Origin of the sequence: Bradyrhizobium niftali (genome assembly GCF_004571025.1) — a bacterium.
Classification (GTDB): Bacteria; Pseudomonadota; Alphaproteobacteria; order Rhizobiales; family Xanthobacteraceae; genus Bradyrhizobium; species Bradyrhizobium niftali.
In genome coordinates, this window is sequence record NZ_SPQT01000004.1 from 278,644 (window position 1) to 320,862 (window position 42,219).

General features: G+C 63.6%; 40 protein-coding genes (1 of these 40 only partly in view). 22 read left to right on the forward strand and 18 right to left on the reverse strand.

Features of this window, described 5'->3' with window-relative positions; all coding sequences use genetic code 11:
- The 4 genes from E4K65_RS12110 to E4K65_RS12125 all read right to left on the reverse strand — a co-directional run.
- Positions 1–132, reverse strand: the 5' end (the start) of a protein-coding gene (locus E4K65_RS12110; protein ID WP_135174343.1) for a respiratory chain complex I subunit 1 family protein. 825 nt of this gene lie to the left of the window's left edge; only the first 132 of its 957 coding nucleotides appear in the window; the start codon lies at positions 130–132; the stop codon falls past the left edge of the window.
- Positions 123–2,138: a hydrogenase 4 subunit B gene (gene hyfB / locus E4K65_RS12115; RefSeq protein ID WP_135174344.1), complete on the reverse strand. Its 2,016-nt coding sequence runs from the start codon at positions 2,136–2,138 to the stop codon at positions 123–125. Before hyfB ends, E4K65_RS12110 begins: the two co-directional genes overlap by 10 nt.
- On the reverse strand, positions 2,138–2,458 hold the full coding sequence (locus E4K65_RS12120; protein ID WP_167770741.1) for a helix-turn-helix domain-containing protein: 321 nt from the start codon (positions 2,456–2,458) through the stop codon (positions 2,138–2,140). The genes hyfB and E4K65_RS12120 overlap by 1 nt, the downstream gene beginning before the upstream one ends.
- A 718-nt stretch (positions 2,459–3,176) precedes the next feature.
- A complete protein-coding gene (locus E4K65_RS12125; protein WP_025576577.1) occupies positions 3,177–3,680 on the reverse strand; it encodes a MarR family winged helix-turn-helix transcriptional regulator in 504 nt (167 codons plus the stop codon).
- A 161-nt stretch (positions 3,681–3,841) separates the two neighbouring features.
- Between E4K65_RS12125 and E4K65_RS12130 the strand changes: the two genes are divergently transcribed.
- The 6 genes from E4K65_RS12130 (at position 3,842) to E4K65_RS12155 (ending at position 10,431) form a co-directional block, all read left to right on the forward strand.
- Entirely contained in the window at positions 3,842–4,969 is a 1,128-nt protein-coding gene (locus tag E4K65_RS12130) for an amidohydrolase family protein (protein WP_235885587.1), read from the forward strand.
- Positions 4,966–6,069, forward strand: coding sequence for an amidohydrolase family protein (locus E4K65_RS12135; RefSeq protein ID WP_135174346.1), 1,104 nt, complete (start codon positions 4,966–4,968; stop codon positions 6,067–6,069). The genes E4K65_RS12130 and E4K65_RS12135 overlap by 4 nt, the downstream gene beginning before the upstream one ends.
- Positions 6,069–6,482 (forward strand): Rieske (2Fe-2S) protein, encoded by a 414-nt coding sequence (locus E4K65_RS12140; RefSeq protein WP_135174347.1) that lies wholly within the window; start codon positions 6,069–6,071, stop codon positions 6,480–6,482. Before E4K65_RS12135 ends, E4K65_RS12140 begins: the two co-directional genes overlap by 1 nt.
- Before the next feature lie 58 nt (positions 6,483–6,540).
- Positions 6,541–7,551 carry an ABC transporter substrate-binding protein gene (locus E4K65_RS12145; RefSeq protein WP_235885588.1) on the forward strand — a complete coding sequence of 337 codons (1,011 nt, stop codon included), beginning with the start codon at positions 6,541–6,543 and terminating at the stop codon, positions 7,549–7,551.
- Positions 7,552–7,625: 74 nt separating this feature from the next.
- Positions 7,626–9,323 (forward strand): ABC transporter permease, encoded by a 1,698-nt coding sequence (locus tag E4K65_RS12150; protein ID WP_235885589.1) that lies wholly within the window; start codon positions 7,626–7,628, stop codon positions 9,321–9,323.
- 16 nt (positions 9,324–9,339) lie between these two features.
- The gene (locus E4K65_RS12155) at positions 9,340–10,431 is read left to right on the forward strand and encodes an ABC transporter ATP-binding protein (protein WP_135174350.1); all 1,092 of its coding nucleotides are present in this window, start codon (positions 9,340–9,342) and stop codon (positions 10,429–10,431) included.
- A 6-nt stretch (positions 10,432–10,437) separates the two neighbouring features.
- Here the strand turns inward: E4K65_RS12155 and E4K65_RS12160 are convergent, their stop codons facing one another.
- From E4K65_RS12160 to mdcA, 7 genes are read right to left on the reverse strand one after another with little or no spacing between them, the layout of a single operon-like run.
- Positions 10,438–11,364 carry an acyltransferase domain-containing protein gene (locus E4K65_RS12160; RefSeq protein WP_135174351.1) on the reverse strand — a complete coding sequence of 309 codons (927 nt, stop codon included), beginning with the start codon at positions 11,362–11,364 and terminating at the stop codon, positions 10,438–10,440.
- The gene (gene mdcB / locus E4K65_RS12165) at positions 11,364–12,212 is read right to left on the reverse strand and encodes a triphosphoribosyl-dephospho-CoA synthase MdcB (protein ID WP_135174352.1); all 849 of its coding nucleotides are present in this window, start codon (positions 12,210–12,212) and stop codon (positions 11,364–11,366) included. The genes E4K65_RS12160 and mdcB overlap by 1 nt, the downstream gene beginning before the upstream one ends.
- Positions 12,209–12,856, reverse strand: a complete 648-nt coding sequence (gene mdcG / locus E4K65_RS12170; RefSeq protein WP_135174353.1) for a malonate decarboxylase holo-[acyl-carrier-protein] synthase — start codon at positions 12,854–12,856, stop codon at positions 12,209–12,211. The genes mdcB and mdcG overlap by 4 nt, the downstream gene beginning before the upstream one ends.
- Positions 12,849–13,589, reverse strand: a complete 741-nt coding sequence (mdcE, locus tag E4K65_RS12175; RefSeq protein WP_135174354.1) for a biotin-independent malonate decarboxylase subunit gamma — start codon at positions 13,587–13,589, stop codon at positions 12,849–12,851. The genes mdcG and mdcE overlap by 8 nt, the downstream gene beginning before the upstream one ends.
- Positions 13,576–14,490, reverse strand: coding sequence for a biotin-independent malonate decarboxylase subunit beta (locus E4K65_RS12180; RefSeq protein WP_135174355.1), 915 nt, complete (start codon positions 14,488–14,490; stop codon positions 13,576–13,578). The genes mdcE and E4K65_RS12180 overlap by 14 nt, the downstream gene beginning before the upstream one ends.
- A complete protein-coding gene (gene mdcC / locus E4K65_RS12185; RefSeq protein WP_135174356.1) occupies positions 14,487–14,804 on the reverse strand; it encodes a malonate decarboxylase acyl carrier protein in 318 nt (105 codons plus the stop codon). The genes E4K65_RS12180 and mdcC overlap by 4 nt, the downstream gene beginning before the upstream one ends.
- 10 nt (positions 14,805–14,814) lie before the next feature.
- The gene (mdcA, locus tag E4K65_RS12190; protein WP_027549115.1) at positions 14,815–16,461 is read right to left on the reverse strand and encodes a malonate decarboxylase subunit alpha; all 1,647 of its coding nucleotides are present in this window, start codon (positions 16,459–16,461) and stop codon (positions 14,815–14,817) included.
- Positions 16,462–16,654: 193 nt separating this feature from the next.
- Here mdcA and madL point away from each other — a divergent pair, with 193 nt between their 5' ends.
- The 4 genes from madL to E4K65_RS12210 all read left to right on the forward strand — a co-directional run bounded on the left by madL (position 16,655) and on the right by E4K65_RS12210 (position 19,023).
- On the forward strand, positions 16,655–17,089 hold the full coding sequence (gene madL, locus E4K65_RS12195; RefSeq protein ID WP_027549116.1) for a malonate transporter subunit MadL: 435 nt from the start codon (positions 16,655–16,657) through the stop codon (positions 17,087–17,089).
- Positions 17,086–17,850, forward strand: a complete 765-nt coding sequence (gene madM / locus E4K65_RS12200) for a malonate transporter subunit MadM (RefSeq protein WP_135174357.1) — start codon at positions 17,086–17,088, stop codon at positions 17,848–17,850. The genes madL and madM overlap by 4 nt, the downstream gene beginning before the upstream one ends.
- Entirely contained in the window at positions 17,851–18,537 is a 687-nt protein-coding gene (locus E4K65_RS12205) for a GntR family transcriptional regulator (RefSeq protein WP_135174358.1), read from the forward strand. It abuts the gene before it with no gap.
- A gap of 273 nt (positions 18,538–18,810) precedes the next feature.
- Positions 18,811–19,023, forward strand: coding sequence for a hypothetical protein (locus E4K65_RS12210; protein WP_084303011.1), 213 nt, complete (start codon positions 18,811–18,813; stop codon positions 19,021–19,023).
- 110 nt (positions 19,024–19,133) lie between these two features.
- Here the strand turns inward: E4K65_RS12210 and E4K65_RS12215 are convergent, their stop codons facing one another.
- Positions 19,134–19,373 carry a hypothetical protein gene (locus E4K65_RS12215; protein ID WP_135174359.1) on the reverse strand — a complete coding sequence of 80 codons (240 nt, stop codon included), beginning with the start codon at positions 19,371–19,373 and terminating at the stop codon, positions 19,134–19,136.
- A gap of 282 nt (positions 19,374–19,655) precedes the next feature.
- Between E4K65_RS12215 and E4K65_RS12220 the strand changes: the two genes are divergently transcribed.
- Positions 19,656–20,948, forward strand: a complete 1,293-nt coding sequence (locus tag E4K65_RS12220; RefSeq protein WP_135174360.1) for a c-type cytochrome — start codon at positions 19,656–19,658, stop codon at positions 20,946–20,948.
- Between the two features lie 59 nt (positions 20,949–21,007).
- Here the strand turns inward: E4K65_RS12220 and E4K65_RS12225 are convergent, their stop codons facing one another.
- Positions 21,008–21,301, reverse strand: a complete 294-nt coding sequence (locus E4K65_RS12225) for a hypothetical protein (protein WP_235885590.1) — start codon at positions 21,299–21,301, stop codon at positions 21,008–21,010.
- Between the two features lie 4 nt (positions 21,302–21,305).
- The gene (locus E4K65_RS12230; protein ID WP_135174361.1) at positions 21,306–23,276 is read right to left on the reverse strand and encodes a 4Fe-4S binding protein; all 1,971 of its coding nucleotides are present in this window, start codon (positions 23,274–23,276) and stop codon (positions 21,306–21,308) included.
- Between the two features lie 151 nt (positions 23,277–23,427).
- Between E4K65_RS12230 and E4K65_RS12235 the strand changes: the two genes are divergently transcribed.
- The 10 genes from E4K65_RS12235 (at position 23,428) to E4K65_RS12285 (ending at position 32,660) form a co-directional block, all read left to right on the forward strand.
- Positions 23,428–24,183, forward strand: coding sequence for a biotin/lipoate--protein ligase family protein (locus E4K65_RS12235; protein WP_235885591.1), 756 nt, complete (start codon positions 23,428–23,430; stop codon positions 24,181–24,183).
- 8 nt (positions 24,184–24,191) lie between these two features.
- Positions 24,192–24,731 (forward strand): DUF6505 family protein, encoded by a 540-nt coding sequence (locus E4K65_RS12240; protein ID WP_135174386.1) that lies wholly within the window; start codon positions 24,192–24,194, stop codon positions 24,729–24,731.
- On the forward strand, positions 24,728–25,735 hold the full coding sequence (locus E4K65_RS12245; RefSeq protein ID WP_135174363.1) for a DUF6352 family protein: 1,008 nt from the start codon (positions 24,728–24,730) through the stop codon (positions 25,733–25,735). The genes E4K65_RS12240 and E4K65_RS12245 overlap by 4 nt, the downstream gene beginning before the upstream one ends.
- A complete protein-coding gene (locus E4K65_RS12250) occupies positions 25,732–26,250 on the forward strand; it encodes a DUF3305 domain-containing protein (protein ID WP_135174364.1) in 519 nt (172 codons plus the stop codon). The genes E4K65_RS12245 and E4K65_RS12250 overlap by 4 nt, the downstream gene beginning before the upstream one ends.
- On the forward strand, positions 26,247–26,888 hold the full coding sequence (locus E4K65_RS12255; RefSeq protein ID WP_135174365.1) for a DUF3306 domain-containing protein: 642 nt from the start codon (positions 26,247–26,249) through the stop codon (positions 26,886–26,888). The genes E4K65_RS12250 and E4K65_RS12255 overlap by 4 nt, the downstream gene beginning before the upstream one ends.
- 133 nt (positions 26,889–27,021) lie before the next feature.
- Entirely contained in the window at positions 27,022–27,801 is a 780-nt protein-coding gene (locus E4K65_RS12260) for a molecular chaperone TorD family protein (protein ID WP_135174387.1), read from the forward strand.
- 29 nt (positions 27,802–27,830) lie between these two features.
- Positions 27,831–28,049, forward strand: coding sequence for a twin-arginine translocation signal domain-containing protein (locus E4K65_RS12265; protein ID WP_135174366.1), 219 nt, complete (start codon positions 27,831–27,833; stop codon positions 28,047–28,049).
- A 2-nt stretch (positions 28,050–28,051) separates the two neighbouring features.
- Entirely contained in the window at positions 28,052–30,994 is a 2,943-nt protein-coding gene (locus E4K65_RS47130) for a formate dehydrogenase subunit alpha (RefSeq protein ID WP_167770742.1), read from the forward strand.
- Positions 30,995–31,006: 12 nt separating this feature from the next.
- Complete coding sequence (gene fdh3B / locus E4K65_RS12280; protein ID WP_026192595.1) at positions 31,007–31,603, forward strand: formate dehydrogenase FDH3 subunit beta; 597 nt, start codon at positions 31,007–31,009, stop codon at positions 31,601–31,603.
- Positions 31,604–31,646: 43 nt separating this feature from the next.
- Complete coding sequence (locus E4K65_RS12285) at positions 31,647–32,660, forward strand: formate dehydrogenase subunit gamma (protein ID WP_135174368.1); 1,014 nt, start codon at positions 31,647–31,649, stop codon at positions 32,658–32,660.
- A 13-nt stretch (positions 32,661–32,673) separates the two neighbouring features.
- Here the strand turns inward: E4K65_RS12285 and E4K65_RS49480 are convergent, their stop codons facing one another.
- From E4K65_RS49480 to E4K65_RS47140, 4 genes are all read right to left on the reverse strand, one after another.
- Positions 32,674–32,796: a hypothetical protein gene (locus E4K65_RS49480; RefSeq protein ID WP_271566199.1), complete on the reverse strand. Its 123-nt coding sequence runs from the start codon at positions 32,794–32,796 to the stop codon at positions 32,674–32,676.
- 82 nt (positions 32,797–32,878) lie between these two features.
- Complete coding sequence (locus E4K65_RS12290; protein WP_135174369.1) at positions 32,879–33,193, reverse strand: hypothetical protein; 315 nt, start codon at positions 33,191–33,193, stop codon at positions 32,879–32,881.
- A gap of 539 nt (positions 33,194–33,732) precedes the next feature.
- Complete coding sequence (locus E4K65_RS47135) at positions 33,733–34,113, reverse strand: hypothetical protein (protein WP_235885592.1); 381 nt, start codon at positions 34,111–34,113, stop codon at positions 33,733–33,735.
- Positions 34,114–34,314: 201 nt separating this feature from the next.
- Complete coding sequence (locus E4K65_RS47140; RefSeq protein ID WP_235885593.1) at positions 34,315–34,734, reverse strand: hypothetical protein; 420 nt, start codon at positions 34,732–34,734, stop codon at positions 34,315–34,317.
- 349 nt (positions 34,735–35,083) lie between these two features.
- Here E4K65_RS47140 and E4K65_RS12315 point away from each other — a divergent pair.
- Positions 35,084–42,219 (forward strand): DUF5801 repeats-in-toxin domain-containing protein (locus E4K65_RS12315; RefSeq protein ID WP_209312054.1); only part of this gene is annotated, 7,136 nt, incomplete at its 3' end.

Sequence of the window (42,219 nt, forward strand, 5' to 3'; positions counted from 1 at the left end):
AAAGACCGAGGCACCCTGGCGGCGCACCAGCCTTGCCTTGATCTTGCGCACGAAGCCGGTCAGAAGCGGCGCAAGGAGCAGCACCAGCAGCATCTGCACACCCAGCACGATGATGTCCGAGATCACGACCATATCGCAAGCACCAGAAGCAGGGTGACGAGGGTGGCGAAGACGAGACTGAGATACCGCCGGATGGTCAGGAATTGCAGGCGGTTGAGCCGGTCGGAAGAAAAGCCGACCGCGCCCACGATCGGTAGATAAATTCCCTCCCAGACCAGATCGTGCAATTCGATCCTGAACCGCGCCGGCCTGACATCTCCGGGTGCGGGCATATCGACATGGTCGCGGGCGCGGAACACGAGTGTGCCGAAAACGCGGCGGATCGGCTGCGCGAAGCTTCCAGCCGAATACTGGGCCGCAGGAGTGGGATCGGAAAAGCCGCAACCCCAGGCGGGCCCCCGCCGTACCGCGTGCGAGGCGAAGCGATGGATCACGAAGACGGAAAGGGAAGCGGATAGCGTGATGAATATCATCACCAGCAATCCGTTGTATGAACTGCGGCTCTCCGCAATCGGTGCGATTGAAAGCCAGGGTTCATTGGCCTGGATCGGCATGCGGCCACCCAGGATATCGATCGTGATCGGCGCAAGCGCATCGATCACCAACCCCGGCAGGATTCCGGCGAGCAGGCAAAGTGCGGCAAGGATAATCATGGCTGACAACGAGTAGCGATCGACCTCGTGGGCGGTTTCTGCTGCCGTACTGCGCGGCCGCCCGAGAAATGTCACGCCGAACGCCTTGACGAAGCATGCCGCGGCCAACGCAGCCGCCAGGGCCAATAGCGCGCCCACCGCGGGCACCATGATCTTCAGTGCCCATTGCGGCAATTCCGGGCTTTGCAGCACGGCCTGGAACATCAACCATTCCGAAACGAAACCGTTGAAAGGCGGCAGTGCGGAGATCGCGACGCAGCCAACGAGAACGACGAAGCTGGTGAATGGCATGCGATGGATGAGACCACCGAGCTTGTCCATGTCCCGCTCGCCGGTCGCAGTCAGGACGGCGCCGGCTCCAAAAAACAGCAGGCTCTTGAAGAAGGAGTGGTTGAGTACGTGGAACAGCGCGGCGGTGAAGGCCAGTGCTGCCGCCAGCTTCTGCCCATTGGCCTGAAAGGCCAGGGCAAGGCCGAGGCTCGCAAAAATGACGCCAATATTCTCAATCGTGCTATAAGCCAGCAGACGCTTCAGATCCTTCTCCATCAAGGCGTAGAGAATCCCCATGACGGCGGTGATGCCGCCGAGGAAAAGCACGACGACGCTCGCCGGCCAGATTGGCTGCCCCAGCAGATCGAATATGACGCGAATGAAGCCGTAGATCGCCACCTTGGTCATGACGCCGCTCATCAGCGCCGAAACGTGACTTGGCGCTGCGGGATGTGCGAGCGGCAGCCAGACGTGCAACGGCACAAGGCCAGCCTTTGAGCCTGCTCCGAGCAACATCAGGATCAATACGAGGGTGGCCACGTAAGGCGTGTGGCGGGCCGCGCGAATGGCCGCAAATCCGTAGTCTCCCGTCGGTCCTGCCAACAGACCGAAGGCCAATAGTAACGCCAGCGTACCGAAGCTCGCCATGACCAGATAGACGTAACCTGCCTTCGCATTGCCTGACTCGCGGTGATGCGCCATGACCAGCGCCCATGACGCCAGCGACATAAACTCCCAACAGAGCAGATAGGAAAACGCATCGTCCGCCAGCACCACAAGATTCATGCCGGCCAGAAAGGCGGGAAAGAAAGGCAGCACGCGATGCGGCGCTGGATCATGGTGGCCATAGCCCAGACCATAAAGGCTTGCTGACGCCCCACCCAGATTGACCACAACGAGAAAAAACGACGCCAGCGCATCCAGGCGGAAATGGGCGCCAAGCCACGGTAGTCCGACCGGCAAGACCAGGCCGGAGGGATTCGGGGCCTCGCCGACCAGAAAGCGGATCGATCCGAACAATGCGACAAGGGAAACTGCCGTGGTGGCGCAGTAGATGATTGTCGTGGAGGTCTTTGCGCGACTGAGAATGATCGCGAGCACGGCGATCCCCAACAATCCCGCGACGCATGATATTTGCAGAACGACGGAAGACATCAGGCAGAGCCCCTCGTTCCGTTCGATGATTCTTGTTCTGTCTGATTGTGCGGGTAGGTTTTTGCCGAACCCGAATTCATCTTCAGTCGCACTCCGCGTCCTTGAGAGTTGCTGACGGCGCCTTCATCGATCATCTCGATCCCGGCTGCGTCGAATGCGGCGATCAACTTGACCAGCGAGCCGACATTGCCTCGAACTATCGTTTCGCTCGCCTCCATTCGCTGGATTGTTGGTACGGAGAGTCCGGAGAGTTCAGCAAGCCGGCGCTGATCGATGCCGAGAAGCAGCCTGGCAGCCCGCAATTGAGCTGCCGTGATCATCGATATCTGCTTCACCGTTCGGGATTCCCGACCAATATTAAATCATTTTTGTATCCTAACTAATGAGGTAATTCTGTCAATAAATGATATCTAGGATATCTATTCTAAGGGATCCATTTCGGGTGCTGGAATACGCGCTTGCGGGGGCCAGGCACAACGATCACCGCGCAGCTTGAGCGAGGACGTTTGCAGCAAACGGGCGTGTCTCGAATCGGGGGGGGGGCGGGAGGCGCGCCTGCCGTTTCTTCAGACCATGCCGTTGATTGCCGGCCTTGGCTCAGGTCAGCAGGAAATACTCTAATTTTCTCGAAGGCCGCCGGACGAGGACCAATGAGGCTTCAAATGCCCATCATCAGTGAATGTCGGTGTTGGTGGTTGCGAGTCCCCGCTTTGAACCAACCTCGCGGCGAGCAATCGCCATTCTGACAACGAGAAATTCCGTAACGATCTCAATGGGCCCAAAATGCCGAAAATGTCAGAACGGCCGCTAAGAGCACTGCAGGATTTCCCGACTTCCAAGCTGAATACGAGGGTTCGATTCCCTTCACCCGCTCCAAACAATCTCAGTAATTTAGTACGAATCGTCGGATTTCGTTCCGACAAATCATTCTGACAACACGACTGACGGCCGATTTGAAGTCGCCCGTATTCAGTCCGGCGTCGCGATGGATTGGAGCGTGAGAGGCTGGCTCGGGACGACGTCGCGACGGGTCGTGAACTAGCGATCCCAATCGACGCCGGCCAAGGCCTGCGACAACTGCTGAAGCAGCGCTTTCAAATGCTCCCGGTCGGCAGGGCTGAAGCTCTGCAATAGTCGCGTCTCGCGCTCACGCGAGATCTCCAGCAATTTTTCGGACAGCTTCCGTCCTTCGGCCGTCAGCTTGGCGAACGCGGCGCGGCCACGGGTTCGCGTCTGCTCGACCGAAATCAGTTTGCGTTCCTCGAGCAAGACGAGGCTGCGGCTCACGGCCGCCTTGTCCAGATCGGCCGCCCCCGACAGCTCGCCGACATTGAGCGACTGGGTGCTGTTGAGCACCATCAGTATGCGCCATTCCGTCAGGCTCAGGTCAAAGGCGCTGCGATAATAGGCCGTTGTGCCGCGGAGCAGCCGCGCGCCGATATTCGATACCAGCATTGCAACGTGCTCCTGCGCCAGGATGCCGTAGTGTTGCGGACGTTTCGGCGGCGCATCGTTGACCGTCAGTTGCTTGGTCGAAGGCATCGATGGATTCTCCCGGCAACTCGGCCAACCTAAAATGCCGCGGTTCCCGCAGCATTGATCTACCTCAAATTGCTTGACATGTCATTTATTGATGCATCAACATAAAACCGACGCCGGCACAAGTGCTGACCAAGAACCGGCGACGCATCAGGGTGGTATTCATGGCAGACGGCGAGATGGCCAATGCAAAGGGCCCGGGCAGGTACGCGGGTGCGATCGACTGCGATCTTCATCCGGCCGTGCCTGGCATGAATGTGCTGCTGCCGTATCTCGACGAATATTGGCGCGAAATGGTGTCCGTTCGCGCGCTTGATCGGCTCAATCTCGCTCTCACCAGCTATCCGCAGAACGCGCCGTTGTCGTGCCGTCCCGACTGGAAGCTCGCGGATGGCGAGAAGCCGGGTGCCTCGCTGCAGGCGATGCAGGAACATGTGCTGGACCGCTACCAGCAGCGGTTTGGAATCCTCAACTGCCTCTACGGCGCCCAGGTCATGCATAGCGGGGACATGGCGGCGGTGTTCTGCCGGGCGACCAACGACTGGATTCGCGATGAATGGCTGAGCCGCGATCCCCGGTTGCGCGCTTCCATCGTGATCGCGGCCCATAGCACCGAACACGCCGTCGCCGAGATCGAACGGCGCGCGGACGACATGCGGTTCGTGCAGGTGCTGATGCTGGTATCGGGCGAAGTTACCCTCGGCCGGCGGCAATTGTGGCCGATCTATCGTCTGGCAGAGAAGCATGGCCTGCCGGTCGGAATTCACGCCGGCAGCGCCTACCGCTATGCGCCCACCGCGGTTGGATGGCCGTCCTATTTCGTCGAAGACTATGTGTCGCAATCAGCCGCCTTCGAGAATCAGTTGCAGAGCATGATCTCCGAAGGCGTGTTCGCCAAATTCCCCGGACTCAAGGTGGTCGCGATCGAATCCGGACTGACCTGGCTGAGCGGCTTTGCCTGGCGCGCCGACAAGACCTGGAAAGGGGTCCGCGCCGAAGTCCCCTGGGTGACGCGCGCGCCATCGGAGATCGTTCGCGAGCACGTTCGCTTCACGGTCCAGCCGATCGACGCAACCGACGAGGCGGCGGCGATCCTGCGCCTGATCGATCACCTGCGATCGGACGAGCTATTCCTGTTCTCGACGGATTATCCGCACTGGCAGTTCGACGGCGATGCGGCGTTGCCGGATGGGCTTTCCGCAAGCCTGTTGCGCAAGATCGTCAGTGACAATGCGCTTGCGACCTACCCGCGGCTGGTGAAGGCCGATCGAGCCATGGAGATTGCCGTATGAGCATCGTCGAACTCGAGCGAAGCGGCGCCGCCAGATCCAGGCTTCGGATCATCGATTGCGATATCCATCCCGCGATGACTTCCTGGACCGAGGTTCATCCGTATCTTGCCAAGCAATGGATCGATCACCTCTCGGTCTATGGCAGCCATTTGCGCCACGCGTTTTCCGAGGCACTGTCGCATCCGCGGATGTCGCCGGATGCGGCGCGGGTCGATGCCTATCCCGAGGAGGGCGGTCCGCCGGGCTCAAGCCTCGAGTTGATGCGCACGCAGCATCTCGATCCCAACGGGGTCGAGACCGGCATGTTGATCCCGCTGCGCTGGAACCCTGGCAGCCAGCGCAATCTGGATTTCGGCGTGGCGCTGACGCAGGCCATGAACACCTGGCAGGTCGAGCGCTGGGTGAAGAACGAGCCGCGTCTGCGGGCATCGGTCCTGATCGCGCAGGAGGACACCGGCGCTTCGGTCGCCGAGATCGACGCGCGGGCCGGCGATCCGAACTTTACCCAGATTCTGGTATTGCCGAAGACCGACGAACCCTTCGGCCGCCGCCGCTACTGGCCGATTTTCGAGGCGGCGGTGCGCAGCAATCTGCCGATCGCCATCCATGTCGGCGGCACCAATGGCCATCCTTCTACCGGCGGAGGCTGGGCGTCCTACTACATGGAAGAGCACAATACGGTGGCGGAAACCATGCAGGCGATCCTGACCAGCCTGGTGTTCGAGGGCGTGTTCGAGCGCTTTCCGCAACTCCGCGTCGTGATCATGGAAGGCGGGCTCGGCTGGATCCCCTCGCTGACCGCGCGCATGGACAAGCACTGGTCGCGCCTGCGCAGCGAGGTGCCGCACCTGAAACGGCCGCCGTCGGAATATATCCGGGAACAGGTGTGGTTCACGACCCAGCCGATGGAAGAGCCCGGAACTGCCGCGCAACTGATCGATCTGTTCGACCGGATCGGCTGGGATCGTTTGCTGTTCTCGACCGACTACCCGCATTGGGACTTTGACGATCCGCGCTACGCCTTCCGCGCCAACCTCAGCGAAGCGCAGCGCGACCAGCTTCTCTATGGGAACGCGCAGGCGTTCTACGGGCTGCCGTGATGGCGCGGCACGTCGTTGCAACCGTCGATGACATTCCTGCCGGCCAGCGCATGCTGGTGAAGGTGGGAGGGCGGGAAATTGGCATCTTCAATATCGGCGGGGAGTTTTTCGCCGTCAGCAACCGTTGTCCGCACGAGGGCGCATCCCTGTGCAAGGGGCGCATCGTCGGTCTGGTGGAATCCAGCGAGCCAGGGTCCTACCAGTTCAGCCGGCGCGGCGAACTGTTGCGCTGCCCCTGGCACGGCTGGGAGTTCGACTTAAGGACCGGAAAATCCTGGTGCGAGCCCGATCGCACCAAGGTTCGAAGCTACGACCTCAAGGTAGAACCGGGCGGGGCCCTCGTCGAAGGCGAGCTTCAGGCCGAAACGTTCCCGGTCGTGATCGAGAAGCAATATGTGGTGATCGAAGTCTGACACCTGATCGATGCGGTCGATCGGCAAAATAAGAAACCGCGTGGAGGATGAAGTGTTCTTGAAGCTGAAGAGAATTGCCCTCGCTGTCCTGGCGGCCGGTTTCGCATTGCCGGCGTCGGCTCAGGATGCATCCTGGGATTCTGTCGTCGCCGCGGCCAAGAAGGAAGGCAAGGTCGTCGTCTACAATATGGCGCTCGGCGCGCCTTACTTCACGGCGGTCGTCAAATCGTTCGAAAAGGAATACGGCATCGCCGTCGAGAGCCTCGATTTGCGCGCCAGCGAACTGGTCGAACGCATCCGGACCGAGCAATCGGCGGGACGGTATCTTGGCGATGTCGAAATGGTCACCACGACCATGATCGAGGAGCAGCTCAAGAACGGCGATTTCATCCAGAAACTGCCGCCGGTCCCGAATGCCGCGAACCTGCGGCCGCCGTTCAAGGCCACCGAACACAGCGTTCCCGCCTACGTCCAGCCGATGGGAATTTTGATCAACACACGGCTTGTCAAGGGCGACGACGTTCCCAAGAGCTGGAACGATCTGAATTCGCCGAAGTGGAAGGGCAAGCTGCTGTCCGACGACATGCGTCCGCTCGGCAGCGGCAACACCTTGTTCGCGGTGCTCCAGAACAACATGGGCGCCGAGTTCAACGAAAAGCTGGCCGAGCAGAAACCCGTCTTCAGCCGCGATATGCGCAACGACGCTCGCCGCGTCGCCCGGGGGGAATATCCGATCTACATCACGCAGGTGTTCGCCTTTGCCTCCGATCTCAAGGGCCTGCCCGTGAAGGTGATCGTGCCGCAGGAGGGAGCGCCCTATGCCCAGATGGATCTCGCGATCCTGAAGAACGCCTCGCATGCCAATGCGGCACGCCTCTTCATGCAGCATTTCCTCAACCTCGACTCCCAGGCGCTTTACGCCAACGCCTGGATGCTTCCGGTCGTGAAGGGCGCGGCCGAGCGCGCCGATCCTGACGCGCAGCCTTATGCCAACGCCAGGCTGATGGGCATGGCGAAATTGTCCGAACGGCCGGACATGATGTCGCTGGCCAAGAAACTTTACCCCTGAGGCGCTGGCAGATGGCTCTTTCGGCCGACGACCGCATAGCCGATATCGTAACAGCGCGGTCGCGGCTACCTCACGTGCGGCGATTCCTCAACGGCGCTCCGGCCAGCCGCGTCGTCGGGCTGACGCTGCTTGCGCTCGTTCTCGCCTTTCTGTCGGTCTACCCGCTGTCGATGCTGCTCTATGGGAGCCTGCATTCGACGCCGCCGGGCGTTGCCGGCGTCTTCACGCTCGACGGCTACCGCGACATCGCTTCGCAGCAAAATCTGCTCACGCTGCTCAATACCGTCGGCATCGCGCTGGCCAAGACGATCCCGTCGCTGATCCTGGCCGTCCTGCTCGCCTGGATTCTGGCGAGGACTGACACGCCGTTTCGCGGAACGCTGGAGGTACTGGTCACGCTGCCGTTCTTCATTCCGCCGATCCTCACCGCGATGGCCTGGGGCATGCTGGGCAATCCGCAGGTCGGACTGTTGAACCAGCTCTACCAGTGGATCACCGGATCGACCGCGTCGCCGATCAACGTCTATTCCTATGGCGGCGTCGTCTGGCACATGATGCAGTATTCGGTGCCGTTTCTCTTCCTGCTGATCGTCGACGCCTTTCGGGCGATGGACCCGAGCCTTGAGGAAGCCGCGCGGATGTGCGGCGCCACCCGATTGCGGACCTTCTACACCGTCACGCTTCAACTGATGCTGCCGGCGCTGACCGGGGCCGCGATCCTCAGCTTCATCAGGGGAATCGAGAATTTCGAGTCACCGCTGTTCTTCGGCTCGCCTGCCGGCATCCACGTCATCACGACTGATATCTACGACTCCATCAACCAGCGCTCGCCACCGCAATATCAATATGCCACCGCGATAAGCTTCGTGATCATGGCGCTGATGTTCCTGATCATCTTGATGCAGTGGCGCATCCTGCGCGGCCGCAGTTTCCAGACCGTGACGGGGAAGGGCTATTCGCCCGCGGTCATGAAGCTCGGCAGATGGCGCTGGGCGACGTTCGCCTTTTGCGCGCTGTTCTTCGCCGTCACGGTGGTGCTGCCGGTGAGCCAGCTTCTGATCGGATCCTTCTTCAAGTTCTTCGGCTTCTACGAATGGGAGATGCTGACGCTCGAGCATTATCAGGCGGTAGCGGGCAGCAGTGAGTTCTGGCGGGCCTTTGGCAATACCATGCTGTTGGGTCTTGTCGGCGCTACGCTGACCATGCTGCTCGGCGGTATCGTCGCCTATGTCTCGGTCAGGACCAAATGGCGCGGACGTCGTCTGATCGACGCAATGGCGTGGTTGCCCTGGATGATGCCGGGCATTGTGCTGGGCGTGGGCTTCCTGTGGGGATTCGCGCTGCTGCCCCATGCCATTCCGATCTATGGGACGATCTGGGCACTGCTGCTCGCCTACATCTCGCTCGGAACGCCGCTCTCGGTGCGCGTCATGTCCAGCGCCTACGGTCAGTTGTCCTACGACCTCGAGGAATGCTCGCGCGTGCACGGGGCGGGCTGGCTGCAGACGATGTGGCGCATCATGATCGCGCTGGTCTGGCCCTCCTTTGCGGTGGGCTGGGTCCTGATCTTCTTCGGAATCATGCGCGAGTTGAGCGCCTCGGTGTTGCTCTATTCCGTTGGCTCGGAAGTTCTGTCGGTCGTGCTCCTGAAACTCTGGGCCAACGGCAGCGCGGAACAGGTGAGCGTGATCGGTCTCATCATGATGGCCATGGTGATCGTTTTCAGATGGGTGCAGCTCCGCGTCATCAAGCGATGGATTGGCGCCTTGTGACTGGATTGGGTGTCTGATGTCAAATGTCGTCCTGGAGAAAGTCAGCCGGAAGTTCGGCGAGTTCGCGGCCGTGAACGAGATTGATCTTCGCGTCGCTGAAGGCGAGTTCGTGACGCTGCTCGGGCCGTCCGGCTGCGGCAAGACAACCACTTTGCGGATGGTCGCAGGCCTTGAACAGAATACCAGTGGCCGGATCAGCCTCGGGAACGAGGTGGTCAGCGACGCGGCTTCGGGCGTGTTCGTTCCATCGGAGCGGCGACGCCTCGGTATGGTTTTCCAGTCCTACGCGATCTGGCCGCATATGACGGTTTTCGAGAACGTTGCATATCCATTGCGGGTGCGCCGTCGTCCCTTGGCCGAAATCCGGGATCTGGTTTCAAGGTCGTTGCGTCTCGTCGAAATGGAAGGCTTCTCCGAGCGCCCTGCGCCGGCTCTGTCGGGCGGTCAGCAACAACGCGTAGCCATTGCGCGGGCGCTTGTGTTCGAGCCGAAGGTGCTTCTTCTCGACGAGCCGCTGAGCAATCTCGACGCCAAGTTGCGGTTGCAGATGGGCGACGAGTTCCGCGCGATCCAGCGACGGCTCGGCATGACGACCCTGTATGTCACGCATGACCAGTCGGAGGCGATGGCGCTGTCCGACCGCGTGGTCGTGATGGATTGGGGACGAATCCAGCAGGTTGGTGCCCCCGAGGACATTTACCGCTACCCGGCCAATCGCACGGTCGCGGGATTCTTCGGCAACCCAAATCTCCTTGACGCCAGTGTGGAGGCATGCGCGCGCCTGGAGGGAGGTCGGGTTCAGCTTGATGTCGTCGGGCACGGTTGGCAGGGCCGATGCGAGGCTGCAACCGAAGTGCAGCCGGGACAAACCGTCACGGTGATGGTGCGGCCGGAAGACATCAGGATTGCGCCCGCCGGCACCGACAAGGATGGGCTGCGATGGTCGGGCCGGATCGCCCACACGATCTTCCGTGGCCCGACAAGGTCGATCGTGGTGGAGATCGAGGACGGTCGCCTCAATGTCGATGCTCCCGCCTTTGGCGGCTATTCGGTCGGCGACAATGTGACGGTGGTCGTTCCTCGGCACGCGGCTTGGGCCGTCGGGTAATCATGTTCAAGACGAACGCGATTGTAACCAATCTCGCAAACCACCTATCGTGCGAAATCCGTCCGCCGCGTAGCAGCGGACGGAGGGAAGGAAAGCCTGCATCATCTCGGCGAGTGCATGCCCTGGACCGAGATCGAGCACCCTGCTGACGCCGAGCTCCGCAAGCGCTTCCAGCGTCGCCGACCAGTCGATCGGGCGCGCCACCTGGCAGGCGAGCTTTGCTGTTGCATTGCTGGCAGAGAAGATGCGCTCGCCGTCGCCTCCGGCGAGCAAGACTCGCTGATTTGCGATGGCGGAGCGTGTGCTGGCGTCGAGGGTCAGTTGGAAGGGGCGGCAGGCCTGTTCGAGCTGCCGCGTGTGCGACGCGATTCTCACGGCGAGAAGACCTGTGCGCATGGCGCCTTGTCGGGCCGCTTCCTGGCAGAGGTCGATCACGTCCTGCTCGGCGCCTCCGACGACAACGAGACGATCGGGGTTCCTGATCGCGATCTCGCAGCGATGCTTTCCGAGCAGGCGTTCGAGCGCGGCCGGGTCGAGCCCGCGGACATAGCCGAGACGGCCGTCGGGTCCGGCGACGCTGTCCATCAGGCGCGCGCGAACAGCCGTTAGTCGCAAGGCTTCATCTGCGGTCCATATCCCTGCAATGCTCCAGGCGGTCATCTCGCCGACGCTGTAGCCGGTGACGGCCGTAGGTTCGGTCAGGAGATCGGCAATGCAGGCATGGATCGCGAGCGTCGATGTGACGGTCAGGATCTGGCTGACATGGTTGGCGGACAGCTCGTCTGCGCTGTGCGTCCGGACGAACTCCCGTGGATCCTCGCCGAGACACGCAGTCGCCGCGGTGAAAACGGGCTCTGCGGCAGGCTGATCGGCGGCCAGATCGAAGATCTTGTCCGAGAGGGTGCCTTGTCCACCGCAGAGCAGGGCAAGCATCAGGGGGCCAGCCGATCGACGAAGAGGGCCATGGCCAGCAGATCCGCCGAACCGCCGGGACTGAGATTGCGCGCCACGAACGCGTGATGAATGTCGATGGCTCGCTCGCGCCAGCCGCGACGTCCGACGCCTCCGGCGGCAAGAAATGCGGATGCGCCGGCCTGCGCGAAATGCAATCCCTCCTCTCCGCCGCGATGCAGGAGGTTGGTGTCGGTGACATCAGCGATGAGCGTCATGCAGGTCTGAACGCGGACTGCTTCCTCATCGCAGGGCGCGAGCTTTCGTGCAGCACGCAGGGCGGGCAGGGCGATCTCGTAGACCGATGGGAAGCCGCACGCCGCTTCCGCCCTGGCGCCGCCGGCACCGTAACGCCGCGAGGCCATGGCGCCGTGGCTGCGCAAGGATATGGGACCCGAAAGGATGTCTTCGCCCCAGCGCCGCGACACCAGATCGCCAAGCGATTTGCGAATGCCGAGCGCACCGCGATATCCGGCCGCGGCGCAGAGCAGACCCAGTCCGAAGATCGCGCCGCGATGCGTGTTGACGCCTCCGGTTTCCGCGAGCATGGCGCGCTCTGCGGCGACCCCGATCGCGCGCAGGCGGCTCATGCCGGCGCCCTCGGCTCCGGCAAGCGCCAGATCACGGAGGAATGGCCTCAAGGTGTCGGCGCTGCGGCACAAGAGCTCGGCGTCCATGTCGCTGTGCGCGCCATTGTCGACATGGCTGACGAGCCCCGGTTTCGGATGGGTTTCAACTTCGAGCTTCAGGCAAAGCGACGCCAGATCGCCGAGCTGCTCCGCATCGAGCGCGTTGGCAGGTGTCGATTGCCATCTCAGCGCGACGTTCACGACAGATTCCCCGACAGAAATGCGGCGCGCGTCGTGCTGATGACGCCGGCGGGGCCTTTCACGAGGACTTCATCCTCGTCAGCTCCGATGAGCTCGCGCCATTGGACCCCTCCCGTGCGACCAACGATCTCGCCGTCCAGCCGCATCGGAGCCTGCTTCGCGATCCGGCCGATGTCCGACGGCAGAGTGTCGGCGTGCCTTGCCGGCGACAGCGGCCAGAGCAGATCGAGGTCCGAACTGTCGGAAAGATAGGGCAGGCCGGTGAGGTGCTGCCAGGCCAGGCTGCCGAAGGTGAGGGTCTCCGGCAGAAGCTGGAGCAGCAGGCCGATCGTCTCCTGCCAGTGTGCAGGCGCCGCGGCGGCCGCATCGGCCAAGGTTGGCGGCGCGGCGGATGCGATGATGTCGGCGGGCGCGAGCGCGAGCGCGATGCGCCGTTTGCCGTGGCTGGGCGGCAGCGGCAGGCCGAGCGGAATCATGCCGGCAGCATCGCTGCAAGCCGGCCGGCGAACGATGAGGGGATGGCCAGCGCGCGCCCAGCCGTCGATGGTCGGTTCGCTGGCGAGTTCGGGATGGCGGCTCATCACGACAGCCCATCCGGCTACAGATGCCTTCACCATCGTGTGACGTGCGAGCGCTTCAGCCATGTTGCGCGCCCCGCTGCGCGACCGCGGCGAGCGCGACGACCCGATCGGCGATCTCGGCCGACTTCCGGCGTCCGCCACGCTCTGCGCCTAGCCGGCCACGATCATCCTGTCCTGCAGGCCGCTCCAGCACGGCCGCAAGCTGCGGCGCCAGGGGCGAGGTTTCATCCCAGACGACGTGAATGCCGCCGGTCTGCACCATATTGTCGAGCCCGGGCGCGAACACGGGCGTCGCTTCCGCCTTGGCCTTCAGCACGTCAATCGAAAGCTTGGTGACCCGCGCCATCGACGGCAGATCCATCACGGCGGGATGCGCGCCGGGAAGTGCCACCAGCGTACCGGTGGCAAGAGCAGTGGCGATGAACGCACCGGCCGCGCTGCCGCCATAGAGCAGGCCGACGGTGCGATGTCCCTCGGCTTCCGCCATCAGCAGGGCCTTGGCAAGATGCGACAGATACTCGCTGAGGCCCAGCAGCTCGTCGCGCTTGCTCATGCGCTGGCTGGCAGAATCCACCAGGACCAGGATCGGCGCACGGTCGCCTGACTTGACGATATCGATCACGCGCCCCGCGAGCACAATGGCTTCGTTCGCGCCGAGGGGCCGTCCTCGCGTGATGCCGAGTAGGTGGATCAGTCCTCCGTCAGGCAGGATCGCCCTTCCAGCAACTATTGAGCCGATGGCCTCGATGTCGTGGCCGTTCGGGAACAGGCCGGCCAGGATATCATCGAGCGTCATCGGCGTTCTCCCTTCTCTTTGCCGCGCGCAGAAACGCGTCGGTCGGAAGCGCGGGGATCTCGGTCGGCGCGTCGATACCAAGCGTCTGCCAGATATCGACGGCGTCCTCGGCTTCGCCGAAACGCTGCAGCCGGCGCTCCAGGCGATTCTGCTCGGCTTCGAGAACGTTGGTGTCGCAGCCACGCTTGATCTTGAGCGCGTCGATCGCCGCCTGGCGAAACGCCAGCGCCTCGTCGTCGACGAACGTGTCGGCGCCGCCGATGAGATAGCGGTGCTTGCCGCCCATGGTGCGCCACACCAGCGCGCGGTCGCGCGAGTCGAACTCCTCGATGCCTCTGTTGGTCTCGATCACCTCGGGGCCGCTGACGCTGATCCGGCCCTGCTCGGACACGATCAGGCGCGAGCAGGTGCCGGCGATCAGGCTGCCGCCGCCATAGCATCCGGCGCGGCCGCCAATCAGTCCGACGACGCTGACGCCCGTACGCCGCACCTCGATCACCGCGCGCATGATTTCTGCGATCGCGAGCTCGCCGGCATTGGCTTCCTGAAGCCGCACGCCGCCGGTGTCGAACAGGATCAGCACGTCCTGACGAAGGGCGCGCGCGGCGCGCAATAGCCCCGTGAGCTTGGCGCCGTGGACTTCGCCGAAGGCGCCGCCCATGAAGCGTCCTTCCTGGGCGGCGATGAGCACCGGCGTGCCGTCCAGGCGGCCATGCCCGATGACGATGCCGTCGTCGAACTGTTCCGGCAGGTCGAAGATCGAAAGATGCGGGCTGATCTCGCGCAGTTCGGGGCCGATGTATTCGCAAAAGCTGCCGGCATCGACCAGCGCGTCGATGCGCTGTCGGGCGCTCGCCTCGTACCAGCTCAGCGAAACATTGTTGGCTGCGACCTGTGTCATCGTTCCGGCTCCTCGATCTTGCGGACGCCTTGCGCAAGGCGCAGCGCGACCGTGTCCGGCCGGGCTCCGCCGTCATTGATGGAGATGCGCAGGCCGCCGGCAGGGCGGCGGGCGACGAAATCGCGGACCACGGCGTCCCACACTGCGCCGAAGCCATGGGCTGCGGTTGCGATATCGATCGTGCACGTGTCGGTAGGCGAGGCGCGTTCCAGCAGGACCTCGAGATTGCCGGAGGCGACGACGCCGACGATCGCCTGCGCGCGGGAGCCGCCGGCGGATCTGGCTGCGGTCAGTCTGAAGCTGAGCTTTTCCATGCAAAATTCCTCACCAGTTGCGGAAGCGGCTGGGCGGACGGTAGAGGCCGCCGGAGGCCAGCATGAGGTCCTTGATCGAGCGCGCGGCCAGCAGGCGGCGGTCGGCATCGAGCGGATCGATGCCGAGATCCTCGGGACGCCGGATCACGCCGCGTTGCCTGAGCTGCTCGACCAGCTTAGCATCGCGCGCGCGCCCGATGTCGGTGTATCCGGCGACGCCGCGGATCGCCTGCTCGCGCTCGTCCTTGCTGCGGCACATCAGGAGGTTGGCGATGCCTTCCTCGGTGACGATGTGGGTCACGTCGTCCGAGTAGACCATCACCGGCGCGAGATCGAGCTTGAGCTCGCGCGCCAGCTCGAGCGCATCCAGCCGCTCGACGAAGAGCGGAGCATTGCGCTCGCCGAAGGTCTCGCCGATCTGCACCACGAGCTTGCGGCCGCGGCGCAGGGCGGGGGCGGCATCGGGCGCTGCCTCGGCACCGGCCTTGAGCCAGGGTTCGCTCGGGTGGCGGCGGCCGCGCGGATCGGATCCCATGTTGGGCGCGCCGCCGAACCCTGCGATGCGGCTCGTCGTCACCGTCGAGCTGTGGCCCTCGAGATCGATCTGGAGTGTCGATCCGATGAACATGTCGCAGGCATAGAGGCCGGCCGTCTGGCAGAAGGCGCGGTTGGACCGCAGCGAGCCGTCGGGCCCCGTGAAGAAGATGTCGGAGCGCGCGGCGACATAGTCCTCCATGCCGACCTCCGAGCCGAAGCAATGGATCTGGTCGACCCAGCCGGATTCGATCGCCGGAATCAGCGTCGGATGCGGATTGAGCGCGAAATGCGTGCAGACCTTGCCCTTGAGGCCGAGCTTCTCGCCATAGGTCGGCAACAACAGCTCGATCGCGGCGGTGTTGAAGCCGATGCCGTGATTGAGCCGGCGCACGCCATAGGGCGCATAGATGCCCTTGATGGCGAGCATCGCCGTCAGGATCTGGGTCTCGGTGATGGCGGCGGGGTCGCGGGTGAAGAGCGGTTCGACATAGAAGGGACGGCCGGCTTCGACCACGAAATGCACGAGGTCGCCGGGAATATCGACGCGCGGCACCTTGTCGACGATCTCGGTAACCTGCGCCACGACGAGGCCGTTCTTGTAACTCGTCGCCTCGACGACGGTCGGCGTGTCTTCGGTGTTCGGGCCTGTGTAGAGATTGCCGTCCTTGTCGGCGCTCACTGCGGCGATCAGGGCGACGTTCGGCGTGAGATCGATGAAGTAGCGGGCGAACAGCTCGAGATAGGTATGGACCGCGCCGAGCTCGATCTTGCGGCCAAACAGCATGCGCGCGATGCGCGCCGATTGCGGGCCCGAATAGGAGAAGTCGAGCCGCCGCGCGATGCCTTTCTCGAAGATGTCGAGATGGGCGGGCAGGACCACGCCGGACTGGACCATGTGCAGGTCGCTGATCTCAGCGGGGTCGAGGTTGGCGAGCGCCGCGGCGAGGAGGTCGGCCTGCTTCTGATTGTCGCCCTCGAGGCACACCCGGTCGCCTGATCGGATCACGGCCGCGAGAAACGCGGGCAGGCTCGGGAGCGGAACGATCTTACCCTTCGCGTGCCGCCGGCCGGCTGTCAGGCGCTCTCCCAGAGCGGCCTTTTGCATACCCCAATTGCTCATCTCGGCTCCTTGGCATGCGAGATTGCTTCCATTGGCTTCGAGTGTATGCGTATTGCGCTTGAATGTCAATTAGTGTATACGCAAGTCCATAAGCGATGGATATTCGCATACACAGGAGGAGATTCATGATGCGAATGCATGCAAAGTGCCCAAGTCGCGTGACCGGAGCTCCATTCGCTCAGGGGAGGCGCCCGTGACTGTTTCCGGCGTCGCGCTGCTCTCCATCTGCACCTTGTTGGGGGTCTTCCTGGGAGACCTGCTCGGCATCGCCCTCGGCGTTAAGGCCAATGTCGGCGGCGTCGGCATTGCGATGATGTTTCTGATCGCCGCACGGCTCTGGCTGGTGCGGCGCGGCCTTCTCAGCCACGGTCTCAAGACCGGCGTGGAGTTCTGGGGCAGCTTCTACATTCCCATCGTGGTCGCCATGGCGGCGCAGCAGAACGTCGTCGCTGCGGCCAAAGGCGGTCCCATCGTCGTCATCGCGGGGATCGGCGCGGTCGCCGTGTGTTTCGCGATGGTGGCCCTGATCGGCCGGCTCAGCGGCCGCGTCGAGACCATGGACGAGATCGAGGCGCGAGAGGCGCTCGAGGCGACTGTGCCCCACTTCAAGTCCGGGAGGATCGGATGACGATGATATCGCACATTCTTGCTGCAAACTCGCTGCTCACCGCTTTCGCGGCGGTCGGGATCCTGATGTGGGTCTCCGGGGCGATCTCGAAATACCTCACCTTCGGACGCATCCACGGCTCGGCGATCGCGATCATGCTGGGTCTCGTGCTGGCCTTTTTCGGCGGCATCGCCACTGGCGGCGAAAAGGGCGTCGCCGACCTGCCGGCGCTGACCGGGATCGGCCTGATGGGCGGAGCGATGCTGCGGGATTTCGCCATCGTCGCCACCGCCTTCGAGGTCGATGTCGTTCATGCGCGCAAGGCCGGGGCGATCGGTGCGGTCGCGCTCGGGCTGGGGACTGTCGTCCCGTTCATTCTGGGCGTGTTCGTTGCCGCCGCGTTCGGCTACACCGATGCCATCTCGATGACGACGATCGGTGCCGGCGCGGTGACCTACATCGTCGGCCCGGTCACGGGGGCTGCGATCGGCGCATCTTCGCCGGTTATTGCGCTCTCGATCGCGACCGGTGTATTCAAGGCGGTGATCGTCATGATCGGAACGCCCTTCGTGGCGAAGATGATCGGCCTCAACAATCCGCGCAGTGCAATGGTGTTTGGCGGCTTGATGGGAACGGTCAGCGGCGTGTCCGGAGGGCTGGCCGCGACGGACCGGCGTCTGGTGCCCTACGGTGCGCTGACGGCGACATTTCACACCGGGCTCGGGTGCCTGGTCGCCCCCTCGATCCTTTACTTCGCGGTGCGTGCGATCACGGGAGGCTGAATGGCAGAAGTACTGAAGGTCGCAGTCGGCGCGGAAGACGATGGCGGGCTGCTCTCCGATCGCATCCGCAACGCGCTCACTGACGAGATCGCCTCAGGCGCACTCGTCGCCGGTTCCGCCCTGGAAGAGCAGCTGCTTGCCGATCGCTTTGGAGCTTCCCGCACGCCGGTGCGGGAGGCGCTTCGCCAGCTCGTGGTCAGCGGCCTCGTCGAGGTGCGCGGCCGCCGCGGCCTCGTCGTTGCGCGGATGACGCCGGAGCGCATCATGGACATGTTCGAGACCAGCGCCGAGGTCGAGGCGATGTGCGTTCGGCTTGCGACCTACCGCATGACCCCGCTCGAACGCAGCCACCTGATCGAGCTTCACGAAGGCTCGCTCGCGATGGTCGAGGCGAACGACGTCGATGCCTATGACGCGTTCAACCGGGAATTCCACGAATGCATCTACCGGGCAACGCACAACTCGTTTCTCGCCGAGCAGGCGCAGGACGTGCGTTCGCGGCTCAGCGCCTTCCGCCGCACCCAATTGCGCCAGGGCGATCGCATTCGCAAGTCCCGCGACGAGCATGATGCCATCATGCAGGCGATCGCAGAAGGCGACGGAGAGACCGCAGCGCGCCGAATGCGTGCGCACATGCTGAATGCCGCGTCCGCGCTCAGGCGCTACATCGATGATCGCCTCGGCTGAGTCGCCTGATCGCGCGATCGGGCCGATAGCTTGACCGCATCCGGCGGCCGCAGGCCCGGACTATTGGCAAGGTCGCGTACCTAATTCTGTCTGATCGAGCGCGCCGCGCTCGCATCGCGCCGAGCGTGATGTCCCATGCTGCCTGGGGCAACCGCCCAAGCGATGATCAAGCGATGATCAAGAGAACGAGAGATGTGGGGCATCTCACACGGGAACTTCAAGTCTTGCACTACTCAGAGCTTCGACTCTCTCAGAACCAACGGAGGTTCTCGCATGAAGCTCCTGATGATCTCTGGCCTGGCAGCGCTCGCGGTTTTCGTGGCCGCGACGAATATGCAGCGATCGCATCCATTATCGGTGAGTCGCGCATCGGTAGCAGGGATGCCCCCGGTGCAGGAGATGCAAAGACAGGCGCAACAAAGCAAACTGCCGGTTGAAGATTTCGTAGATCGATCGCTTGTGTTTCCGAGGGGAACACAGGAGTAGAGAGAATACTGCCATCGCGTCTCAACCAATAGCGGTCGAGCCGGACGGCTTCGAACGGCTCGATGCGTCAGGCGGCTGGTCGGGTCGCGAGTGCCGTCTTGTCGCAAGCCTCAAGGACCCATGAAAATCGGGTTGATCCCGATGGGATCGCCGAGCAGTCCCAGGGATTGAAGCTGCGCGCTGTGGATGTCGACTTCAAGGACGGCCAGCAGTAGCGCTAACACGACGGCGATGTAGACGAGCAGTGGCGACGCGCCCTGGCTGCCGGGATCGCGGTTTCGCGGCGGCGACGCGCGAAAGTGCCACAACCGCGAGATGAGCTGCAGATAGGTTTTCGGGTGTACTTGCATGTCCAGCCTCGATCCATGAGGCGTCCTTGGCAAGACTGCGACCACGTCGATCGCCAATCAAGGCGCCGCTTGTCGCACTTGGAACCGAATGCGAGCTACCCCCGTTGAGCTGGATCAAATGGGTGCGTTTTTGCCCAGAGGACAGGCCTGTCGGCCACTGACACGCCACGGAAGATATTCGCAGAACGATCGCCTGACGTCACGGGATGGCATTTGGCCGTGGTGCAAAAGCCGGGCAGAATGGCACGGTGGGTGCTTCGCTGTGAGTGTCTCCGACGGCCAATGGATTTGACCTTGCGTCTCGCCACCGCCGTTCTGACGGCATCGCTGCTTCTCCCGCTGCGGCCCGCGCAGGCGCAGTTGGCGGGGCACGGCGGGCCTGTCCGCGCAATCGCCGTTTCGATCGATGGCAAGACAGTTTTGTCGGGGAGCTTCGACACTGCGGCGATCCGATGGTCCCTGGCAACCGAGTCCGCCGAGCAGGTCCTTCGCTTCCATTCGGGTGCGGTGAACGCGGCTGCCTTCCTCGGGGACGGACGAATGGCAACGGCTGGTGCGGACGGCCAGATTGCCATCTGGACGCCGGGCCGGCTGCAACCAGACCAGGTTATCGAAGGTCATACGGGACCCATTGTCGGACTCGCCGTTTCGCCCGATACATCGAAGCTCGCATCGGCCTCGTGGGACCACACCGTGCGGATTTCATCCCTGTCCGACGGTGGGACACGCGTGCTGCAAGGTCACTCGCAAAGCGTGAACGGCGTGGCCTTTGCCCCCGACGGCAAATCGCTGGTGAGCGTTGGCTACGATCTGACGGTGTGGATCTGGCCCCTGCCGGGCGGCAGCCCCGAGATCGTTGTGATGCCGGCGCCGCTCAATGCCGTAGCCATCTCGCCTGATGGCGAAATCGTCACCGGCGCGGCAGACGGGAAGCTGCGCATGATGACCGCCGATGGCAAGGAGAATGGCGAGGTCGTGGCCGGCGCCCGGCCGATCGTGGCCCTGGCGATCTCGCAAGACGGTGCCTTGATCGCCACGGGGGCAATTGACGGCACCGTTGCGATCGTCGATCGCAGGGCGCGCAGCGTGATGCGCACGCTCGCCGGGCTCGGCGCGCCGGTCTGGTCGGTCGCGTTCCTGCCCGATGGTGCGACGCTTCTGACTGGCGGTGCTGACGGCAAGATCAGGCGCTGGAATGCACTGACCGGCGCGGCGATCGGGTCGAACGTGCTGGGCACGCCGGCGGATCCGCTCGCTGCCTATGTCGGCGATCACGGCGCCGAAATGTTCAGGGCCTGCGTCGCCTGCCATACATTGTCGGAGACTGAAGTACAGCGAGCCGGGCCGACGCTTGCGGGACTCTTTGGCCGGAAGATCGCCTCGCTGCCGGGCTACCGCTTCACCGACGCGCTCAAGGCGATGGATATCGTCTGGACGCCGGAGACCGTCTCAAAACTGTTCGAGATCGGGCCGAACGCCTACACGCCCGGCACCAAGATGCCGGAGCAGCGGATCGGCTCGGCCGAGGATCGCCGCGCGCTCACGGACTTTCTGGCCCGTGCGACGTCGAAGTAGCTGGCAGCAACGCGTTGCGCGTCCTCAAGCGAAGGCGGCGAGATCCCGACGTCAACGCCCTAATATCCCGGCCATCGCTCCACGGGAATATTCGTTAGCTCCGGCTTCTCGTTGAGCATGCGAGCCACGTCGATGCTGGGACGTTCCTTGAGCGCCGTCACGACACACTGATTGACGTATGTCCGGCGTGACAGCCACTTGATCTTCTTGCCCTTTGCCTCGGCCTTGCAGGCGACGATCGCCTGTTTGAGCGCGACCTTTTCCACTTTGGTGAGGGCGGCGGCCTCGACGGCTGCGCCGGCGAGACTCGTGATGACGAGGCATGTCGAAAGAACCGTCATGAAACGCGGCATGCGGCTATTCCTTGCTCCCGCGTTGACGCAGATAGTCATCCGTCGTCCGTGGTGGCGCGCGTTCCGGAACGTCCTGGATCGGATCGAACTGCTGTTCGCTCATGACAATGACGCGACAATCGGCGCACATTCGCAAGGCGTCGGTCCGCCGGTCCCCGGTGGGATACATCCAATGATGGCCCTCGAGCTTCGCTGCGATCCGATCGATCGTGCTCTTCACGCCGAAGGGCGTGCCGCAGCGGACACACAGGGCCGGTTCTTCTTCCTTGATCACTTGCGCCTGCGCACGTCTTGCCCGGAAGTCGATCTGCGGGGTGAGCGTGATGACCTTCTCAGGACAGGTGCTTTGGCACAAACCGCACTGCACGCAGGCGTCCTCCACGAATTTGAGGACGGGACGCTCGGGATCGGCGCGAAGCGCGCCGGTCGGGCAGACCGAAACACAGGACAGGCACAGCGTGCAACCGCCGGTGTCAACAGTGATAGCACCGATCGGTGCGCCCTCGGGCAAGGCGATCACGTCGACCGGCTTGGGCGCGAGGCGATGCAATTCACTGAGGCCAAAGCGAAGCAGATCGCCGCGCTTGCCGACCGTCCGGAAAGTCGCAGGAATATCGAGGCCGGCGAGGGGACCAATCCCCGTCAGTTGGTCAGCCAGAATGTCGGGATCGTCGGTTTCGATCATGGTCACGCGGCTGCCCTCGAATCCGAGCCCGGCGAGAATGGTCTTGGCCGTGACGATCGTCTGCAACAATCCGGTCACGTCGTGTCGCGGCTTGGCGCGCAGGAGAAACCGGACGGCCGCCGCGCCATACGCGAATGCGCCGATAACGGCCTCCAGGCCGACCTGCGTCAACTCGTTGACGGCGAGGGGAAGCACGTTGGCTGGCAATCCGTCGCCGTGACGGGCGAGCGCATCGATCAGCGGCGTGCCGTGCTGGCCGTCATGCAGCAGCAGCACCGGATGCGTGCCGCCAGCTTCGCGATAGGAGAGCAATAGGGCGCGAAGGATCTGCAACTGGGTGTCGGCGGGCGGCAGCGCGTAGGATGCAGCTCCTGTGGGGCAGGCGGCCGCGCATTGCCCACAACCTGCGCAGACGTCTGCGTTGACGGCGACATGGTCGCCGTCCGGCGTAATCGCGCCGGTCGGGCAAAGATCCAGACAGCGATGGCATCCGATCAGCTTCGAGCGCGAATGCGCGCAGAGGCTGGGCGTGAAGTCGACATATCTCGGCTTGTCGAAACGTCCGACGAGATCGCGAGCGGCAAGCACCGCGCGCAGCACCGCCGCCGGATCTCTCGGATCGGCGCGGAGATAGCCGTCCCGCAGGTCGTGCGCCGGAAACAGCGGTGGCTCGCCTGAGAGGTCGAGCACCAGATCGCAGCGCGAGGTCGCCCCGTTGCGCGGGGCCCCGAACACGAAGCGGTCGCGCGAAGAGGGGTGGGGTTGCGCGTAGTCGTCGATCGTGAGCTCGAAGGCACCAAAATGTCCCCGCGCGTTGCGGATCGTGCCCTTTACGATCGGAAACAATGCCGCGGCAGGCGGCGTAACGTCGGTCGGCTGCTTGAGCATGACCGTGACATCGAGATGGTCTGCGAGCAGCCGCCCGGCTTCGATCGCGACCTCGTCTCGCCCATAGATCAGGATGATGCCGTCACTCGACAATGTGACCAGCGGAAAGTCCGGTGCGGGAATTGCCGCCGCCGCGAGCAGCGCCGCCATCTTCGCGCCCGCATTCGCACCGTCGCGCGACCAGCCCGCCGTCTCGCGGATGTTGACGAAGGTGATCCCGCCGGGGCGATCGCCGACCTCATCGGTGAATTGCGCAGCCTGCTGCGTGCAGGCGACTGTCAGCGGGCCATCCGCCTTTGCCGCGTTGCGGAAGTGATCGAGCTCCGCGCCGCAGAGATGGCGAAAGCTTCTGATCTCGCAGTTGGGGCACCCACGCCGGATCGCGGCCGTGTCGAGGCGCATCGTGTCTTCACACGAGCAGATCAGGACGGTCTTCGCTGGCTGCTCCAGGTGAATCCCTCCGCCAGTGCGGCGCCGACTTACGGACTCGCGCCATTCCTGCACCTCGTATAGATTTTCACTATCGGGAAGAAAAGGAAAGTGGAGGACGGCCTTGCGGTCGACCCCAACCAGCCACGTTTCCCTGGTGGAACCGATCCAACTGCCGCCGCCCTTCACGCTGGTCCGGTTGCGGGAGAGCGGAGACGCCTTTGCCCACGCTTGCGGCATTGCACCCAAGCGCGGCGCCGGCACGCTGGTGTGCGTCGGGCGGTTCGATCTCGCCGAATTCGCCGTGGTGCTCGAGCCAGGCGAGCTCTTGAGCACCGCGCGGCGCGCCTTCTACGCCGGCATGGTCGCGCTCACCGACGCCCTTCGCGCCTATGCGCCGCCCAACAAGACGGTTGCGATCGGCTGGCCCGGCTCCGTCGAGATCGACGGCGGGTTGGTCGGCGGGGGGCGGATGGGGTGGCCATCGTCGGCGCGCGAGGACGAGCCGCCCGCCTGGCTGGTGTTTGGCGCCATGATCCGGACGGTCGCAATGGCCGATCGGGGGCCCGGCGTTCAGGTGCTCGCGTCCGCGCTGGACGAGGAGGGGTTCGGCGAAGCGGGCGCAGTGCAGGTGACCGAGAGTTTTGCACGGCACCTGATGCGGGTGATCGATCGTTGGCAGGTCGATGGCTTTGACAGCGTCGCACGCGATTATCTCAGCCGGGTTCCCCGCGAGCGGCGGACCGTCCTGAGCATCGACGAGAGCGGCGATCTCCTCACGCGCCGCGTCGGTACCGACAAGGTCGAGCGGAGCAAGCTCGTCGAGGCGCTCGCCAAGCCATCCTGGCTCGATCCGGAGCTCGGAGGGCCAAGGATGTGACCAGGGCTGTGAAGCTGCTCCGCACCATCGCGCTCGATCCCTCCGACACCTTCGTGTTCGACGCGGCGGCAGAGCCCGGCGAATGGGCCGTCTCCGGCGCGTTCCGCTTCTGCGACCAGGATCCGGCGACGTTGAGCGGCAAGGCGCGCGCGGCGTTCCGCAGCGGCTTCCTCGGGGTGCAGTCCTGGGGTTGGTCGACGCTGGTGCAGATTGTGCCGGCGACGGAGGGCGATTGCCGGGCGCTGATCGAGCTCCTCGCCGGGCAACTCATCGATCGTTTCGGCGCGCCGGACCCGGCAACCGCGCGAACGGCCGCCGAAGAGGAGGTCGCCTTTGTGCGGTCGCTCTGCTCGCATCCGATCAGTTCGCTCATCGCCGTCCATCGCTCGGTGCGCGACGGCGAAGTCCGCGAGACGTTCCGCAGGCTGCAGCTGCGGCCAGGACAGGGGCACAGCAAGGCGTTCTCGTTCATGGAAGCCGAGGATGATGTCGAACCCGACAGCAATGTCAGGCTTGCCGATCTGAGCCAGGAGCCGCAGCGTCGATGAATGATTTCTGGATCGCATGTGGCCACCATCTGCTCGATCGCGAGGCAGGCGGGGGGCTTTGCGTCACCGACGAGTTCCTGAAGGTCTATTTCGTCCGGCCCGAGCTGATTCCGCCGGACGAAGCGTGCCCGGTCGAGCGGCGGCTGCACCGGGAGCTGCTTGCCGCTCCCCGCCGGGCGGTCAGTGCGGACGAGATCGCCGCGATTGTCGATGCGGATGCCCGGGAGAACTGGCGGCTCGTGCTTGCCGTTCGCGATCTCCTGGTGCGGCATCCGACCCTGGAGGCCGCCTATCTTGCAACCGTCCGGTCGGGGGGAAACGGATTGCCGCCGCTGTTCGTCAATCAACTCGTGCATGTCATCCTGCGCAATGCGCTGGACGGCTGCGATGACCCGTTCGTGCTGCGCGCCGCCGAGCTGTTCTTCCGCCCACAGCGCATCCTGCCGCATGAACGGGCCTTGCTGCTCGGCGATGAGGAGGTCGTCGGTGGGCAGAGCCCGACCCCGGTGCTCTCGCTGATGTCGATGCTGGGGGCCGTGACCGATGCCGAGCTGGACGTCTTGAGCGAGGGCAATGCCGACGATTATTGGCACCGAAGCGACAATTTCGACATGGCTTTCGATCTCACTGCGGGCGGACGCGGGCCGAGGGCGTTGGCGCAGGCGATGGCGCGCTGGATCTCCCATCTGCTCGGGATCGACGTCTTTATTGAGCCGCTGCGCGAACTGCGTGATGCGCGGCTCACCTGGTATGTCGGGCTCGACGTCGATGCGACCAGGCTCGGCGACCGTCTCTGGCATGGCGAGCAACTCGACGACCGCAGCGCCGGCCGCGTGCTTTCATTGTTCCGCCTGACGTTTGCAGACCCGAGTGCGGCCGCAGACGAGATCCAGGGCGAGCCGGTCTATCTCTTCCTGTCGATGAACTCCGATCAGAAGCTCCGGATGAAGCCGCAGAATTTGCTGACGGGGCTGCCGATCAAACACCTGGAGAGGGTGACATGAGCCCGGCTGCGCTGCCGCTTGTGCGCATCCCCGTCGGTATCGTGGTCGGGCGGTCCAAGGCGGACTCGCCGTGGACCGACTTTGTCTGGCGCGCTGTCGCCGTGCTGCCGGACGGGCCGGACACGAAGTCCTGGACGGTGCTCCGTGACGAGGGCGGTGGGACGACGCTGTTCTATGCCGGCTGCACGACGGTCGATCTCTACAGTTCCGAGACGGCGCGCTATCGCGACAATCTTGCTACGGGTCGTCCGAGCATCTGGATAGTGTTGTCGCCTGCGGAAGGCACCTGGCCCTATTCGGTGGCTGCCGCCACCGCCGATCCTGCGGAAGGCGAGGCGTTCACGGAGGCCGGTGCGAATCTGGTCGAGGCCGTCCCCATGCCGGACGTGCTGCGTGAGCAGATTGAAAGCTTCGTTGCCGAGCACCACGTCGAACGGGAGTTCTTCAAACGCAAGCGGCGGCAGGCCGATCCGGAGGCGCTGGCGCGCCGGCAGCATGAAGGCGGACACGAATGAGTGAGGATAGGTTCCTGGCGCGCTGGTCCCGTCGCAAGCAGGAGGCGAAGGCGACCCCGACGCAATCGGATCCGGCAATGCGCGGTGACATGCAGTCGGCGCTGCCGCCCGCCGCGAAGGACGACGAAGCGGAGATCGACCTCTCGAGCCTGCCTTCGATCGACTTGATCACGTCAGCGACCGACATCACGGCGTTCTTGCGCAAAGGGATTCCGCAGGAGCTGACGCGTGCGGCGCTTCGTCGCGTCTGGAGCGCTGATCCCGCCATTCGCGACTTCGTGGGGCTTGCGGAAAGCGCATGGGACTTCAACGATCCGACCGCGATGCCGGGCTTTGGTCCGCTGGATTGTTCGGAGGCAGAACTGGCCGCGTTCGTGGACAGAATCGTCGGCGGCCTCAGCAAGTCAGCCGAGACGCTGTCTGAGACGCCGGTTGAAGTCACGGATTCTTCGCGGGAATTGCGCCAAGTCGAGAGATCGAATGTCGAGATCGTCGCCGAAGAAGCCGCGCCTACCGAGTCCGCACCTGTTCCTGCTGCAGCGCACCTAACGGTCGCTGAACACACTGAAGCTGAAAGCACCGAAGGCGAACACGTGTCGCTTCCCCGCCGCACGCATGGTGGCGCGCTGCCCCGCTAGGGCTCTCCGACGAAAGGCCATAGCCTCGGACTATGGGAGGCGATTGACCCTCCGCTGGGCCAGGACTACGCTTCGCCTAGCGCTTTGTAGTAAAAGAAAAATCAGCACCTGGGACTTGGATGGGAGGGTCCACGTGCGTGATGATGGCCTTGAGCGAGCCATTTGCGCCGCTGGCGGCGTCGCTGGGCTTGCGCGCAAAATCGGCATCAGCCAACCCTCCGTTTCGAACTGGAACCAGGTGCCCGCACAACGGGTGATTGCGGTCGAAGCGGCGACCGGCGTATCGCGCAAAGACTTGCGGCCTGATCTGTACGGTGAGCCGCTTCTGTCCGAAGGGCTGATTGAACCCGTCGATGCGGCGCGTGCGCAGGAATATCTGCTGCTCGCGACGCTCTTGTCCGCAGCACCGTCAAGAAGGCTGCTCGATCAACTGGCCGCATTGATCGGTGATGCGACGCCGCTCGGGCGCGCGCATGCTGAGCTGGCCGCGGCCGCCGCCAATGCCGTCGCGGCGCAGGCCGAACGCGAATATTTCGATCTGTTCGTCGGTCTCGGCCGCGGCGAGCTCTTGCCCTATGCCTCCTACTATTTGACGGGATTTCTCAACGAGCGGCCGCTGTCGCGCCTGCGCGCCGATCTCGCCGCGTCCGGGATCGCGCGCGCCGCGAATAATTCGGAGCCGGAAGATCACGCCGCCGTCCTGTGCGAGATCATGGCAGGTTTGGCGGGAGGCCGCTTCCCTGCGTCGTTCGAGGCGCAGCGCGCATTCTTCGACAAGCACGTCGGGCCCTGGATGGGGCGGCTGTTCGCCGACATCGAGGGCGCGGAGAGCGCCGTCTTCTATCGTGCGGTCGGCGCGCTCGGTCGCGCCTTTATCGAGATCGAGATGGAAGCATTCACGTTCGCCAACTGACCTGCACCGGCGGGTCCAGGAGAGATGCGATGAGTGAAGAGAGGAAAGCCACAGTCGGGCGCCGCGATTTCCTGCGCAAGGTCGGCGCCGGCACGGTGGGCGCCGGCGCGACGCTCGCGACACCGCTGGTCGGGTCCGCGCAGGCTGATAGCGAAACCAACGATGAGAAGCGAAAGGCGCGCTACAAGGAAACCGATCACGTCAAGGCCTTCTATCGCGTCAATCGTTATCCGGCCAAGGGAGGTTGACCGTGCTGATCAAGCGAGCAAACCACCGTTCCCTGCGCCATGGTTCCGTTGCCGAGTCCCTTGCGGGGCAGGGCGGCGGTCTCGACCGCCGCAGCTTCTTGCGCAAATCGGGTCTCGCCGGCGGCGCGCTCGCCGCGCTCGGCACGCTGCCGGTCGGCGGCGTGCGCAAGGCGGAGGCGGCGACGGCCGGTCCGCTCACCGCAGGTGCGAGCGTCCGCAAGAGCATCTGCACGCATTGCTCGGTTGGGTGCACGGTGACGGCCGAGGTCCTGAACGGGGTATGGATCGGCCAGGAGCCGAGCTGGGATTCTCCGATCAATCGCGGCTCGCATTGTGCCAAGGGCGCATCCGTGCGCGAGCTCGTGCACAGCGAGCGACGGCTGCGCTACCCGATGAAGCTCGTCGGCGGGCAGTGGACCCGCGTGTCCTGGGATAGCGCAATCAACGAGATCGGCGACAAACTTCAAACCGTACGTGAGAAGTCGGGCCCCGATTCCGTCTATTGGCTTGGCTCGGCCAAGATGACCAATGAGGGCGCCTACCTGTTCCGCAAGCTTGGCGCATTCTGGGGAACCAACAACACCGATCACCAGGCCCGCATCTGCCATTCGACCACTGTCACCGGCGTCGCCAACACCTGGGGCTACGGCGCGATGACCAACAGCTACAATGATATCCGCAATGCGAAGACGCAGGTCATCCTGGGCGGCAATCCGGCAGAGGCGCATCCGGTCTCGCTGCAGCACCTGCTCGAGGGCAAGGAACTGCAAAAGGCCAACTTCGTCGTCATCGACCCGCGCCTGACGCGCACCGCCGCGCACGCGACGGAATATGTGCGGATGCGGCCGGGCACCGACATCCCCGTGCTTTACGGCATGATGTGGCACATCCTCCAGAACGGCTGGGAGGACAAGGAGTTCATCCGGCAGCGGGTCTACGGGTTCGACGATCTCCGCAAGGAAGTGGAAAAGTGGAATCCGGAAGAAGTCGAGCGCGTCACCGGCATTCCCGGCGAGCAGCTCAAGCGCGTCGCCAAGATGTTTGCCACCGAAAAGCCGGCCACGCTGATCTGGGCCATGGGCCAGACCCAGAAGACCGTCGGCACCGCCAACGTGCGGGCCAGCTGCATCCTGCTGCTGATGACCGGCAATGTCGGCGGAGAGGGTAAGGGAGCCAACATCTTCCGCGGCCATGACAACGTGCAGGGCGCAACCGACGTCGGGCTCGATATCGTGACGCTGCCGTTCTACTACGGACTCGCCGAGGGCGCCTGGAAGCATTGGTCGCGGGTTTGGGAGGTCGACTACGACTTCCTGAAGTCGCGGTTCGATTCCAAGCAGATCATGGAAACCCCCGGCATTCCGCTGACCCGCTGGTTCGAGGCGGTGACGCTGCCGAAGGATCAGGTCGCGCAGAAGGACAGCGTGAAGGCGGTGTTCGTGCAGGGACACGCCTCCAACAGCATCACCCGTATCCCTGAATCCCTCAATGGCCTGAAGGCGCTGGAGCTGCTCGTCATCGCCGACCCGCATCCGACGACCTGGGCCTCGCTCGCAGTCGAGGCGGGGCGCAAGGATGGCATCTACATTCTCCCGGTCGCCACCCAATTCGAGTGCAAGGGCTCGCGCGTCGCCTCCAACCGCTCGCTGCAATGGGGCGAGCAGATCGTGAAGCCGGTGTTCGAGTCGAAGGATGATCTCGAAATCATCTACCGCCTGGCCAGGAAGTTCGGCTTCGCCGACCAGATGTTCAAGAATATCAAGGTCGAGAACAATCTTCCTGAAGCGGAGGATGTCCTTCGCGAGATGAACCGCGGCAGCTGGTCGACCGGCTATTGCGGGCAATCGCCCGAACGCCTCAAGGCGCACATGAAGAACCAGGCGAAGTTCGACATGCTGACCATGCGGGCGCCAAAGGACGATCCCGAGGTCGGCGGCGATTATTACGGCCTGCCCTGGCCATGCTGGGGATCACCGGAGGTCAAGCATCCCGGAACGCCGCTGCTCTACAATACCAATCTGCATGTGATGGATGGCGGCGGCACGTTCCGGCCGCGGTTCGGCATCGAACGCGAGGAGAAGCTGCCGGACGGCACGACGCGCAAGGTGAGCCTGCTCGCGGACGGCTCATACTCGCTGGGGTCGGCCATCCAGGACGGCTATCCGGAATTCACGCTCGCGAGCTTGAAGAAGCTCGGCTGGGACACCGATCTCACCGAAGCGGAAATGGCCGTGATCAACAAGGTCAACCCGGCCACTCCGGACGCGGTGTCGTGGTCGCTCGACCTGTCGGGCGGCATCCAGCGCGTCGCGCTGGCGCATGGCTGCGTTCCCTATGGCAACGGCAAGGCGCGCATGAATGCCTTCGGCTTGCCCGATCCCATCCCGGTTCACCGCGAGCCGATCTACACGCCGCGCGTCGATCTCGTCGCCAAATACCCGACGCTGCCCGACGCCAAGCAGTTCCGGATGCCCAATATCGGCTTCTCCGTGCAGAAGGCTGCGGTGGAGAAGGGAATTGCAAAACAGTTCCCGCTCATCCTGTCGTCCGGCCGCCTGGTCGAATATGAGGGCGGCGGCGAGGAGACCCGGACCAACCCGTGGCTCGCCGAATTGCAGCAGGACATGTTCATCGAGATCAATCCCGCCGACGCGGCCGAGCGCGGCGTCAAGGACGGCGGCTGGGTCTGGGTCATGGGGGCCGAGAACAATTCCCGGGCGAGGATGAAGGCGCTGGTCACCGAGCGCGTCGGCAAGGGGGTCGCCTGGATGCCGTTCCACTTCGGTGGCTGGCTTGCGGGCAAGGATCTCCGCGGCAACTACCCGAAGGGCACCGACCCGATCGTGCTCGGTGAAAGCGCCAACACGATCACCACCTACGGATACGATCCCGCGACGAATATGCAGGAGACCAAGGTCACTCTCTGCCAGATCGCGGCGGCATAAGGAGCAACGACGATGGCACGTATGAAGTTTCTCTGCGACGCCGACCGTTGCATCGAGTGCAACGCCTGCGTCACGGCCTGCAAGAACGAGCACGAGGTCCCCTGGGGTATCAACCGCCGCAGGGTCGTCACCATCGCCGATGGCAAGCCGGGCGAACGATCGGTCTCGATGGCTTGCATGCATTGCACGGATGCGCCGTGCGCGGCCGTGTGCCCGGTGAACTGTTTCTATACCACCGCCGATGGCGTGGTCCTGCACTCCAAGGATCTCTGCATCGGCTGCGGCTACTGTTTCTACGCCTGTCCGTTCGGCGCGCCGCAATATCCGAAGGTCGGCAATTTCGGCTCGCGCGGGAAAATGGACAAATGTACTTATTGCGCCGGCGGCCCCGAGGCCGATGGCAGCAAGGAGGAATACGAGAAATACGGTGCGAACCGCCTGGCCGAGGGCAAGCTGCCGCTGTGTGCCGAGATGTGCTCGACCAAGTCGCTGCTCGCCGGCGACGGCGAGATCATCGCCCAGATCTATAGGGAGCGCGTGCTGAAGCGCGGTTACGGCTCAGGAGCGTGGGGCTGGAAGACCGCCTATCGCGAGACGATCGAGTCCTGAAGCAGGCCGCGGGCGACGCGGCACAAATGCCGGGGAGGAGTCCATGTCCTCATTTGCAAGGTTCATTCGACCAGCCATCGGCGCGTGGGCGTTGCTTCTGTTGATCATGACGGCTCCGGCACCGTCGCTGGCCCAGCAGATCAATCCGACGGCGAGCTCGGTCAACGAGCGCCAGTTGCTGCAGGAGATGGACCGGATCCAGGGACGCGTCAGCATCCCCGACCAGCGCTCCAGCGTGCTGATGCAACCTGCTGGCCGCGAGTGGCGTGAATTCCGCAACGTCGCGCTGCGGTGGATCGGCGGCGTTGCCATGCTCGGCATGCTGGCGGTGCTGGTGATCTTCTATTTGACACGCGGCATGGTCCGCCTCGAAAGCGGACGATCCGGCCGCACCATCGTGCGGTTTAACACCTATGAGCGCGTCGTGCACTGGATGACCGCGACCTGCTTCGTGATCCTGGCGATCTCGGGACTGAACATCACGTTCGGGCGGCCGCTGCTGCTTCCGCTGATCGGATTTGACGCCTTCTCTGAATGGTCGCAATGGGCGAAATTCGCGCACAATTACCTGAGCTTTCCCTTCACGATTGGCGTCGTGCTGATCTTTCTGATGTGGATCGGCGGCAATATCCCCAACAAGCTGGATCTGGAGTGGATCAAGCGCGGAGGCGGCCTGATCGGTCACGATCATCCGCCGGCTCGCCGCTTCAACGCGGGGCAAAAGGGGATCTACTGGATTGTCGTGATCGGCGGTGGCCTCGTCGCCGTGACCGGGTATCAGCTCATGTTCCCATTCTACGTGTCGGGAATCGAGGGCATGCAGATTGCCCAGATCGTTCACTCCGTCGTGGCCGTGCTGTTCATCGCCGCGATGCTCGCTCACATCTACATCGGCACCATCGGGATGGAGGGGGCTTTCGAGGCGATGGGATCGGGTGAGGTAGATGTCAACTGGGCGCGCGAGCACCATAGCCTGTGGCTCGACCAGGAGTTGGCACGGAGCGGCCCGAACGATTCTCAGCCGCGGCCTCGCCATGCTGCGTCCGCGGCCGAATAGAGCGGAGCATTGCTTAAAGACGCACGCCCGTCGTCGCAAACGCTTCTGCGACGGGTTGCTGTACGCTGTCGAGCACGGCAACTCCAGCCACCGTGATGACGATCGTCGCAACACAGGCAAGGATGAAAGCCTTCATCGCGATCCCTCCTCGCGACCGTTATACAGGACTTCTGGCCGCTAATAAACGCTGCGCTTGGGCAGGTCGATGCGGGCCGCAGCTAGATGCTGGATGCGGAGCCGGTGTTTCGGCTCTCCGCAGCTCGTTCGAGATCCCATGCCCGCTGCAGGCGCTCGGCACTTGTCGACTTCAATATGCCGGCCCAGGCGTTACCGAGTGTCTTGATGCCTTCGTGCAGACTGGAAGCATTCCCGGCCGACCAATCAGGCAAGCCCATGGGGACGCTGATCGACCAGGCCCAGCTGTCTCCGGACCGATGGACGTTGCCGATCACATGCCCCTCATAGATGACGACGTAGTGGTCCTTGACGTCCGGCCACCGAAGCTTCGCGTTGAGAGAAATAGATTGTTTCATGAACAATGCTTGTGTCGCAGGGCTAGCGGGTAAATCACTTCGAATGCAATGCTCTGAACGCTCGCGATCGGCGCGTTCGGTCAGCAACTTCCAAAAGAGGCCCGGGCGCCAGGCGAATGGCCCGTGGCATCGGGGCTGGCCGCCGGCCGAGGAGGGGGGGCCGGGACGACCGAGCTTGATCCCAACCTATCGGTTTGACACTATGCCGACATATTCGGAGAAAGTCATGTACAAGTCATGTCTTGTTGCGATCGCAACTGCCGTCTGTTTGTACGCATCGCCCGCCAGCGCTCAGGTGAGGCCGTACCCTTTCGGCGATGAACCGTATCGCCTGAACTGGTATCCCGATCCCGAGATCGAGGCCGGCTGCTGGAAATGGAATTGGCAGCAATACCAGTGGGACAATTATTGTCCGGTCTACGTCCGTCCCAAGGCTTACATGTACCCGCGAGCGCGAGCGGTGGTCGTTCGCGCGAAGGGATGACGGGCGGGGGCCGATGCGCGGCGCGCCTTGCGGAGGCGTCGCTCGGTCCTATCGATCAGTAGTTCTCGATCGTGCAGGCGATCTGGCTGTGCTTGCCGAAATTGAGCAAGGCATTGCCGCGGAAGCCGTCGACCCAGACGCCGGGACCGGCATAGCGATATCCGACTCCCATCGGGACCAGGCGCACACGCACGCCGCCGGAGTGGCCCGTATGCAGCGATGCTGTCACAACCTCACCGGCAACGGACACCGCGATCGGGCACAGGGGGTACTGCCTGCCGTTCTCGCAGCTGAAGACGAGTTCCGAGCAGCTGCCGATCGCGCCTGGTGAAGCCCGCAGCGCCATGTCGGCGGCGGTGGCTGTGCCGGGATTGCCGGCCAGGCCGCCTCCCATAACAATGGCTGCCGCGAGACCCTTGGCCATCAAATTGCGCATCGTTGCCCCCAATGGATTCTTAAAATCACCGGCTAGCAGAGCAAAAATCACCAACAGCGTCAAACCGCAATGAATGGCAATATGGCCGACGGCTTGATCAGCTTCGCTCGGCTGACCGGCAATCCGATCGCTTCACGCACGGACCTCATTTGGTGAAGACCGGCAGACGCTCCCATCGGTCCCCGTGAAGAGGCTGCGCGCCTAGATCTTCTGCTGCGCTCCGGGGCCCACAACGTTGACCGTGATCTTCTGAATTTCCGTCCGGCCGCCGGCATATTTGACCTCTATCGTCAGAACGTCGTCGCCGATGAAGTCGGGCTGCGACTTGTAGAACGCGACATAGGCCGGCACCTCCAGCGCGAGGCATGACTTGTAGTTCGTGGCTTTCACCTTCGCCGACTTGACCGTCACCTTCCCGGACGCGGGCGCATTGACCAGGCGGATCGTCGGCAGGGGACCCGACGTGCAATCGGGTAGTACGTTGATGAAGATGCCGACTCGCGTGTCCTTATTGGGGGCGGATTTGACCGTTCGCTCGACGGGAGACAATGCGTCCTCGGCCAAGGCTGGTGCGACGAACCCAGACAACATTGCGATGGCCGCGGACAATAATACCCGCATTGGTGGTCTCCCGCTCACCGCGTTTTCCCGGTCAATTCGTTGCAAGATGCTCAATTTAAATGCTTTTTCGACGCTGTGTGTACGGATTAGCCAATTTACCACGGCGCACCAAAAACCCTTCGTTAACTAGTTGATTTCGTTGACCCCCGCCTCGGTTAACAATAGCTTAATAGCGACATTTTTCGAATTGCTTTCTACAGACTTGATTTGAACTGCACAGTGTTTTGGCAGGGGCAGGCAGATTATGAACGCACAATTTCAGGTAGCGCAGGCTACCGGCGCGGCTATTCCGACCAACACAACTCCAGTTCGAACATTCACTCTGGCAAAGCCGCTAACAGATCAGGCGGTGGTCGTACATCTCGGATTTGACCAGAAGGTCAAGCTCGATTTCTCCGCGATAGCCAACGAAAAGATCACGCTCGTTCACGTCGGCGAGAAGCTGATCATTCTGTTCGACAACAAATCGACGATCACGGTCGATCCGGTCTTCGATTCCCGTCACGACGATCAGCACCTGCTCTCCATCGAGCTGGCGCCCGGGCGCGACGTCAACGTGCAGGAATTCGCGAGCCTCTTCCCGATCACCACCGATCAATCCGTGCTTCCTGCGGCCGGTGATGGCAACGGCAACGCCCAGGGCAGCGGCGCCAACTTCTCCAATGCTGCGGTCGATCCCTTGAACGCCGGCAATCCGTTGGACCTGCTCGGGCAGGAACAGCTGGGCAATTTGGTCCTCAATCCGGAGACGTTCGCCGGACTGCCCGCAACGACTGCGCCGAGCGCAGCCTTTACGCTCTCCGGTACGATCGTCATCCACGATGAAACCGTCGATGTCCAGATTCTGAACGGCGCGAACGATCAGCCCAATGCTGGTCTGCCCGCAGTCTTCTCCGCCGTCGGACTGATCGGATGGGCCCAAAGCGCCGTTTCGGAGATCGCGTCGTCGAGCGCCGGTTTCGGCAGCGGCGGGACCGGAACGATCGTCTATGCGCTGACGACCTCTACCGGCGCGGCATTCGCCGGCGTCGATTCCGGTCTGCAGGCCACGGTCACCGGCAATGAAATCTTCCTGTTCACCGAGGGCAGTCTGGTCGTCGGACGTGAGGGCGCCGGCGGCGTCGCCGATCCGAACGGTGCAGTCGCCTTCCAGCTCTACCTCGATCCGGCGACGCTGAAGCTCGACGTGGCCCAGTATGAAGCCATCAAGCACGCCACCGCGTCCGAGCCTGACACGAGCGAAGGCGCGCAGCTCGGCGATGTCGTTTTCGTGCAGCAGACGGTGACCGACGGCTCCGGCAATACGGCGACTGCGGTGTCGACCGGTTCGCTCGGCGTGTCATTTCTCGACGATGGTCCGACGATCCTGGTGACGGTGGCTGACGGTGGCGAAGGACCCACGCGTCTTGCAACCTTGTCGCTGGACGAATCGATCGGCAGTGACCGCGGCGCGAACGGCTTCCCGGACGGAACATTCGACGACGTCTCGGGCAATACGAGCCCGGATCCGACCGGCACCCACCCGATCGGCACGATGAAAACCGATGTCGGCAATGTCGAAAGCCCGGGCGATCTGGCAGCTCTGTTCAATGTCGTCAAGGATGGTGGCACGGACACCGAGAAGTCGACCGACTATGCCTATTCGTTCGCGCTCTCGGGCGCCAAAGTAACGGAGGGCGGCGGCATCGCCACCACGTTGAAGGTGACGGACCCGAACCACACCTACTCCGACGACACGATCTACCTCTTCAAGGTCAGTGACACCGAGATCGTGGGCCATGTCGGCGCCGATCCGAACGGCCCGATCGCGATCCGCATCACCCTGGACAACGCAGGCAGCCTTTCGGCAGGCCAGCTCGTCGTCGACCAGTACATGGCGATCGACCACGGCGCGGACCTCAACAATTTCGATTCGACGCAGTTCCTCAACCTGGTCGGTGAGGGCGCGAGCCTCGGCGTTACGCTGACCGCGACCATCACCGACGGCGACAATGACACCGCGACGTCCTCGGCCACGATCGTGATCGCGGGGCCCCAACAGTCGAGCATCGGCTTCCAGGATGACGGCCCGTCGATTGACGTGACGGTGCAGCAGCCGGAGGAGGGTTCGGCCCATCTCGCGACGCTGTCGCTCGACGAGTCGATCGGCGGCGATCGCGGCGCCAACGGCCTTCCTGACGGAACCGTCGACGACGTCTCAGGCAACACGGACCCGGATCCGACCGGCACCAATCCGATCGGCGAGCTGAAGACGGCGGCCGGCGAAGGCGACGTGAAGGGCGAACTGGAGGCGCTGTTCGACGTCACCAAGATTGCCGGCACCGACGGCGAGAAGTCGACCGACTATGCCTATTCGTTCGCACTCTCGGGCGCCAAAGAAACGGAGAGCGGCGGCATCGCCACCACGTTGAAGGTGACGGATCCGAACCACACCTACTCCGACGACACGATCTACCTGTTCAAGGTCAGCGACACCGAGATCGTTGGTCATGTCGGCGCCGATCCGAACGGCCCGATCGCGATCCGCATCACGCTGGACAACGCAGGCAGCCTCTCGGGAGGCCAGCTCGTCGTCGACCAGTACATGGCGATCGACCACGGCGCGGACCTCAACAATTTCGATTCGACGCAGTTCCTCAACCTGGTCGGTGAGGGCGCGAGCCTCGGTGTTACGCTGACCGCGACCATCACCGACGGCGACAATGACACGGCGACGTCCTCGGCCACGATCGAGATCGTGGGCACCGAGGACTCCAGCATCAGCTTCCAGGATGACGGCCCCGCGGTCTCGGTTTCCGTCAATTCGGCCTTCCAGGTCGTCCACGACGAGACCCTGCTGTTGCAGAGCCCGCCGTTCGGCGACGACAATGACATTCTGTTCACGCCCGTCTTCAACGGCGTCAGCAATCCCGGACACGACCCGCAGGCTCTCTTCGGCCTTCCGATCGGGTATGCGCAGAGCAACGTCGCCGCGCTCACCATCGACAATGTGGACTACGGCACCGACGGCGCGGCCAACACGGGCGCCCAGGTCTTCTCGCTGACGCTGACCGACGCGCAGGGCCAGAGCACGACCGGCCCGGTCGATGCGATGCTCACCACGACGGAAGGGAAGGAGATCTTCCTGTTCCTCGAGAACGGCCTGATCGTGGGCCGTTACGACGGGGGCGATCCCGGCGATGACGTGACCGGCACCAGCGATCCGGCCGCGTTTGCGATTGCGATCAATCCGGTGAGCGGCAAGGTGTCCGTCGTCCAGTATGTTTCGCTTCACCAGGACAGCGCCGATATCGGCGGCGATATCGATGAAGCGGTCTCGCTGGCAAACGCCCTCGGCCAGGTCAAGGCGACCGTGACGGTCACCGACGGCGACGGCGACCACGCGTCGGCGTCCGCCAACATTGGCGGTGACATCCGGTTCGAAGACGACGGCCCGCTGGTGGCGGCGACGCTGTCTCACAATTTCGGGGTGACGGCGGACGAGACACCGGGCAACCAGGCGAACGACGTTACTGGCCCGTTGCAGATCTTTGCGGACGTGCAGAATCCCGGCGATGATCCGGATAAGCCCGGGCCGGTGCTCGCCTACGCGACCAGCAGCGGCGCAGCCCTGAGCATCCTGCCGTATTTCGGCGTCGACGGCCCCGATCCGACTGCGGCGATCACCTATTCGCTCGAGCTGAAATCGTCCACGTCCGGGGTGACCTTGACGGATGGAACGGAGATCACCTTGTCGCAGGATCTTGCCGGCCGGGTGATCGGCACGGTGGGCCAGGACAATGTTCATCCCGAACTGAGCGGCAAGACCGCCTTTGCGGTCGCGATCGATCCGGTCACCGGCAAAGTCTCGGTGGTCGAATATCTCTCGCTGCATCACTCCGATACGTCCAATCCGAACGATCCGGCCTCGCTGGCCGCGGGCTCGATCTCGGCCGTCGTGACGATCAAGGATGGCGATGGCGACACCGCGTCCGCGTCGGCGGATATTTCGAGCAAGATCCACTTCAACGACGACGGTCCGGCGCTGACGATCGGTACCGACGTGACGGAGCCTGAATTTGTCGCACTCAAGCTGAATCTGGACGAGACGATCGGTCATTCGCCCGACCAATACAATGTCGGCGAGAGCGAGTCGGGCGGCGGCGCGCCGAACGGGATCGTCGACGACACGGCCAACGCCACCGTGACGTTCACGACGAACGCAGCCTCGACCGCCCAGATCGGCGAGTTGAAGACGGGTGAGGGGCTGCTGGCCCCGTTGTTCACGAATGCCGCGATCAATTACGGCGCCGACGGTGCCGCCCTGGTCGATCCCGTCACGTCCCTGCTCAGCCTCGTGCTGACGGGCGCGCCCGAAGGGGGCGGGATCAAGTCCAACCTTGTCGCGACGGCGCTGGAGGGTAGTCCGCTCGACGGTACGTCGGTGGGTCATCGGACCGTCTGGCTGACGCTCGAGAACGGTCAGATCGTCGGCCGCGTTGGCCACGATACGCAGTCCACGGGCGATGATTTCGTCGTCCTGCGCATCTCTCTGAGCTCGGCGGATCCGGCGACGGCCCAGCTCGTGGTCGATCAATTCCTGCCGATCGATCACGATGCGTCGGAGCCTGCCGGGTCCCGGTTGCCCGAGAATCCCTCGCTGTTCGACGAGTCGATCTCGTTGCTGACGGCGATTGCCGGCCAGAGCGTCGGCGTGAAGCTGACCGTAACGGTGACCGATGGCGATGGCGATCACGTCACGAAATCGGCCACCGCGACTCTCATCGACAACAGCAAATCCATCGTCTCAATCGACGATTCCGGTCCGACGATCTCCGCTTCGGAGGATTGCGTCGATACGCCGCTCGCCTATGTCGGCATCAAGGCGGGCAACGTCGACGAGCGCGGTCTCGACGGTCCGAGCGATCAGGACGTGCTCTTGTCCGGCGTCGGTCAGGGCAATGGTCCGAACGCGAACACGATCAATACGACGGGGAGCGATATCGGCGTCGGCAACCAGACGATCGAGGGCCATGAGGTCCACGGCGGCAAGGACCAGCCTGCGGAGATCCTGCGGCTCGACTTCGTCAACAACCTCACATTCTCTACCAATCCCTTCGCCTATAACGGGCACTACGAGGTCGATGCGGCCTCGTTCACGATCCACCAGATCCAGGGCAGTGCGAGCAACACGGCGACGGTCTTCGTCCAGGTCTTCAACGCCAACGACAACACCAATTTCAACGACGACGGCAATCCGCTGCCGATCACGCTGAACAACATCACCGTGACCGGCGATGCCAGCTACACCAAGATTCCGGTCTATGACGGCAACACCCTGGTCGGCGTCGTCATCGTCGGCCTGAACGAGGGGGCCACCGTCACGGTCGACACGACCGACGACTTCAATCGTCTCGTCATCTCCAACTACGACAACGTCGCGTTCTCGAGCACGCCAAACGGCGCGCCGACGCTTCCGGCCGACCCGAATGATCCTCAGGAGGACAATGTCGGTCATCCGTTCTCGGTGAGCGGCATCTCGTCCGTGGTGTGCGCTCCCGCCACGCTCAGCGTCACCCATGACGAGAGCGCGGGATTCGCTCCGCAATCCGGGCCGAACCCGGAGAACGACGTCGATCCCGCGACGGCCCCGAGCGTGCTGACAGCCGCGATTGCCGGCGCCGGCATTGCTACGGTGCTCGGCTACGCCGAGTCGACCGGCGCCGCCAGCACTCTGTTCACGACGCCCGATTTCGGCACGGATGGACCCGGCCCGGCCGGAGGTGTGTCCTATCAGCTCACGAATTCCGCCGGTGGCGGGTTCACCGGCCAGGATTCCGGGCTGAACACCACGGTCGGCAACCACGACATCTTCCTGTTCACGGATTCCACCAATCCGAACATCGTCTGGGGCGTCGACGGCAACAACGTCCAGACCGGCGCGAAGGTGTTCGCGCTCTATGTCGACACCGACGGGCACCTCTGGGTCGCCCAGTTCGCGGCCATCGCGCACAATGTCGATGGCTCGACGCCCGCCGCCTATGACGACGAGGTCTCGATCACGAACGGCCTCGTGTACATCTCGGCCACCGCGACCGACGGGGACGGCGACACCGCCCATGCGGTTTCGCCCGCCGGGCTTCACATCAATTTCCAGGACGACGGTCCGCATGCATTTGCGGAGGCGCCGCAGAACGTGCTCGAAGGTTCTGCGCCGGTCACGGGGCAGCTCGATTTCGATCCGGGTGCTGACGGCGCAACCGTCACTGAGATCAACGGGGTGACCCTGTCGTTTGGCAATGACGGGTATTCCCAGGCCATCTCGCTCGCCCATGGCAGTCTCCAGGTCACCGCGGACGGTGCCTACAAGTTCGTTGCGCAGCCTGATGACGTCTACAAGACCGGCGGGCCGGCGAATTTCACGTACACCGTGACCGATGGCGACGGCGATACGTCGGGATCGACGGTATCGTTCGTGGTCACCGACGACAGCGACCCGACCAAGGTGACGTTGAACGACGTCACGGTGAACGAGGGCGCCGGCACGGCGACGATCTCGGCCAGCGTCGACCATGCACCGCAGGGCAGCAACCTCGTGCTGAGCTTGAGCAACGGCGCCACGATCACGATCCTTGCCGGTCAGACCACCGGCGTCTCGACGCCGTTCGCGGTGCAGGGCGACGATCCCTATGTCGACCACGAGAGCTACAGCGTCTCGGTCACCGGCGCGGCCGGCGGCAATTACGAAGCGCTGAACACGACCGACATGGCGACGGTGACGGTCAACGACACCATCGACACGACGACGGTGGACTTGAGCGCCTCGACGGTGCTGGAGGGGCCGTCGGCGAATTACGTGTTCACGGCGACGCTGTCGAACGTCTCGCACGGCGATACGGTCATCACGACCGACCAGGGCGCCATCACAATCCACGATGGCCAGACCACGGGCACGTTGACCGTGGCACCGGTTCCGCCGAACAACGAGGATCCTTATCTGGATAGCACCAGCCTGACGGCGACCATCACCGGTGCGACGGGCGGCAATTTCGAAAACCTGGTGGTCGGGACGGCGGCGGCGACGGCGCACGTCAACGACACGATCACGACCAATTTCATGACGCTGCACGACGTCGTGGTGCTGGAGAACCAGACGATCATTTACACGGCGCAGGTGGACTACGCGCCGATGGATACCCCACTGACGGTAATTCTGAACAATGGGGTGGTGATCACCTTCGATCCCGGTCACTTGACGGCGTCGTCGGATCCACAGCCCGCGCAGGGCGACGACGTGTATTTGGATGGCCACTCGACCCAGGTCTGGATTGCCAGTGCCTCCGGCGGAAGCTTCGAGAAGGTCGACTTCACCAAGTACGGCACTGCCACGGTGACGGTCAACGACACCATCGACACGACGACGGTGGACTTGAGCGCCTCGACGGTGCTGGAGGGGCCGTCGGCGAACTACGTGTTCACGGCGACGCTGTCGAACGTCTCGCACGG

Excerpts from the sequence above, each read along its gene's own strand:
- hyfB (WP_135174344.1), bottom strand. The coding sequence starts at position 2,138 with ATGTCTTCCGTCGTTCTGCAAATATCATGCGTCGCGGGATTGTTGGGG.
- E4K65_RS12120 (WP_167770741.1), bottom strand. The coding sequence starts at position 2,458 with ATGATCACGGCAGCTCAATTGCGGGCTGCCAGGCTGCTTCTCGGCATC.
- E4K65_RS12125 (WP_025576577.1), bottom strand. The coding sequence starts at position 3,680 with ATGCCTTCGACCAAGCAACTGACGGTCAACGATGCGCCGCCGAAACGT.
- E4K65_RS12130 (WP_235885587.1), top strand. The coding sequence starts at position 3,842 with ATGGCAGACGGCGAGATGGCCAATGCAAAGGGCCCGGGCAGGTACGCG.
- E4K65_RS12135 (WP_135174346.1), top strand. The coding sequence starts at position 4,966 with ATGAGCATCGTCGAACTCGAGCGAAGCGGCGCCGCCAGATCCAGGCTT.
- E4K65_RS12140 (WP_135174347.1), top strand. The coding sequence starts at position 6,069 with ATGGCGCGGCACGTCGTTGCAACCGTCGATGACATTCCTGCCGGCCAG.
- E4K65_RS12155 (WP_135174350.1), top strand. The coding sequence starts at position 9,340 with ATGTCAAATGTCGTCCTGGAGAAAGTCAGCCGGAAGTTCGGCGAGTTC.
- E4K65_RS12160 (WP_135174351.1), bottom strand. The coding sequence starts at position 11,364 with ATGCTTGCCCTGCTCTGCGGTGGACAAGGCACCCTCTCGGACAAGATC.
- mdcG (WP_135174353.1), bottom strand. The coding sequence starts at position 12,856 with ATGGCTGAAGCGCTCGCACGTCACACGATGGTGAAGGCATCTGTAGCC.
- mdcE (WP_135174354.1), bottom strand. The coding sequence starts at position 13,589 with ATGACGCTCGATGATATCCTGGCCGGCCTGTTCCCGAACGGCCACGAC.
- E4K65_RS12180 (WP_135174355.1), bottom strand. The coding sequence starts at position 14,490 with ATGACACAGGTCGCAGCCAACAATGTTTCGCTGAGCTGGTACGAGGCG.
- mdcC (WP_135174356.1), bottom strand. The coding sequence starts at position 14,804 with ATGGAAAAGCTCAGCTTCAGACTGACCGCAGCCAGATCCGCCGGCGGC.
- mdcA (WP_027549115.1), bottom strand. The coding sequence starts at position 16,461 with ATGAGCAATTGGGGTATGCAAAAGGCCGCTCTGGGAGAGCGCCTGACA.
- madM (WP_135174357.1), top strand. The coding sequence starts at position 17,086 with ATGACGATGATATCGCACATTCTTGCTGCAAACTCGCTGCTCACCGCT.
- E4K65_RS12205 (WP_135174358.1), top strand. The coding sequence starts at position 17,851 with ATGGCAGAAGTACTGAAGGTCGCAGTCGGCGCGGAAGACGATGGCGGG.
- E4K65_RS12210 (WP_084303011.1), top strand. The coding sequence starts at position 18,811 with ATGAAGCTCCTGATGATCTCTGGCCTGGCAGCGCTCGCGGTTTTCGTG.
- E4K65_RS12215 (WP_135174359.1), bottom strand. The coding sequence starts at position 19,373 with ATGCAAGTACACCCGAAAACCTATCTGCAGCTCATCTCGCGGTTGTGG.
- E4K65_RS12220 (WP_135174360.1), top strand. The coding sequence starts at position 19,656 with ATGGATTTGACCTTGCGTCTCGCCACCGCCGTTCTGACGGCATCGCTG.
- E4K65_RS12225 (WP_235885590.1), bottom strand. The coding sequence starts at position 21,301 with ATGCCGCGTTTCATGACGGTTCTTTCGACATGCCTCGTCATCACGAGT.
- E4K65_RS12230 (WP_135174361.1), bottom strand. The coding sequence starts at position 23,276 with ATGCGCCTCGACACGGCCGCGATCCGGCGTGGGTGCCCCAACTGCGAG.
- E4K65_RS12245 (WP_135174363.1), top strand. The coding sequence starts at position 24,728 with ATGAATGATTTCTGGATCGCATGTGGCCACCATCTGCTCGATCGCGAG.
- E4K65_RS12250 (WP_135174364.1), top strand. The coding sequence starts at position 25,732 with ATGAGCCCGGCTGCGCTGCCGCTTGTGCGCATCCCCGTCGGTATCGTG.
- E4K65_RS12255 (WP_135174365.1), top strand. The coding sequence starts at position 26,247 with ATGAGTGAGGATAGGTTCCTGGCGCGCTGGTCCCGTCGCAAGCAGGAG.
- E4K65_RS12265 (WP_135174366.1), top strand. The coding sequence starts at position 27,831 with ATGAGTGAAGAGAGGAAAGCCACAGTCGGGCGCCGCGATTTCCTGCGC.
- fdh3B (WP_026192595.1), top strand. The coding sequence starts at position 31,007 with ATGGCACGTATGAAGTTTCTCTGCGACGCCGACCGTTGCATCGAGTGC.
- E4K65_RS12285 (WP_135174368.1), top strand. The coding sequence starts at position 31,647 with ATGTCCTCATTTGCAAGGTTCATTCGACCAGCCATCGGCGCGTGGGCG.
- E4K65_RS49480 (WP_271566199.1), bottom strand. The coding sequence starts at position 32,796 with ATGAAGGCTTTCATCCTTGCCTGTGTTGCGACGATCGTCATCACGGTG.
- E4K65_RS12290 (WP_135174369.1), bottom strand. The coding sequence starts at position 33,193 with ATGAAACAATCTATTTCTCTCAACGCGAAGCTTCGGTGGCCGGACGTC.
- E4K65_RS47135 (WP_235885592.1), bottom strand. The coding sequence starts at position 34,113 with ATGCGCAATTTGATGGCCAAGGGTCTCGCGGCAGCCATTGTTATGGGA.
- E4K65_RS47140 (WP_235885593.1), bottom strand. The coding sequence starts at position 34,734 with ATGCGGGTATTATTGTCCGCGGCCATCGCAATGTTGTCTGGGTTCGTC.